This is a genomic window from Halobacillus faecis, from assembly GCF_007991335.1.
Lineage (GTDB): Bacteria > Bacillota > Bacilli > Bacillales > Halobacillaceae > Halobacillus > Halobacillus faecis.
In genome coordinates, this window is sequence record NZ_BJYD01000036.1 from 1 (window position 1) to 49,351 (window position 49,351).

At 44.2% G+C, this 49,351-nt stretch carries 50 protein-coding genes and 2 tRNA genes; 3 read left to right on the plus strand and 49 right to left on the minus strand.

The window, feature by feature from the left end; translation table 11 throughout:
* Nucleotides 1-275 precede the first annotated feature (275 nt).
* From lysS to spoIIE, 13 genes are all read right to left on the minus strand, one after another.
* Entirely contained in the window at nt 276-1,766 is a 1,491-nt protein-coding gene (gene lysS / locus HFA01_RS17690; protein ID WP_146818710.1) for a lysine--tRNA ligase, read from the minus strand.
* Nucleotides 1,767-1,982: 216 nt separating this feature from the next.
* Nucleotides 1,983-2,483, minus strand: a complete 501-nt coding sequence (gene folK / locus HFA01_RS17695) for a 2-amino-4-hydroxy-6-hydroxymethyldihydropteridine diphosphokinase (protein ID WP_146818711.1) — start codon at nt 2,481-2,483, stop codon at nt 1,983-1,985.
* Entirely contained in the window at nt 2,480-2,845 is a 366-nt protein-coding gene (gene folB / locus HFA01_RS17700) for a dihydroneopterin aldolase (RefSeq protein WP_146818712.1), read from the minus strand. Before folB ends, folK begins: the two co-directional genes overlap by 4 nt.
* Nucleotides 2,838-3,671: a dihydropteroate synthase gene (gene folP, locus HFA01_RS17705; protein ID WP_146818713.1), complete on the minus strand. Its 834-nt coding sequence runs from the start codon at nt 3,669-3,671 to the stop codon at nt 2,838-2,840. The genes folB and folP overlap by 8 nt, the downstream gene beginning before the upstream one ends.
* A gap of 124 nt (nt 3,672-3,795) precedes the next feature.
* The gene (cysK, locus tag HFA01_RS17710; RefSeq protein WP_174787839.1) at nt 3,796-4,722 is read right to left on the minus strand and encodes a cysteine synthase A; all 927 of its coding nucleotides are present in this window, start codon (nt 4,720-4,722) and stop codon (nt 3,796-3,798) included.
* Between the two features lie 151 nt (nt 4,723-4,873).
* Nucleotides 4,874-5,764, minus strand: a complete 891-nt coding sequence (gene hslO / locus HFA01_RS17715; RefSeq protein WP_146818715.1) for an Hsp33 family molecular chaperone HslO — start codon at nt 5,762-5,764, stop codon at nt 4,874-4,876.
* Nucleotides 5,765-5,769: 5 nt separating this feature from the next.
* Nucleotides 5,770-6,561, minus strand: a complete 792-nt coding sequence (locus HFA01_RS17720; RefSeq protein WP_146818716.1) for a type III pantothenate kinase — start codon at nt 6,559-6,561, stop codon at nt 5,770-5,772.
* A gap of 130 nt (nt 6,562-6,691) precedes the next feature.
* Complete coding sequence (ftsH, locus tag HFA01_RS17725; RefSeq protein ID WP_146818717.1) at nt 6,692-8,716, minus strand: ATP-dependent zinc metalloprotease FtsH; 2,025 nt, start codon at nt 8,714-8,716, stop codon at nt 6,692-6,694.
* A gap of 117 nt (nt 8,717-8,833) precedes the next feature.
* On the minus strand, nt 8,834-9,373 hold the full coding sequence (gene hpt / locus HFA01_RS17730) for a hypoxanthine phosphoribosyltransferase (protein ID WP_115824762.1): 540 nt from the start codon (nt 9,371-9,373) through the stop codon (nt 8,834-8,836).
* 11 nt (nt 9,374-9,384) lie between these two features.
* Nucleotides 9,385-10,779 (minus strand): tRNA lysidine(34) synthetase TilS, encoded by a 1,395-nt coding sequence (gene tilS, locus HFA01_RS17735; protein ID WP_146818718.1) that lies wholly within the window; start codon nt 10,777-10,779, stop codon nt 9,385-9,387.
* Nucleotides 10,780-10,937: 158 nt separating this feature from the next.
* Nucleotides 10,938-11,858, minus strand: coding sequence for a serine/threonine protein kinase PrkT (prkT, locus tag HFA01_RS17740; RefSeq protein WP_146818719.1), 921 nt, complete (start codon nt 11,856-11,858; stop codon nt 10,938-10,940).
* Complete coding sequence (locus HFA01_RS17745) at nt 11,839-12,576, minus strand: vWA domain-containing protein (protein WP_146818720.1); 738 nt, start codon at nt 12,574-12,576, stop codon at nt 11,839-11,841. The genes prkT and HFA01_RS17745 overlap by 20 nt, the downstream gene beginning before the upstream one ends.
* 64 nt (nt 12,577-12,640) lie before the next feature.
* Nucleotides 12,641-15,088 (minus strand): stage II sporulation protein E, encoded by a 2,448-nt coding sequence (gene spoIIE, locus HFA01_RS17750; RefSeq protein WP_146818721.1) that lies wholly within the window; start codon nt 15,086-15,088, stop codon nt 12,641-12,643.
* Nucleotides 15,089-15,366: 278 nt separating this feature from the next.
* Here spoIIE and HFA01_RS17755 point away from each other — a divergent pair.
* A tRNA-Met gene (locus tag HFA01_RS17755) sits at nt 15,367-15,443 on the plus strand.
* Between the two features lie 22 nt (nt 15,444-15,465).
* Nucleotides 15,466-15,537, plus strand: a tRNA-Glu gene (locus tag HFA01_RS17760).
* A 704-nt stretch (nt 15,538-16,241) separates the two neighbouring features.
* On the opposite strand, the gene HFA01_RS17765 is transcribed toward HFA01_RS17760, so the two are convergent.
* The 25 genes from HFA01_RS17765 to metG all read right to left on the minus strand — a co-directional run bounded on the left by HFA01_RS17765 (nt 16,242) and on the right by metG (nt 40,680).
* Nucleotides 16,242-16,628 (minus strand): S1 domain-containing RNA-binding protein, encoded by a 387-nt coding sequence (locus tag HFA01_RS17765; protein ID WP_089654586.1) that lies wholly within the window; start codon nt 16,626-16,628, stop codon nt 16,242-16,244.
* 78 nt (nt 16,629-16,706) lie between these two features.
* The gene (locus HFA01_RS17770) at nt 16,707-17,090 is read right to left on the minus strand and encodes an FtsB family cell division protein (protein WP_146818722.1); all 384 of its coding nucleotides are present in this window, start codon (nt 17,088-17,090) and stop codon (nt 16,707-16,709) included.
* Nucleotides 17,091-17,105: 15 nt separating this feature from the next.
* Nucleotides 17,106-17,693 carry a spore cortex biosynthesis protein YabQ gene (gene yabQ, locus HFA01_RS17775; protein ID WP_146818723.1) on the minus strand — a complete coding sequence of 196 codons (588 nt, stop codon included), beginning with the start codon at nt 17,691-17,693 and terminating at the stop codon, nt 17,106-17,108.
* Complete coding sequence (gene yabP, locus HFA01_RS17780; RefSeq protein WP_146818724.1) at nt 17,690-17,995, minus strand: sporulation protein YabP; 306 nt, start codon at nt 17,993-17,995, stop codon at nt 17,690-17,692. Before yabP ends, yabQ begins: the two co-directional genes overlap by 4 nt.
* Nucleotides 17,996-18,323: 328 nt before the next feature.
* A complete protein-coding gene (locus tag HFA01_RS17785; RefSeq protein ID WP_146818725.1) occupies nt 18,324-18,587 on the minus strand; it encodes an RNA-binding S4 domain-containing protein in 264 nt (87 codons plus the stop codon).
* Between the two features lie 3 nt (nt 18,588-18,590).
* Nucleotides 18,591-20,057: a bifunctional methyltransferase/pyrophosphohydrolase YabN gene (gene yabN / locus HFA01_RS17790; RefSeq protein ID WP_146818726.1), complete on the minus strand. Its 1,467-nt coding sequence runs from the start codon at nt 20,055-20,057 to the stop codon at nt 18,591-18,593.
* Nucleotides 20,054-21,640, minus strand: coding sequence for a putative polysaccharide biosynthesis protein (locus HFA01_RS17795; protein WP_146818727.1), 1,587 nt, complete (start codon nt 21,638-21,640; stop codon nt 20,054-20,056). Before HFA01_RS17795 ends, yabN begins: the two co-directional genes overlap by 4 nt.
* 93 nt (nt 21,641-21,733) lie before the next feature.
* A complete protein-coding gene (spoVT, locus tag HFA01_RS17800; protein WP_146818728.1) occupies nt 21,734-22,270 on the minus strand; it encodes a stage V sporulation protein T in 537 nt (178 codons plus the stop codon).
* Between the two features lie 459 nt (nt 22,271-22,729).
* The gene (gene mfd, locus HFA01_RS17805) at nt 22,730-26,266 is read right to left on the minus strand and encodes a transcription-repair coupling factor (RefSeq protein WP_146818729.1); all 3,537 of its coding nucleotides are present in this window, start codon (nt 26,264-26,266) and stop codon (nt 22,730-22,732) included.
* Between the two features lie 49 nt (nt 26,267-26,315).
* The gene (gene fin, locus HFA01_RS17810) at nt 26,316-26,546 is read right to left on the minus strand and encodes an anti-sigma-F factor Fin (protein WP_115824771.1); all 231 of its coding nucleotides are present in this window, start codon (nt 26,544-26,546) and stop codon (nt 26,316-26,318) included.
* Nucleotides 26,547-26,622: 76 nt separating this feature from the next.
* On the minus strand, nt 26,623-27,186 hold the full coding sequence (pth, locus tag HFA01_RS17815) for an aminoacyl-tRNA hydrolase (protein ID WP_146818730.1): 564 nt from the start codon (nt 27,184-27,186) through the stop codon (nt 26,623-26,625).
* 305 nt (nt 27,187-27,491) lie between these two features.
* Nucleotides 27,492-28,145: a 50S ribosomal protein L25/general stress protein Ctc gene (locus tag HFA01_RS17820; RefSeq protein WP_146818731.1), complete on the minus strand. Its 654-nt coding sequence runs from the start codon at nt 28,143-28,145 to the stop codon at nt 27,492-27,494.
* 79 nt (nt 28,146-28,224) lie between these two features.
* Nucleotides 28,225-29,178, minus strand: a complete 954-nt coding sequence (locus tag HFA01_RS17825; protein WP_146818732.1) for a ribose-phosphate diphosphokinase — start codon at nt 29,176-29,178, stop codon at nt 28,225-28,227.
* A 15-nt stretch (nt 29,179-29,193) separates the two neighbouring features.
* Complete coding sequence (gene glmU, locus HFA01_RS17830) at nt 29,194-30,573, minus strand: bifunctional UDP-N-acetylglucosamine diphosphorylase/glucosamine-1-phosphate N-acetyltransferase GlmU (RefSeq protein ID WP_146818733.1); 1,380 nt, start codon at nt 30,571-30,573, stop codon at nt 29,194-29,196.
* Between the two features lie 157 nt (nt 30,574-30,730).
* Nucleotides 30,731-31,030 carry a septation regulator SpoVG gene (gene spoVG / locus HFA01_RS17835; protein WP_075038302.1) on the minus strand — a complete coding sequence of 100 codons (300 nt, stop codon included), beginning with the start codon at nt 31,028-31,030 and terminating at the stop codon, nt 30,731-30,733.
* Between the two features lie 171 nt (nt 31,031-31,201).
* Nucleotides 31,202-32,020 carry a pur operon repressor gene (gene purR, locus HFA01_RS17840; RefSeq protein ID WP_146818734.1) on the minus strand — a complete coding sequence of 273 codons (819 nt, stop codon included), beginning with the start codon at nt 32,018-32,020 and terminating at the stop codon, nt 31,202-31,204.
* A 53-nt stretch (nt 32,021-32,073) separates the two neighbouring features.
* Nucleotides 32,074-32,946 (minus strand): 4-(cytidine 5'-diphospho)-2-C-methyl-D-erythritol kinase, encoded by an 873-nt coding sequence (gene ispE / locus HFA01_RS17845; protein ID WP_146818735.1) that lies wholly within the window; start codon nt 32,944-32,946, stop codon nt 32,074-32,076.
* Between the two features lie 116 nt (nt 32,947-33,062).
* Nucleotides 33,063-33,242, minus strand: a complete 180-nt coding sequence (locus HFA01_RS17850) for a small, acid-soluble spore protein, alpha/beta type (RefSeq protein ID WP_146818736.1) — start codon at nt 33,240-33,242, stop codon at nt 33,063-33,065.
* Between the two features lie 168 nt (nt 33,243-33,410).
* Nucleotides 33,411-33,671 (minus strand): biofilm formation stimulator Veg, encoded by a 261-nt coding sequence (gene veg / locus HFA01_RS17855; protein WP_035511778.1) that lies wholly within the window; start codon nt 33,669-33,671, stop codon nt 33,411-33,413.
* A gap of 259 nt (nt 33,672-33,930) precedes the next feature.
* Nucleotides 33,931-34,815, minus strand: a complete 885-nt coding sequence (yabG, locus tag HFA01_RS17860; RefSeq protein WP_174787840.1) for a sporulation peptidase YabG — start codon at nt 34,813-34,815, stop codon at nt 33,931-33,933.
* Between the two features lie 69 nt (nt 34,816-34,884).
* A complete protein-coding gene (gene rsmA / locus HFA01_RS17865) occupies nt 34,885-35,754 on the minus strand; it encodes a 16S rRNA (adenine(1518)-N(6)/adenine(1519)-N(6))-dimethyltransferase RsmA (RefSeq protein ID WP_146818738.1) in 870 nt (289 codons plus the stop codon).
* A complete protein-coding gene (rnmV, locus tag HFA01_RS17870) occupies nt 35,744-36,307 on the minus strand; it encodes a ribonuclease M5 (protein ID WP_146818739.1) in 564 nt (187 codons plus the stop codon). Before rnmV ends, rsmA begins: the two co-directional genes overlap by 11 nt.
* Nucleotides 36,308-36,406: 99 nt before the next feature.
* Nucleotides 36,407-37,660 (minus strand): G5 and 3D domain-containing protein, encoded by a 1,254-nt coding sequence (locus HFA01_RS17875; RefSeq protein WP_146818740.1) that lies wholly within the window; start codon nt 37,658-37,660, stop codon nt 36,407-36,409.
* A gap of 213 nt (nt 37,661-37,873) precedes the next feature.
* A complete protein-coding gene (locus HFA01_RS17880) occupies nt 37,874-38,644 on the minus strand; it encodes a TatD family hydrolase (RefSeq protein ID WP_146818741.1) in 771 nt (256 codons plus the stop codon).
* Nucleotides 38,645-38,724: 80 nt separating this feature from the next.
* Nucleotides 38,725-40,680 (minus strand): methionine--tRNA ligase, encoded by a 1,956-nt coding sequence (gene metG / locus HFA01_RS17885; RefSeq protein ID WP_146818742.1) that lies wholly within the window; start codon nt 40,678-40,680, stop codon nt 38,725-38,727.
* A gap of 415 nt (nt 40,681-41,095) precedes the next feature.
* Here metG and abrB point away from each other — a divergent pair, with 415 nt between their 5' ends.
* Nucleotides 41,096-41,371 carry a transition state genes transcriptional regulator AbrB gene (abrB, locus tag HFA01_RS17890; protein ID WP_075038313.1) on the plus strand — a complete coding sequence of 92 codons (276 nt, stop codon included), beginning with the start codon at nt 41,096-41,098 and terminating at the stop codon, nt 41,369-41,371.
* Nucleotides 41,372-41,496: 125 nt separating this feature from the next.
* Here the strand turns inward: abrB and rsmI are convergent, their stop codons facing one another.
* The 11 genes from rsmI to HFA01_RS17945 form a co-directional block, all read right to left on the minus strand.
* Nucleotides 41,497-42,369 carry a 16S rRNA (cytidine(1402)-2'-O)-methyltransferase gene (gene rsmI / locus HFA01_RS17895; protein WP_146818743.1) on the minus strand — a complete coding sequence of 291 codons (873 nt, stop codon included), beginning with the start codon at nt 42,367-42,369 and terminating at the stop codon, nt 41,497-41,499.
* Complete coding sequence (locus HFA01_RS17900) at nt 42,338-42,637, minus strand: GIY-YIG nuclease family protein (RefSeq protein ID WP_146818744.1); 300 nt, start codon at nt 42,635-42,637, stop codon at nt 42,338-42,340. Before HFA01_RS17900 ends, rsmI begins: the two co-directional genes overlap by 32 nt.
* Entirely contained in the window at nt 42,627-43,370 is a 744-nt protein-coding gene (locus HFA01_RS17905) for a tRNA1(Val) (adenine(37)-N6)-methyltransferase (RefSeq protein ID WP_146818745.1), read from the minus strand. The genes HFA01_RS17900 and HFA01_RS17905 overlap by 11 nt, the downstream gene beginning before the upstream one ends.
* A gap of 254 nt (nt 43,371-43,624) precedes the next feature.
* On the minus strand, nt 43,625-43,969 hold the full coding sequence (gene yabA / locus HFA01_RS17910) for a DNA replication initiation control protein YabA (RefSeq protein WP_115824783.1): 345 nt from the start codon (nt 43,967-43,969) through the stop codon (nt 43,625-43,627).
* A 15-nt stretch (nt 43,970-43,984) separates the two neighbouring features.
* Nucleotides 43,985-44,812 carry a PSP1 domain-containing protein gene (locus HFA01_RS17915; RefSeq protein WP_146818746.1) on the minus strand — a complete coding sequence of 276 codons (828 nt, stop codon included), beginning with the start codon at nt 44,810-44,812 and terminating at the stop codon, nt 43,985-43,987.
* Between the two features lie 7 nt (nt 44,813-44,819).
* Nucleotides 44,820-45,806: a DNA polymerase III subunit delta' gene (gene holB, locus HFA01_RS17920; RefSeq protein ID WP_146818747.1), complete on the minus strand. Its 987-nt coding sequence runs from the start codon at nt 45,804-45,806 to the stop codon at nt 44,820-44,822.
* Between the two features lie 13 nt (nt 45,807-45,819).
* The gene (locus tag HFA01_RS17925) at nt 45,820-46,260 is read right to left on the minus strand and encodes a YaaR family protein (protein ID WP_146818748.1); all 441 of its coding nucleotides are present in this window, start codon (nt 46,258-46,260) and stop codon (nt 45,820-45,822) included.
* A gap of 18 nt (nt 46,261-46,278) precedes the next feature.
* Nucleotides 46,279-46,608 (minus strand): cyclic di-AMP receptor DarA, encoded by a 330-nt coding sequence (gene darA, locus HFA01_RS17930; protein ID WP_146818749.1) that lies wholly within the window; start codon nt 46,606-46,608, stop codon nt 46,279-46,281.
* A gap of 54 nt (nt 46,609-46,662) precedes the next feature.
* On the minus strand, nt 46,663-47,292 hold the full coding sequence (tmk, locus tag HFA01_RS17935) for a dTMP kinase (protein WP_146818750.1): 630 nt from the start codon (nt 47,290-47,292) through the stop codon (nt 46,663-46,665).
* A 2-nt stretch (nt 47,293-47,294) separates the two neighbouring features.
* The gene (locus HFA01_RS17940; RefSeq protein ID WP_146818751.1) at nt 47,295-48,710 is read right to left on the minus strand and encodes an aminotransferase class I/II-fold pyridoxal phosphate-dependent enzyme; all 1,416 of its coding nucleotides are present in this window, start codon (nt 48,708-48,710) and stop codon (nt 47,295-47,297) included.
* Nucleotides 48,711-48,985: 275 nt separating this feature from the next.
* Nucleotides 48,986-49,168, minus strand: coding sequence for a sigma factor G inhibitor Gin (locus HFA01_RS17945; protein ID WP_146818752.1), 183 nt, complete (start codon nt 49,166-49,168; stop codon nt 48,986-48,988).
* Between the last annotated feature and the right edge of the window lie 183 nt (nt 49,169-49,351).

The window sequence follows — 49,351 nt, forward strand, 5'->3', positions numbered from 1 at the left end:
AAATGGTTTGTTTGCCGCTTCAAAACAGCGACTTAATTAATATATCATGTGTGGTTGTTTTCGTCAACAACTTTTTATGATTTATTTTGTTAAGCCGTTTGCGGCTTGCCGCTCTCTTAACGCGACAAGTAATAATATATCACGGGATTCAAAACCACGCAATAGATTTTTCGTAAAAAGATAATTCAGATTATTACTCTTCCTATAATAAGTGATCCAACGGGTAAAAAACAATCCCACCAGAAGCATCTGTGCATCTGGTGGGATTGAAAAGCTTATGATTCACGATTTCTCATTTGTGGGAACAGAAGAACGTCACGAATGGAAGGAGAGTCTGTCATCAGCATAACTAGACGATCGATTCCGATTCCTAATCCACCCGTTGGAGGCATTCCATATTCAAGGGCTTCAAGGAAGTCTTCATCCATCATATGCGCTTCATCATTTCCTTCTTCTCTTTCTTTCAGCTGAGCTTCAAAACGTTCTCTTTGATCGATCGGATCATTCAACTCAGAGAATGCATTGGCATGTTCACGGCCAACGATGAACAATTCAAATCGATCCGTAAATCTTCCATCCTCAGGATTCTTCTTCGCAAGAGGAGAGATTTCGGTCGGGTGCCCATAAATAAATGTAGGCTGGATTAACTTTTCTTCTACGCGCTGTTCAAAGAATTCATTCACAATATGACCAAATGTCATCGTATCTTTAATATCAATACCATGTTCTTTAGCAAGATCTTTCGCTTGATCATCAGACATTTGCTCCCAGAAGTCTACACCGGTGTGTTCTTTGATCGCATCTACCATATGAAGTCGTGCCCACTCTGGCTCTAATTCTATTTCTTGTTCATTGTAAGTGACTTTCGTTGTACCAAGAACCTCTTTAGCGATATGAGCAACCATGTTTTCCGTCAGGTTCATGATGTCGTGGTAATCAGCATAGGCTTCATACAGCTCAATCATCGTAAACTCAGGGTTATGGCGAGTGGAGATTCCTTCATTACGGAATACACGTCCGATTTCATATACTTTTTCCAATCCACCTACAATCAAACGCTTCAAGTGCAGCTCTATAGCAATACGCATATACAACTGCATGTCTAACGCATTGTGGTGTGTAATGAAAGGACGGGCGGAAGCTCCACCTGCGATTCCGTGCATCAATGGAGTTTCTACTTCTAAGAAACCTAAACCATCTAGATAGCGGCGCATAGACTGAATGATCTTACTGCGCAGAACAAAAGTGTCTCTACTATCAGGGTTTGTAATGAGATCTAAGTAACGCTGGCGATATCGTTGTTCAACATCTTGCAAACCATGGAATTTCTCGGGAAGTGGACGTAGTGACTTCGTAAGCAATTGGTAGTCTGCCGCTTTCACGGAAAGTTCTCCTACGTTTGTCTTGAACATCACACCGGAAACTCCTACGATATCTCCTAAATCAGCAGATTTGAAGAGATTGTCGTATGCTTCTTCACCAATTTCATCTTTACGAACATAAAGTTGAATTTGGCCAGTCAGGTCCTGAATATGTGCAAAACCTGCTTTTCCTTTTCCACGCTTCGTCATGATTCGTCCAGCGATGGTTGTTGGGAACTGCTTTTCCTCCAGTTCCTCTTTCGTATATTGATCAAACTTCTCTATTAAGTCTTGGGCGTAATCCGTGCGGTCGAATTTATCACCGAATGGGTCGATGCCCTGCTCGCGGTGAGTATTCATCTTATCGCGACGCACCCGCATATGTTCATTGAGTTCTTCTGTCATTGCTATCACTCCATTCCCTGATCTTTTTGGGTACTTACCGTTACAATAACAAAAACTGCCAGCATGGGACTGGCAGCATCTAACTATCGTTTAGTATAAAAAAGTACTATGGGCGTGTCAATGTTGAAAGGGTATGGATTCTTGCATTTACACCTCTAGTTCAACTCCCATTGAATACAAATCCGGTGTGCATCGTCTCCTTGACCTTACACGCTATTACTGAATTCTCCCCCACTTGCTCATGCTTCTCACTTCTTCTGAAGGAAGCAACCCAAGAACTTCTCCCGCTGTTTGTTGTAAATGAGGGAGATAAGCTTGAGCATCCACATCTGCTAAAGGAACCATCACAAATGCCCGTTCGTGCATATGGGGATGAGGAATTGTTAATTGTTCTGTTTCCATACGTTCCTGATTATAAAGCAAGATGTCGAGGTCGATCGTACGTGGCCCCCATTTTATCACGCGCTTTCTCCCTAACTCCTCTTCAATACCCTGGCAGTACTCCAACAATAAGGATGGGGATAACTCCGTTTTTACCTGAATGGCCATATTTAAAAAGTCGTTTTGTTCTGTGTAACCAACAGGGGCCGTTTCATAAACCGCCGATTTTTTTAGGACGGTTATATCTTCATGCTCCTCAAGCAGGGAAATAGCATCTTTAAGAAATGATTCCCGTGGTGAAATATTCGAACCTAAAGCAATATAAGCAATATTCATTTTTCCGGTCTCCGGTAGATTTCAATTGCCACGGATTTATAATGCCCCGGAATCGGAGGATCGGGCTTATACACTTTTACGAGGCATCCTTCCAATAACGGAAACTCAGTGAATAGTTCACTTGCTATCTTTTCCGCTACCGTCTCGACGAGCTTGTGGTGTTTCCCTTCCACTGTCTTCTTCGTCACCTCGTAAATCGCACCGTAATCAATTGATTTGGTCATATCATCAGATTCAGCTGCCGGCTTCAAATCCAGCTCAAGCTCAAGATCTACATAGAACCGTTGCCCAAGTTTATTCTCTTCCGGAAAAAGGCCGTGGTAACCCCAGAACTCCATTTGATTTACATATATTTTATCCAATTCCTTCACCCTTCCCGAGCATAGCGTCCATCATTTTTGTCATTCGTACAATAGGCTTTACATCATGTACCCTCACAACATCCACGCCTTGGGCCACTCCATAACAGACGGTTGCACCTGTCCCTTCCATCCGTTCATCTTTCGGAAGATCCAGGGCTGTACCAATAAATGATTTCCTGGAGGTTCCTAACAAAATCGGGTAGCCGAGTTCCTTTAATGCTGTTAAGTTTCGCATAACCTCCAAGTTTTGGTCTTGGGTTTTTGCAAAACCAATACCTGGGTCGAGGATAATATTTTCATCTTTGACACCCGCATCTCTGGCTATCTTAATGCTTTTTCGGAGGTCATTTTTCATGTCCTCCAATAAAGACCTGTAATTTCTGTCTGACCGGTTATGAGTAAGGATGATCGGCACATCATAACGAGCAGCTACTTCAGCAATGGCGGGTTCTTTAATCGCCCCCCAGACATCATTGATGATTGAAGCGCCTGCCACAATTGCCTCCTCCGCCACTTCTGCTTTATAAGTATCAATGGAAATAGGAAGGTGAATCGCCTTTTTGACGGCCTGGATGGCAGGGATAACTCGTGCCAGTTCTTCCTCAGCCGTTACAGGTTGATGACCAGGGCGGGTAGATTCACCACCGATATCAATGATATGCGCGCCTTCTTCTTCCATCATCTTTGCTTGTTTTACGGCGTGATCGAGATTGTAATAAAGCCCTCCATCAGAAAAAGAATCCGGCGTAATATTAAGAATACCCATCACAAGAGTTCCTTTTGTTAGATCGAACGTTTTTTCAGAAGTTCTTAAATTGGTGTTCATTGGTTTCCCTCGTTTCCATCATTCTCTTCCCCTATCTTACATCATTTCAAAATTTCTATCACACGTGCACGGTTGGAAACACAAATAAAAAAACTGCACCCCAATGGGGTGCAGTTGTCTAACCTTATTCTTCGTCGAACTGATAAAGCGGAGTAGAAAGGTAACGCTCACCATTACTAGGAATGATCGCTACAACCTTCTTCCCTTTACCAAGCTTTTTAGCGACCTGCTTTGCCACATGGATCGCGGACCCGGAAGAGATTCCTCCGAGGATCCCATCTTTTCTAGCGGCTTCTCTTGCAGCTTCGAAGGAATCTTCTTTCGTCACTTTAATGACTTCATCATAGATTTCCGTATTTAGGATGCCTGGCACAAAGCCTGCTCCAATTCCTTGAATTTTATGTGGACCTGGATCACCACCGGACAAGACTGGAGATTCTTCTGGTTCAATCGCATAGATCTTGATATCTGGATATTTTTCCTTCAATACTTTACCCGCACCAGTAATGGTTCCACCTGTTCCGATACCAGCAACGAATGCGTCTAATTGATCACCCATCTGCTCAACAATTTCCGGTCCTGTTGTTTTTTCGTGAATGAGTGGATTTGCTTCATTGTTGAACTGTTGAGGCATAAAATAGCCCTTCTGGTCTTGGAGTTCAGCTGCCTTTTTAATGGCGCCTTTCATCCCTTCACTTCCTGGAGTGAGCACAAGTTCTGCTCCGTAGGCACGCAGAAGGTTACGACGTTCTTGACTCATCGTATCCGGCATTACAAGTATGGCTTTGTAACCTTTGGCTGCTGCGATCATAGCCAAACCAATCCCTGTATTCCCGCTTGTCGGTTCTACAATGGTATCTCCTTCTTTTAGGCTGCCATCTTTTTCAGCTTCTTCAATCATGGAAAGAGCAATACGGTCTTTAACGGAACTTCCCGGATTCATGTATTCCAGTTTAAGATAAATATCTGCACTGTCTTCTTCCGCGCTTCCATTCAGCTTGACCAATGGAGTTTGCCCGACTAATTCGCTTACGTTATTTACGATTCTCAATAAACTCACTCCCAAAACCAAGTATTTTAATAGGATTTAAACCTAATGTACTGAATAAGAACGAAATTGTCAAACATTTCAATCATCCTGACATTAAAGGAAAAGGCGAAACCACAGTTTCGCCTTTTATTATATCATGAACGGTTTTTGATTATGATGTGGAATCCGTGTCTTGAGATTGGAGTTCCTTTAGGTCTTCCACATCGAACTGATAATCTTCGTTACAGAAGTGGCACTTCGCCTCTGCTCCCTGATCCTCGTTAATCATTCGCTCGATTTCTTCATTTCCAAGACTGGCAATGGCCATTTCCACCCGTTCTCGTGAGCAGTGACACTGGAACTTCACGGGCATCGTATCCAGTACCCGTACATTCTCTTCCCCAAGAACCGTATGCAGTATTTCTTCTGGGGTTTTTCCGTCACGAACGAGAGAAGAAATCGCAGGCATCTCTGAGAGTCTCTTTTCAATTTGGCTTGTCGTCTCTTCATCAGCCCCCGGCATCATTTGGACAATGAAACCACCAGCAGCAAGAATCGAGTAGTCCGTATCTACAAGCACACCAGCTCCCACAGCTGAAGGCACTTGCTCAGAATTTGCAAAGTAATAGGTGAAATCTTCACTGATCTCACCAGAAACGAGAGGAACTTGACCTGTAAAGTGATCTTTCATCCCCAAGTCCTTCACGATACTCAATGTCCCTGACGTTCCAACCGCCCGGGCTACATCCAATTTCCCTTGGGCATTGGATTCGAAATCAACATGAGGGTGTTTGATATATCCACGAACTTCCCCTTTAGAGTTTGCATCTGCGATAATAGCGCCGGCAGGGCCGTCTCCTTCGACCTTCACTGTGAGCTTATCATTACCCTTAAGCATTGCTCCCATCATGCCGCTGATGGTTAACGTACGTCCCAGTGCCGCTGATGTCGTTGCCCACGTATCTTGTCTGCGTCTTGCCTCTTCCACTGTATCTGTTGACTGAATGGCATAAGCTCTGACCTGGCCGTCGAAACCTATGGCACGCACTAAATAATCTGACATGCTATTCATTCTCCTTTAAACGCTTTTTTCTCTTTATTCCTTTGGTATATCTTATGAAGACCTTTTAACGTCAAGTAAGGATCAACATGATCGATGGTCCTGGATTGACCGGCGATTAAATTAGCAAGACCGCCTGTCGCTATGACCGTCGGTGTCTGATCGGATGTTTCCTTCATACGACGAACAACTTCATCAACCTGACCTACATATCCATAGTAGACGCCGGACTGCATGGCTTCGACTGTGCTCTGACCAATCACATGTTCCGGACTCTTAATTTCGATTTTTGGAAGTTTGGCTGCTTTCGCGTAAAGAGCTTCCATCGAAATATTGACCCCTGGGGCAATAGCGCCTCCAAGATATTCCCCTTCAGCATTAATATAACAATAAGTCGTAGCTGTTCCAAAATCTATGATGACTAAAGGAAGGGGATACTCATCAATGGCACCTACCGCATTGACCACTCGGTCGGCTCCGATCTCGTTCGGATTTGGGTATTTCATTGGCAATCCGTGATCCACCATCCCCTCTCCTATGATCATCGGTTGCTTTTTAAAATAATATCGGGACATACGATCAAGTGCAAACATAATCGGTGGAACAACGGACGAAATAATGACGCCGTCCATATCTTCAAAACGCAATCCTTCGTGATCGAAGAGTGATTTAATCAACATTCCAAACTCATCTTCTGTTTTATGACGATCGGTTTTGATCCTCCACTGATACTTCAAAGAGTTATTTTCAAATACGCCTAACACAGTATTGGTATTTCCCACATCAAGGACAAAATTCATAAATGAAGCCTCCCGTGTCATTTCCTTCGGCTACCATCATATCACAAGAACCCGCCGTTTCGCTCTTTTTAGGACACAGAAAAAGCCACACCTCCCGTTTCAGGGCTGATGTGGCTTTACTCATGAACCTTTAAGAACGACGATCCTCTGAATCAGATGGACCTTCCTCTTTCTTTTCTTCCTTCGTTTCTTCATGAGCCTGTGTTTCTTCCGTCTGTTCATCTTCTTTGGATTGAATAGTCACACGAACATCCTCATTGTTGGAAGATGTGTTGTTCTTGATTTTCGCATTGTGTTCACGTGCGATTGCCTCAAGCTCTTCATCCGTCGGAAGACGACCTTTATCAAATAAAGAACGGATTTGAGTTGCATCCAGTGTTTCGACATCTAATAGTGTCTTCGCGATCAACTCAAGCTTATCTTTATTTTCAGTAAGGATCGTTTTCGCACGGTCGTAACAGTACTGGATAAAGTTCTTCACTTCCTGGTCAATTTCATATGCGATCTGGTCACTGTAGTTCTGTTCATTCTGGATGTCACGTCCAAGGAAGACCTGACCACCGGAATTAGAACCGAATTGAAGCGGACCTAGTTTCTCACTCATGCCGTATTCTGTGACCATTTTGCGTGCGATGTTTGTTGCACGCTGGAAGTCATTGTGTGCACCAGTACTTACTTCACCAAAGATGATTTCTTCGGCTACACGACCACCGAGTAATCCAGTGATCTTATCGAACAATTCTGGTTTCGTCATAAAGTAACGATCTTCCTTAGGAAGCATGACGGCATATCCACCCGCCTGCCCACGAGGAACAATTGTAACTTTATGGACCATGTCCGCATCATCAAGCACCATACCGATTACCGTGTGTCCACTCTCGTGGTGGGCAACAATATCGCGTTCTTTCTTAGAAATAACACGACTCTTCTTGGCTGGGCCTGCGATTACACGGTCAATCGCTTCATCTACGTCATCCATGTCGACTTTCTTCTTATCTCCACGCGCTGCTACAAGAGCGGCTTCGTTCAATAAGTTTTCCAAGTCGGCACCAGAAAAACCTGGTGTACGTAGGGCAATCGTCTTCAAGTCGACATTCTCAGATAACGGCTTGTTCTTCGCGTGTACAGCAAGTACCGCTTCACGGCCTTTGACATCTGGACGATCGACTGTGATTTGACGGTCGAAACGACCCGGACGTAGAAGGGCTGGGTCCAGGATGTCCGGACGGTTAGTCGCAGCGATGATGATGATTCCTTCATTGACACCGAAACCGTCCATTTCAACAAGCAATTGGTTCAACGTTTGTTCACGCTCATCATGGCCTCCGCCAAGACCAGCTCCACGTTGGCGACCTACAGCATCAATTTCATCAATGAAGATGATGCCTGGCGCGTTCTTTTTCGCATTTTCAAACAAGTCACGGACACGGGATGCACCGACACCGACGAACATTTCAACGAAGTCAGAACCACTGATGGAGAAGAATGGTACTCCCGCTTCACCAGCCACGGCACGTGCAAGCAATGTTTTACCTGTACCTGGAGGTCCAACTAATAGGACACCCTTAGGAATACGGGCACCGACAGCAGAGAATTTACGAGGATCTTTTAGGAAGTCAACGACCTCAACAAGTTCCTGCTTCTCTTCATCTGCGCCAGCAACATCTTTGAAACGCACTTTTTTCTTTTCTTCTGAGTACATCTTCGCCTTACTCTTACCAAAGTTCATGACACGACTTCCGCCGCCCTGCGCTTGGTTAAGCAAGAAGAAGAACAAAATAAAGATAATGACGAACGGGATGATGGACGTTAGAAAAGTCACCCATGCGCTAGGCTGCTCTTCTTGTTCGACAGTCAGATTGCTTTGTTCCTGAGCTGTCTGTGTGATTTGAGCAATCACTTCATCATTAGCCGGAAGCTGCGCGACGAAAGTTTCGCCCTCTTCCGCTCCCTGTTCTTGACCAGTAACACGAATCACCCCATTGACAGGCTGAATCGTCATTTCCTGGATTTCACCATTATTCAATTTATTGTAGAATTCATTGACATTATATTCTGTTTGCGGATCACCTTGACCTCGGAATAGACCGACCACGCCGATAACCACGAGGAAGATAAGTAAGTAAAATATGGTATTACGAAAGATCCGGTTCATTGCCTACCTCCTCCCAAACGAGAAAAACTATAGTAAATACTACCACACCAAAAACAGCCGACACAACTAATTACCCTTGACATGCACACTTTCAAACTTGCCACCGCAGGTTGATCTTCAGCCTCCATAAACCTCAGGCTTCAAGACTCCAACGTACGGAAGATTACGATACTTTTCTTCATAATCCAGGCCGTACCCGACAACGAATTCATCAGGTACTTCAAACCCGACTGTATCTGCTTTGATATCCGCACTTCTTCCCGTCGGTTTATCAAGCAGTGTAACGATTTTAATGGACTTGGCCTTACGGTACTTGAACAAGTCGACAAGATAGGCCAGTGTCCGACCACTATCAATAATATCTTCAATGATCAAAATGTCCCGACCTTCCACCTTCGTATCAAGGTCTTTAACAATTTTGACTTCACCTGAAGATTCCATACCTCCGTGATAGCTGGAAACATCCATGAAATCCATTTCCAAATGCGTTTCCATGCGTTTCAGCAAATCAGTCATGAACGGAAGGGCGCCTTTCAGTACCCCGATCGCCAAAGGAAAACGATCTTCATATTCTTTAGAAAGTTCCGCTCCCAACTCTTTACACTTCGCCTGAATCTCCTCTTCGGAAATCAAGACCTTTTCAATTTCGTTATGCATGATTGCTCCTCCTATGTGTCTGCTTTGTTTTTATAATGTAACCGAAGCCATGGACCTGATGAAAGGCTGGTACGTTCCCCGCCTTTTTTCAAACCGATGACCCATAGAATCTTTCCTGTTTGATCTGTTACGATCGGCCAGGTAGGGCGCAGACGGGCCGGGATTTTTTGGTCGATAAAAATATCTTTTACTTTTTTCGAGCCGTTCATCCCTCTCAATCGAATCCTGTCCCCCTCCTGTCTCGTGCGAACGGAAAGAGGAAGTTTTACGTGATGCGAATCACATAGATACGTATAAGAATCTTCAGTGCCGTCCCCGCTGAACCAATCCGCCCTAAGCTCCGATCCATCAGGAAGTTGGACTTCCTCCCCCATTTCGAGAATGTAGGAGTACCCATTACATTCGTGTTCTTTAGGAAATGAAAAGGTGATGTCATCGTAGGCACGGATGATTTTTAACCCTTCCGGAAAGTCCAGGGAAGCATTCGGTTTCTCATCATTCATTAGGTTCATGAACATTTCTTCATGCAAATAAGAAATGTCTTCGTTTTGCTTCACATACAGATAGTTCAATATTAGATGAAAGGCTGTCCTTTGTAAAGCAAGCGGGAATGTTTTGAAAGTTTGTTTTGATAATTGTACGAATTTCTCAACATTTGAAGAAAAATGGACAGTTTCCAATACTTTTTGGGCCTGCTCATTTATGTATGACCTTTCTTCTCTCGCTCTCTCGCTCCACACCTGCATATGCTTATGAAACTGCGGGTTGTTCTCTTTCATAAAAGGCAAGAGGTGCTGCCTGATCGCATTCCGAGTGTACTCGGTTTCCTCATTGGACGGATCCTTCCTTACTTCTATCGCTTGCTCTTCCAGATAAGAAGCGATTTGATCTTTAGAAGCCATAAGGAATGGACGAATGATCTTTCCACAAGCGAAACGCCTTGTGGCAGGCATGCCCTGAACCGCTTCCGGTCGTGCACTACGCATAAGCTGCATCAAAATCGTTTCTGCCTGATCGTCACCGTGATGCCCCATAGCCATTGCATCCGCTTGATAGGCATACATCATCTTTTCAAAGAATGCATACCTTAATTCCCTGGCCGCTTCCTGCGTGCCTTTCCCCGTATCTTTCTTATACGCATGAACATCAACGGAGGTTCCGACAAATTCGACTCCCAAAGATTCACACATGTCCTCAACAAAGCGAAGATCTGCTTGAGATTCTTCTCCTCTTAATTGATGATCGACAGAAAGGGCAATTAAACGAAGGGAAAGCTTGTGCTTCATGGCACACAAAAAATGCAAAAGAGCGACCGAATCCGGGCCTCCGGACACAGCCACCAATAAGGTCTGATGCGGCTGGATCATTTGATGTTTGGAGATGAAGGTGTGGACAGCATGATCCATCAGGTGTTTTCCCCCTGTCTCTGTCTGTATATCTCTTCCTATCGTATCACTATTCGTAAGCACTTCAAAAGATAAGCATCCATTTCCCTGTTATTTTTGCTTAGGAGAAAACTTTTCCTCTACGCCCCAGCCATTCTCCACTCCCCAAAAGTATTTGCTTAGAGAAAGAAGCTAGCAATCGACACCGCAAAAAACAAACCAGATGCCACCGTTAAAGCAGCAAGTTCGACATTCTCAGCTTTTTTATTCTGCACGCGCCTCTGACGGGACGAAGCGGGATTTTTTTTGCGTTTCATGAGTACACCGGAAAGGGAATCTTTCATTTGTGCCGCGCTTTGTATATCGCCTTTCCAACATTGCTGAATCACCCGTTTATAGGGTTTCAGAATGGGCGAAGAAGCGAGTTTATGTTCCAGTGTCTTTTGAGGGTGAGTCCCTTTATCAAACCTTTTCGGGTGGCCCATTTCCATCATAATCATTGTGACAGCAAACAAATCATACATCGGCTCTGCTTTTCGGGAGCCCATGTTCCAATAACCACGATCATAAAATTCAGTGTATTCTTTAATGGCACGACCTATAGCCGTAACTCCACCCACATCGATCCAGCGGACTTTTGAGCCGGATACCAATAAGTTATCCGTCTTCAAATCACCAAATACAAACCCTGCTTTATGAAGGTTCTCAAGGTCCGAAAGTAATTGGACAGCCAGAATCCCAATCCAGTCCTTCGTCTTTCCCTTCAAAAAATCGGCCACGGATGCTCCTTCTACGTATTCCATTACATAAAAAGGGTGCGTCCGGCCTGACCGGTCCACCCAATCATCCACATCAACAAAAGAAGGCCCAAGTTTCACCCCTTGGACCTTACTGAATTTTTTGAGCATATTCACTTCCAACATCATTCGTGAACTGTCTTCCCCAAGCTTAAGGGCATACGTCTCCCCTTGATGGGAACGGCATAAAAAAACAGTTCCGCAGGCTCCAGCACCCACTTTTTTGATGATGGTATAAACACGACCGCTCCATTTACCGGTTACTCGACTTCCAGGGGATAAGTCAAAAACCTGTTTCTTCATATGGATCTTCCTCATTTCTCAACCGCTCATCGAGAGGTTTCCCTGCAAACGCATAAAGGGCTTCTTTCAATGCAGGCCCTGTCGGGGTGTATCCTCCACTATTCAACTTAGAGAAGATTCCATGTATTTCACCCAATTCTGGTGTCCATCCTACCATTTTCGTAATGGTTTTTTTAGGATCCGGAAATGCATACACGCTGAATTGGTTTGATCCCGATCTCGCATTCAAGCTGAGGGACAAATCGAAAAGAGCATCCTTCACGGTAGGCAGCTTATGGTGCATACTTGCACTTGTATCCACGAGCACAAGCACCTCCAGATCACAGCTCTCTCCGAGTTCATCCACCACTTCCACCACTTCTCCCCGCTGCCCCGGGGGAAGTTCTTCAATGGTCTGTTTTTTACCGAGGATCTCTTGTAATTCTTTATTAACAACCCCTTGAATCGTTTGGGTCATGGCTTGTCTCGTCACCATTTGCACGGTTTGGGACAAACTTTTCTGATATACAATTTGACTGACGCCTCCACCTGCTTCGGCAATCGATTCTACTTCTTCAAGCCCTTGTGGCCTGCCACTTTGCCGATCGTCAAGAACGCCAATCACATTGACCGTTATTCCCTGATTCCTCGCAAGCGCTGCGACGACGACAGGGTCTTCTCCATGGTTCGAGCATCCATCCGTCAATAAAAGAATCTGCTTTAATCGGCCTGGTTTCATTGTGCATATCCCTCCTGATTCGTTGCTTCCATCATCGCCGAAAAGGAGGAATTCTATACTTTAATCAGGCCTCTTTTTTCACCGAAGGAATCGACTTCCACTCCGGCATGTAACGATCAATCCGCGCTACGATGATTGTCATATCATCCACGATCGTCCCAGATTGTGTACGTATCACCTCTTCCAATAAAAGATCAGCCATCGCCTGCGGATCTTCATCTGATATTTCCCTGATCTTCCGCTTGAGCCACATATCCACATTCCCGATTTGCTTGGGACCTTCCAAGATCCCATCACTCATCATGATCAGGAAATCTCCTGCCTTTAATTGTTCGCTCCTCATATCCACATCGACATCCGGAATGATTCCCATTGGCAGGTTCCCGGCCTCGACGGTGAAAATTTTATCTCCTCGTTTTATATAGCTCGGCGTGCTGCCGACCTTAATGAACTTGGACGTCGCCTGATGCAGGTCAATCACCGCTAAGTCCAACGTTGAAAAAATTTCATCATTTGTGCGCAAAGACAATATGGAGTTGATCGACTGAATGGCTACGGACTCCTGAATGCCCGATTGTAGAATTTGTTTCAACAGCCTCAGCGTTTCCATACTTTCCTCATGGGCACGTTCCCCGTTACCCATACCATCACTGATCGCTAATGCATATTTCCCCCTTCCAAGCTCCATCATTGTAAAGCTGTCCCCTGATACGAATCCCCCTCCCTTAGCAGCGTGCGCCACTCCTGACTCAATGGAATAATGTTTCGCTGATCCAAATGATAAATAACACCTTCCGTTTGGATATGGAGAGATTTCTTCCATTGTAACAACAATGGTTTCTCCCAGAATATCCGAAAGGACAGGTGCAATGATTTTCGCTCCTTCCCCTCTATAATTATCAATCTCTACAATTAACTCGAGATCCATGTTCCCCGCATCCAAGGAATAGATTTCTAATTTTTGTATGACCATCCCCATTCGTTCAAGTGCATGATAGATCACCTGTTCTTTATGTTCATGGTGCTCCCGCTCTTTCACAATTTCTTTTGCAAAGTTGTTCATAACATCAGAGACGCCCTGAAGCTGCTCAGCTACAAACCTCCGACTTTCATGTACCTGACGCTTCAATTCTTTATTCGCATGGTAAAAAGATAGTTCATGATTCATCGTATCGATCAACTTTTGTGGTTTGACGCAGTGCTGATCGACATTCTTTCGCATGACACGGCTGGGCTCCCCTCGTTCATCCAACTCATGCATAAGATCCGTCATTAAGTTATGGGTGTCATCGAATTGATTGACCCAACATTTTTCTTTCTTAAAACATGATTGGCAGGTTTTTTCCGTGACATGACTTAAGAAGTAATCCACTTCCTCTGCTTCCCCACTATCCTCCTTTGGAGACTCTAAATGAGTAAAACTTTTTGATAAAGCCTGAAAAACGTCCGAAAACTTCCCGACCCTGACAGCCGTGACGTCTCGCACTTTTTGTAAGTATTTTTGCTGTTCCGAATGGTGTTCATCCGTTCCCGGCACGTACCTTGACAACTGCTTGACCCATGAATTTGGAGTCAGCATAAATAAGGCCACCGCCCAGGCCGAAGCCCATAATGAAGATGGAAGATCAGCTCCACTACTGACATAGAAACCGATCAGTAAAGTACCAACGATGAGTCCAGCACTCACCCCGGCTTTTTTTCCTTCTTTTAATAACCCCCCTAATAAGCCTGAGAAAGCAAGCAGGCTCATCTGATAAATGTGATCCATATTGGATAAGCTTAAGACCAGCCCGGTCACTACACCGACCGTTGATCCAATCGCGGCCCCGGCAATATAGGCCATCAATATAACTAAGTAGCGAGCAAAGATATCGACGACGGCAACGCCCTGTACCTGCCAGCCGATCATCCCTGTTAATACAGAGGCCAATAAGATAATTAAACAGACAATCTCTTCATTTGTTAACGAAGGTTGATATCTTTGTGGTGTTAAAAGCGGTATGCTTTGCATAAAGATGAGTACAAGGATAAAAGCTAGTACTCCTTCTGCCACCATCAAAGTAAGTTCGTAGAGCTGCCAACGATCCAGCAAAGCGAGACTCACTGTTCTCGGAATCAAGCTTGCCATCAACGCGATCATCGGCAGCCATTTCTGGGGGTGACTTGTTTTGCGCAATGCCAGACTTAAGAGCAAAAAAGTCGTCGACGCCCCTACAATAAAACCCGCGTGACCGTAGCTGTATGTAGAAGCCCCTGCGGCCATCATTATTGTGACGGGTATGACAAGCGGACGCTTTAGCCACCAGATCACCGCTAAAAACGCTACGCCAAAAGGGGCCATGGAAGATAATATGATGGCTCGTCCTAATAATAACGCCAGCACCATGTGGAAGACCCCTTTGTTTGCCATAAAGGAAAATGTACCGAATGAAGCCTTTTGTAACCCTCTCACGATCCCGGACCCTCGAACGGCTGATTGACGACTTTCTCGTTTTGATACAGTTCCTAACATTTTCATCACTCCTTCTTTGTGAAACCTATTAAACCACACCCAGAACAAGCATTTTGTCAAAACAACAGGAGAGCAGAAACAAAAACTTCGATGGTTTTCACAAGAAGAAAGGTCGTTTCTACAAAATCTCCCCACCCGCACCCCTCTACGTTCCAAAAATCTGCCTCATTCCCTAGCGAAATAGACAGAGTTATCTGATATTTTTATTTCTTGTTGACAGTTTATTTATCATGGTGTAATATATTTTTTGTGCTTCCGAGAGAGCATTTCAACAAAATGGCGGTGTAGCTCAGCTGGCTAGAGCGTACGGTTCATACCCGTGAGGTCGGGGGTTCGATCCCCTCCGCCGCTACCATTATTTTTTTGCCATACATAATGGCCCGTTGGTCAAGTGGTTAAGACACCGCCCTTTCACGGCGGTAACACGGGTTCGAATCCCGTACGGGTCATCAGAAACATTCTTGTCCTAAAAAAGTCGCGTCTCTATTACAGAGACGCGACTTTTTTCTTTAATAAACAATATGACAGGATTGTGTGAGATTCAGTTTCGAGATGTTTCCGGGGTTCGTTTGCCGAGTTTAGCATCAGGGGTGGTCGGGAAGCTACTCGCTTTCCTGTGGGGGAGCGCCGAGCTTCCTCGGACTGCGTCCTGCGGGATCTCGCCTATCTCCTTCTCCCACGGGAGTCTCGCAGCTTCCCAACCACCCCATTCTAAGAGGGGGTTAACGAACCCTTGTACCAAGTTGGAGGGTCTCCACTATCCAACGGTAAGAGGTGTAAAGCTCTCTGGATCAAACTTTTACTTATTGCGGAGATGTTCTGATCATCCACTCCCCATAATCATACGATCCGACCTTTTAAGAATGGTTTCGAGAATCTCCCATGGCAAAGGGGCGAAGGGAAACGGTGAGACTCCTATGGGACGTGTGGGACAGGTGAGACCCCGGAAGGCGTATCCTGACTCACCGCCCGCCCCATGGAAAGCGAACCTTTTTCCGGAGCCCCTAAGCTCCTACAAACATCTCGAAACGGAGTCTTCCACAATCGGGAGCTTTAGCGAAAGAAATGATGGCATACAAAAAAGCAGATCCGTGATGGATCTGCTTTTTATTATGAAGACATGCACCTTTTACTCATTGTCCTAGACAGCAAGCTATCCTCTTTTAGCACCTCGACCTCCACGTTTGGATTCCGTGTGCTTCTTCAGTGATGCTAGTCGCTCGTCACTATCCTTGATAAAACGGTTCATTTTCTGTTCGAATGATTCAGCCGGCTTACGAGGTTTCTGTGGGCGACGACCGTAGTTCTCTTTTGCTTTCTTAATGGAAAGACCAATCTTCCCATCATCTCCGACATTAATGACTTTCACATCCACCTGGTCTCCCTGGCTTAAATGCTCATTAATATCTTTTACGTAGTTATCGGCAACTTCACTAATGTGAACTAGCCCCGTCTTACCATCTGGAAGCTCGACGAACGCTCCGAAATTAGTGATTCCCGTTACCTTACCCTGCAGCTTGCTGCCTACTTCAATTGACATAAAAAAAATGCTCCTCCTTAAGTTTTCGATAAAAAAATTATCCTTCTTATATATTATATATAAGCTTTGAAAAGAGTGTCAATATGACGGGTCCTCATTCGGCATTTTAAATATAATTTCTCCTTCTTTTGAAAAGAAATAGTTTGTCCGTGCAATCTGCAGCACATACTCTTCATCCTTAAGAAGTTCAATTTCCTGCTCTAAACCTTTTTCCTCTTTTTTCAAAGCGGTCATCTCTTGCTGCAACTGTTCGTATTTCTCCTGCTTATCTGCATACAAGGACTGTTGTTTCATAGAATAAAACACCATGGAGCCAGCAACGATCGACACTAACAGGGCAAACATAACGAGACGGCGGACTAATCGCTTTTTCTTGCGTTGGTGTCTGTCCATATAGGCATCGTAGCGCTTCATGTATGTAGAATCCAGACGTGCCACAGACTCCGTTTGTCTCTTTGCCATGAAAGTAGGCCTCCTTTACTTCTTGATTCGTTTCATCCAATTGTTCATTGTATTCTTCATTTTATCCAGAAACCCTGCTAAATCCCTTAAGTATTTTTTCATGTTTTTCGGCAAGAGTCGCCAAATGATTCGAAAAATTAGCCGGATCGGATAAAATACGACAAGAAACAATATAATGATACCCTTTAAAAGTATCTTATAAACGCCAAGAAGTAAAGAAATTATAAGGAAAATGATGGATTTCGAGGGGATGAAAATTAAATAATACACGGTCTTCTTCAAGAAGCGGAAAACGGCCATGCTGATCCGAATCCACATTTCAAGTGTTTTTAAGTAAAGTTGCTGAAACAGTGCACGATATGCGGCAAATCCACAAACGATCGCCACGAAGACATAAACACGCAATTCTCCATAATTGGCGAGATACAATAAATAAAAGAGAAAAGAGGCTTGAATGAGCCAAAAGCTCAGTTGATAAATGATTTCAAGCCATCCCCTCTTTCTTTTTCCGAAAAAGCGCTCAAACGTATCTAATGAAGCGCCGACAAACATCCCTCCCCCCATCATGGCAACAATGGTTATGAATTGAGTGGTGAGGGTCATTTGAACAGCTTGCTAAAAAGGCCTTTAGCTTTCTCCCCTTGATGCTCGTCCAAGTAGGTCATTTCATACATTTTCCCTTTGATGGCAACGACTCCAGAGTCCAGGTCGAGGTTTTTCATTTGAAGGTTTTGACCGCGCACAACAAGATACCCCATCGATGTCTGGAGGAGGAATTCTTCACTATCAAAACTGTCCACCTCTTTGACACCCGAAATTTCTATATTTCTTCTATTCCATACTTTCACATTATGCTCTACCGGTTGCTGACTGCGTATCCCATGATTCTTTTCATAACCTTCCATCTCATCACAGCCCCCTTCTCTAGTACAAGCTATGAGAAAAAAGAGGAGATTAGAACACGGAATGTGGAGGCGAACTGGGAGACAAGACAAGCCACGGAGTGGAGAGATTTTCCTCCACGTAGTGGACTGACTTATGACCTCGAGTGTCTGGGAGCCGGAACTGGACCTTTAGAATGCGGAAGCACCTTGGGTAGCCCCGACAAGCATAAAACAGTCACATGTACGTCGTGCCTGAAATCAATGGGAACCAAGCCGGGATGAGGCAAACATGAAGAAAAGCATACACATAAGCAGAAAAAACCACTGCCGAGTCTGGCAGTGGTTTTTGTCAGGATTGATTAACGGGTTCTTCTTTTTTAATTTCATAAAGAGTCGTAGCTTCATTTTTCGTAACATTCTCTTTTAAAGATTTCACTTCAATGGTCAGTACTTTCTGTCCGAATTGAATGGTCAATTCATCTCCGACCGCTACGTTACTAGCTGCTTTACTTTGTGCACCATTGATGCTGATACGCCCTTGATCGGCTACCTCTTTCGCAAGCGTACGCCTTTTGATTAAACGGGAGATTTTCAAAAATTTATCCAAACGCATGTGTCATTCCGCTCCTTTATGTTTTGCTTTCGCTTTTACCCATAATTCCTCTAGCGAATCTAAATCGTAATCTGTTAATTGCTGCCCTTCTGTGCGTGCATCCTTTTCCATAGATGAAAGACGGGTTCTGAATTTGCGGTTCGTCCGCTGCAGCGCATTTTCACTACTGATCTTGTAATGTCTGGCAAGATTAGCAATGGCAAACAGCCAGTCTCCGAATTCTTTTTCCATCTCTTCACGGTCTCCAGAATCGCGGGCCTCCTTGAATTCCCGCCACTCTTCTTCCACCTTTTCAATGACAGGAGCAACGTTATCCCAATCAAATCCTACTTTAGCTGCTTTCTTCTGCAACTCTTCCGCTTGAAGGAGGGCGGGGAAACTCTCGGGAACAGAATCTAGAATGGAATCAGGCTGTTCCCCTTTTTCCTCTGCTTTAATGGCCTCCCAGTTGGTGACCACTTCATCTGAGGAATCCACTGTCATTTCACCAAACACATGAGGATGCCTGCGGATCATTTTTTCCGTTATGGATACTATTACGTCGTCGATTGTAAAAAATCCTTCATCTTCCCCAATTTGGCTGTGCAGCATGACTTGAAGCAGCACATCACCAAGCTCCTCCACCATATGATCGTCGTCCATGCGATTAACGGCATCAATGAACTCATAGGCTTCTTCAATCATATATTTCCTTAGTGATTCGTGCGTCTGTTTGCGATCCCAAGGGCACCCTTCCGGACTTCTCAGAATCTTAATGACTTCTCTCAGGCGGAAAAACCGGTGATTGAGCACTTCTTTTTTGACAGGAGGGATATAAACACTAGTTAGATTATTCACTTCCACGCGGCGGTCCAGTTCTTCCAGAGGCACCGTCACAATCTTTTCGAGTTCGCTCCCTGCAGCTGTGACTATGGTCACCGGATAATCTGCCGGTAAATCTTCAAGCAACGTCAATTTGACTTCCGATGCGATTAATGAATCATACACCTGACAGAGGATCAGGTGATTCAAAAATTGGAGCTCTTCCCGTTTCAAATCTGTAGCGTCCGCAAACTGAAAACCCTCAATTGGGTCGATTTCAAGCGCGGTGAAAGTAGCATCCAGGAAACTCTGGCCACCTTTAATGTCGAGGGCGACTTCTCCTTTGTCCCTTGCTTGAATCAGTAATTGCACCGTTCGTTCAGCAAGCATAGGATGTCCAGGCACAACGTAGGTGATATTCTGTCCATGAGAAAGAGTAAGAAGACGGGAGACGATTTCAGTGTACACATCTCCAAAATGATCATGGGATTCATATACGGAATCAAAACTTTCAAATGTGACGCCTTCTTTTTGTAGTGCTTGGATGACTGGGTGGTCGAGAGTGCGCGCATAGAGATGGGAGTGATTTTGTGTCAAATCACGGTAGACCCCGAGCGGAAGCTGTTCCAAATCCGCAGCCCCAAGTCCGATAATTGTTATGGTATTCATTGGTCCAATCCTTTCGGCGAAAGTTTCCATACGACCTTACGAAAAGGTATGACATGTAATTCTTCATTCGTGAAGCTGCCTGTTCGTAGAAGAAGGACGGCATAAATCAATGCACCAAATCCTGAGACAGACAACGTGTATAGAAGTAAAGGTAACCGTGCATTTAAATCAAAAATCAGAAAAGCAAGCATTTTAGCCAGCCATAGTCCGAATATCATTCCTACAAGAGAAATTAGGATCCCTTTCCAGGGAAGGCTGGTCCAATTTCCCCAAGGAACTTCATGTCTTAAGGTTACGATATTTCCGATTAAAACAAAAGCGACAGCCATCACTGAGGAGATTGCTGCTCCGTGTAAACTCAAAAAAGGAATGAAGAGCATATTTCCAGCCCACTTGATGATCAGCCCCCCCGCAATCATCATAGCCGTTTGTTTCATATAATCGAGTCCCTGTAATATTGAAGAGAGCGTAATAGAGAGGGAACTGCCAAGGATGACGATCATTAGGATTCTTAATGCACTTGTTCCCTGAACGTCCTGAAAAAATGACTGATTGATGGCAGGAAATAAGAAAATCAGCCCTGCCGTTGCTCCAACACAAAGAAAGACAGTCATTTTCACGGCACTCACGACGGACTTTTTCACTTGATCAGGATTCTGAGTCATCCTTGATCTGGTGACAGAAGGAATAAGAGCAAGAGCAAGTGAAGAAGCAAGAACCGTCCCTAATTGAATGAGAGGCTGGCCCCTGTCGAATATCCCTTTCCACATACGCGCATCCTCAAGCGTTACGCCTGCTTTTTGGAGATTCGGAACCATTGTCAATGCATCGACAAGCTGCAAAGACAAAAGCAGCATATAATTTAAACAAATAAGAATGCCGTGCAGAAAAATTGTTCGTTTATACGAGACGTGTTTGTCCCACCTTCGCCATGTCCACATCTCTCTCTTTTTCATCAACCAATAAAAAAGAACGGAAAACGCAGCAACTGCACCTGCCATTGACCCAAGGGATGCCCCTATTCCTATTGTATAAACGTCCGTCCCTCGCATGACTAAAATAGCGGAACCAATGATGATTCCCACTCTGAAAACTTGTTCGATAATTTGCGAAACAGCTGTCGGTCCCATATCATTATGTCCTTGAAATGCGCCTCGAGCGACTGAAACAAAGGGAACAAGCAGAAAGACAAGAAATGCCGTCTGCAGGGGTTTTGTTAATTTTTCATCTCCCATAACAGAAGCAATCCAGGGAGATGAAAAAAATCCAGTCACAAAAATGATTCCAGAAGCCATCATCACCCACCAGAAAACAGGTAGATAAAACGATGGGATAGATAGAGGTGATGAGTCATCGCCGATGTCTGAGACGATTTTTGAAATGGCGGCAGGAAACCCGTACAAGGCAAGAATCAGGGCAATGCCGAGAATGGGATACACTTGTTGGTAGACGTAAAAGCCGAGATCTCCAGTTAAGTTCTGAAGCGGGACACGATAGCCCGCACTGATGACCTTACTGATCAATCCGGCTAGTGTTAGGATGAATGCTCCTTGTAAAACAGAGCGTGAACGTAATTTGGTCATATTGGACCCTTTCTCATTTATATGTATTCAGAACATTCATTATATCATAGGAAAAGGTCAGACCCCGTACCCGCTCGGATCTGACCTTACTTGCTACTCCATTTGTTTGGCTAAAAAGCTAGCGGCTGTCTGAACAGCTTTACTGGCCCCGTCTTCTAATGGAGAACCTTCTTTATTGAAGGCGACGACGCAGCCGATGGGGTCCCCTTGCGCAATGATAGGATAAATAAGATATGAGATCACATCTTCTTCCTGACCCCGAGTCAATTCAACCGGCTCCGGATGTTTCTCAAAAGACATTGTTCTAGAATCCATGACTTCTTCGACCTTAGACCCGATCGATCGGTTCATATAATCCTTTTTCGCACTTCCCGCCACCGCTATATACTCATCACGATCGCATATCAACACAGGAGCTTCTAAAGACTCACTGAGCGCTTCTGCGTACTCTTTTGCAAAATCACCCAACTCGCTGATAGGTGAATATTTTTTTAGTATGACTTCACCTTCACGGTCTACAAAAATCTCTAAAGGATCACCTTCACGAATCCTCAGCGTACGGCGGATCTCTTTCGGGATAACAACACGTCCTAAATCATCAATACGGCGTACAATACCAGTTGCTTTCATTCTTTATGCTGCCTCCTTTTCTGTGATGACTGCCTATCTATACCTGTTGAAGCGCAAGCAGAACAAGCGGGTGATTAAAGATAGTATGATTCAGCAATAAAAACCTATACACCCTTTGGATGGATTTTTTCATAAAAAATGTAAACTTGGAATGTGGAGGTGCCTTGGGCAGCTTCGACAAGCATAAGCAGAGCAGCTTTTGTGAGGCGCTTTTTCCTCACAAAGATGATTTGCTTATGACCTCGAGAAGCTAGGCACCGGAACTGGACTTAACCGGATGTGGAGGCGACCGTTTAGACATGACAAGCGTAAGACAAGACACGCAATGGAGTTGTCTTTCTCCATGGAGTGGATTGACTTATGACCTCGAATGTCTGGGAGCCGGAACTGGACGATTTGAAATGTGGAGGTGCCTTAAAAATAAGAAAAGCCTCATCCCTATTAAGGGATGAGGTATGATCAAGCAGTCGATACTTCCCGCATCATCTCAGGAAGTTTGCTGATAAATTCTTCAACAAGCTCATATCGTTTAAATTCTGTCTTACGATCCCATGTGAAGGTCACCTTCAATTGGGAATCTTCCGTCCCCAGTTGGACCATACGACCATATTGATTGGCGAATTCGAACAGCTTGGTTCCATCGATCTGCTGACTTTGCTCGGCTTCCATCAGCATTTCGATTTTCTTTTTCTTCTCTGTCACGCTTTCAATTCGTGAACGTTTTGCTTGAAGTCGAATAGAAGAAACACGGAACAAGTTATCCACCTCCTGCGGATAATCCCCGAACCGATCGATCAATTCATCTCGCAAGTCATGGATATCTTCAACCGTTTCAATCGCCTGGAATACTTTGTACATGTCAATTTTCTGCTTTTCATCTGCGATGTATTCATCTGGAATATACGCATCCAGCATCATATCAAGCTCCGGTTGGAATGGCTTTACACTTTCCGGTTCTTTTCCTTGCCTTTTCGCTTCTATTGCGTCTTTCAGCATCTGGGAATACATATCGAAACCGACAGAATCAATATATCCGTGCTGCTGTGCTCCTAAAAGGTTCCCTGCTCCACGAATGGACAAATCGCGCATGGCGATTTTAAACCCGGACCCGAGCTCCGTGAATTCCTTAATGGCCTGCAATCGTTTCTCGGCCACTTCTGTCAGCACTTTATCCTTTTGATAGGTAAAATACGCGTAGGCGACCCGGTTCGACCTTCCGACACGACCACGCAGTTGATACAGCTGACTTAAGCCCATACGATCGGCATCATAAACGATGAGTGTGTTCACATTTGGAATGTCGACACCCGTCTCGATGATTGTCGTACTGACAAGCACATCAAATTCACCTTCAAGGAAGGAGAACATGACATTCTCAAGCTCTGTCTCATTCATCTGTCCATGGGCAAAAGTGACTCTCGCCTCAGGGACAAGTTCGGCAATTTGCTGTGCCATCCGTTCGATGTTTTCTACGCGGTTGAAAAGGAAAAATACCTGTCCGCCCCGGGCCATCTCCCTTTCCACCGCCTCCCTGAGGAAAATCGGATTATATTCAAGCACGTACGTCTGAATAGGGAAACGGTTAGCGGGCGGTGTTTCAATGACGGACAAATCCCTGACCCCAAGCATGGACATGTGCAGGGTTCTTGGGATTGGAGTCGCCGTCAATGTCAGCACATCCACATTGTTTTTCAGCTGCTTGATTTTCTCTTTGTGTTTAACTCCGAAACGTTGTTCTTCATCGACGATCAACAATCCTAAGTCTTTGAACTGCATATCTTTCGATAAAATTCTGTGTGTCCCCACGACCACATCGACGAGACCTTTCCTCAGACGATCTGTAGTTTCCTTTTGCTGCTTTTTTGTCCGGAAGCGGCTCATAAGGCCGATGTTAATCCCAAAGCCTTGGAATCGTTCTTGAAGCGTCTCATAATGCTGTTGAGCTAGAATCGTTGTAGGTACAAGCAAAGCCACCTGTTTTCCATCGATGATCGCTTTGAAAGCGGCACGAATCGCGACTTCTGTCTTTCCATACCCCACATCTCCGCACAGTAGACGATCCATCGGGCGCACACGTTCCATATCGGATTTGATTTCTTCGATACAACGGATTTGATCTTCCGTTTCTTCGTAAGGGAAAGCCGCTTCAAAGTCTTTTTGCATTTCTCCATCTTCACTGAACGCAAACCCTTTGGAGGCTTCACGTTCAGCATAGAGTTGAATCAAATCATCAGCAATATCTTCGACCGAGGATTGGACACGACTCTTCACTTTTTTCCACTCACTGCCGCCAAGCTTATAAACTTTCGGCTCTTTCCCTTCCGAGCCTACATATTTTTGAATCAGATCAATTTGGTCAATCGGTACATATAGCTTGTCATTTCCAGAGTAATTGACCATCAGAAAATCTTTATGGTTTCCAGCCATTTTCAGCGTTTCAATTCCTAGATACTTCCCGATTCCATGGCTGGCATGGACGACATAATCACCGACCTTCAATTCCTGATAGTTTTTAATCCGCTCGGCGTTCGACATTTTTTGCTTGCGCTTCGGTTTAGCGGTTCGTTTCTTGAACAGTTCATTTTCGGTCATGACCGCAAGCTTATGCATCGGCCATTCGAATCCATGGCTGATATTACCTGTGATAATCGTCGGTTTCACTAAAGGAAGCTGGACGTCTCCTTCTGCAATAACCGCTTCCATATCATAATCTCGAAGCACACCTTCAATCTTGGACTTTCTTTTTTCATCAGGAGCAAGAATCACAACAGAGAAATCCTGCTTTTCCCAGCGATCCATTTCATTTTTTAATAAGTTCATCTGCCCATGGAATTGCTGCATCTGACGACTCGAGATGTTCACAATATTCTGTGGTTGTGTATTAGGGATATGCCTCATAAAAACGGACAGATAAAGACGAGGATGCTGGATCTTCATCCATGCATCCTGCCAGTCAAATGAAAGATGAAGCTCTCGTACCGTCTGATTGGCTTCCAGCATACTGTTGTGCCATTCCGCTTCTTCCTGGTCAAGACGATTGGCCGTTTCCTGGATTCTGCTCATCTCATCAAGAATGACGAGACCCGTTTCAGGCAGGTAGTCTAGTAGACTGACAGGTTCCTCGTAGAAATATCCAATATACTTATAAATTTCCTGGAAATGGTCTTTGGCTTTCAAAAGATCCAAATCATGCTCGATCACTTGAGCGAGTGTCTCTTTCGCATCTTGTTTGGTCAATTTCTTCAAAGAATGGCTCAGGGCATTCTCCAGCCGATCATGGGCTCTGGCAAAATCCTCGTCCTTGAGCAACAGTTCGGTCGCTGGACCGATTTGAACCGCATCCAGTTTGTCATGAGATCGTTGCGTTTCGGAATCAAACGTCCGGATCGAATCCACTTCTGTATCGAACAACTCAATCCGATACGGAAACTCAGCGGTCAGTGGGTACACATCCATGATTCCCCCACGTAAAGAAAACTCTCCTGGTGTTGCAACCATCTCTGTTCGGTCATAACCCATGTTCACTAAGCGTTCTAAGTATTGATCGAGGTTGATTTCTTCCCCAACACGAAAAGGGAGCTGACTTTGCTCCCAGTAAGATTTCGGTGGCATCATTCGTTTTAGTGCAGCCACAGGCGCAATCAGAATACCTTTTTCCTGGGACAGCCATTGACTTAATGCGTCGATACGCTGACTTCTCAGTTCAGGGCTCGCAACAGCGATTTCCGATGCAATCAATTCATTGACCGGATACAGATGAACCTGTTCGGAATCGGTCAATTCTTGCATATCTTCATACAATTGTTGTGCTTGTATCAGTTGATGAGTCACGATGATGACAGGTCGCTCCAAGGACTCTTGAAGCATGGAGACCATCAAGCTTCTTGAAGCCCCGGATAACCCAGCGACCATCTGTTCCTTCATTCCTGTTTTAAAGCCTTCGACAACAGAATGAATATCATCCTGAGGGAATAAATAATCCTTAATACCTTGCATAACGAATTCCTCCACCACCAAGATTTCCGATTGATTCAGAAATCAAGATTTACTGTATAAAAAAGTCAAGCTCATGGTAATGTGGATTGTCGTCTAATGATTCTTTGCACGAGTCACAAATGGTCCTGATGTCCATGTCGCCACTCGCAGTCATATGAACCATTTGCTCTTGGTCCTGATCATTTAGGATATCAAAGCCCAACTGGGACACATCCACATGTTTTGCATCTAATTCTCCGACCTGATTTTCACAATGGCGGCAAAAATAACGTATTTTCATTTCCATCCTCCTCGAGGGGTTGATGGTAGATAGTTTTACCGTCATTCGGGAGTGTTATACGAACACAGTAATCCCGTCACCTCACATTAAAATCATTCATTACTTCGTTAAACGGTTGCTCGATCCATGCTTCACATGCTTTCACCGCATAATCAATGCTTTCTTCTACTGGTCCTTGTTCTTCTTTAGAGAAGCCACCTAACACATGATCGATCACTGTTTTTGAACCTTCCGGGCGACCCACTCCGACACGCAGTCGTTTAAATTCTTTTGTTCCCAGCTGATCAATAATATTGCGAATGCCATTATGACCACCATGGCCGCCTTTTTTCCGCAAACGAATCTTCCCTGGGGGCAGATCCAAGTCATCATATACCACCAATACATCTTCGATATCGATATCATAAAAGTCCATCATAGGGCGGAGAGCTTCCCCGGATAAATTCATATACGTTTGAGGTTTCAAAAGGATTACTTTCTCCCCGTTGAAACGCTCCATCGTGAATAAACCGTTAAATTTTTTCTGACTCAAAGACCACTGATTTCGTGAAGCCAATGCATCTATAATCATAAACCCGATATTATGACGGGTGTCTTCATACTTTTTCCCTGGATTCCCAAGTCCTACTATACACTTCATACATAACTTCCTTTTCTGTCTTTATACTATTGATTCATTATATCAAAAGGAAACGCGGAAAGATGTCAAAATGCGTTTCATCCATGCAAAAACTTGCTCCTAATCTGTCGTGTGTTTATACAATCCCCTTAACCTGGATTCTTAAACCGGAGGAAAGGGTGAATGAGGGGACACTAAAAGCATAAGCCCATCAACAGTTATAAAGCTTCTTTAACACCATTGATTGACTTATGAACACAGGAATATAAAAGGTGAACGATTAAAAAGGGCGCGCCCTCATGGCCACGCCCTTCGTGTGTATCCCATTACTCTTCTTTTTCTTCGGAATCTTCTTCTGCATCCTCTGATTTCTCATTAATAACTTCAGGTTCAGCATCAGCATCTGTATCCGGCTCGTCTTCCGGCATCTCTTCCGGAGGAGTAACAGATACAATCGTTGTATTTTCATCTTCGGTAATCTCATAGTTTTTGGACTCTTTCAAGTCACTAACCATGATGCTGTCACCGATATTCAGTTCTGAAATATCAACAACGATTTCTTCAGGAATATCGCGCGGCTTCGCACGGACAGCCAACTCGTAAAGTGGCTGCTGGACAACGCCACCCTCTTTACTTCCTGCCGCTTCACCTTCTAAGTGTACAGGAACTTCAACATCCATCTCCTCAGACATGTTTACAATATAAAAGTCTGCGTGGATCAATTCATCTTTCAAAGGATCGACTTGATATTCATGCAGCATGACATCCACGGTGTCTTTTCCATCAATATCAAGAGAGATAATCGCGTTCTTACCTTCATCACGAACGGTTTTAAGTAACTCTATGCTGTTAACAGCAACCGTGATCGGTTCTTTATCCTTCCCGTATACGACACTAGGAATGTTTCCTTCCAGGCGAAGTTCACGGGTTACAGATTGCTTGAGATTTTGTCTTTGATTTGCTTTTAATGTAATAGCCAAATTAATCAACCTCCAGTAATTTACCAATCATTAATTCAGTTTCCCGTTAAAAACAAGAGTTAAACCTAATTACTCAAAATTAATCAAATAAAATACTAATGGATTGACGCTCATGGACACGAACAATGGCTTCACTAATCAAGCCAGCTACAGAAAGCTCTGTAATTTTCTCGCTTGATTTCTCTTCACCAAGTGGAATCGTGTTTGTAACCACAAGCTCTTTAATTTTCGAGTTATCGATACGCTCGATGGCAGGTCCAGATAGAACAGGGTGCGTACAACAAGCAAACACTTCTTTGGCACCGTTCTCGACAAGAGCATTAGCCGCCAGAGTAATGGTACCCGCTGTGTCAATAATATCATCAATCAAAATTGCGGTCTTGCCTTCAATGTTACCGACGATGTTCATGACTTCTGCAACGTTTGGACGTGGACGGCGCTTATCAATGATCGCAATAGGGGCTTTTAGACGATCCGCCATTTTACGTGCACGTGTAACGCCTCCATGGTCCGGAGAAACGATGACAACATCCTCAAAATTCTTCTCCTCAAAATAATCGGATAGAATCGGAACACCAACAAGGTGATCGATCGGTAAGTTGAAGAATCCTTGAATTTGTGGCGCGTGCAGATCAAGCATCAATACGCGGGAAGCTCCTGCCGTTTCAAGAAGATCCGCAATTAATTTCGCTGTAATCGGTTCACGGGCACGCGCTTTTCTGTCTTGCCTTGCATAGCCGTAATAAGGCATAACAATATTGATTGATCTTGCTGAAGCACGTTTTAGAGCATCGATCATGATTAGGAGTTCCATGATGTGTTGGTTAACAGGCTCACATGTGGATTGGACAACATACACATCGCACCCACGGATACTTTCTTCAATGTTGATTTGAATCTCTCCGTCACTAAAACTCGTGACTGTACATTTACCTAGCTCGACTCCGATGTTATCAGCAATCTCTTTCGCTAACTCAGGATTTGAGTTGAGTGAGAATACTTTCAGTTTTGAATCCTTATATCCAGTTGCCATGGATGGAACCCTCCGTTAATCTTTTTTGATCGATTTCATTTTACTTGCATAGCCTTCTTTATTCGTCTGACGGGAACGGGCAATCGACAAAGCCTCGGACGGGACATCCTGGTTAATCGTGGAGCCCGCAGCCACATAAGCTCCTTTTCCTACGGTGACAGGAGCAATCAAGTTTGAATTGCATCCAATGAATGCATCATCTTCAATCGTCGTCAAATGCTTGTTCTCTCCATCGTAGTTTACCGTTATGGTTCCACAGCCGATGTTGACCCCACTTCCAACTTCAGCATCCCCGATATAACTTAGGTGAGAAGCTTTACTTCCATCGCCGAAGGAAGCCTTTTTCACTTCCACAAAGTTTCCAACTTTCACATCGTCACCTAGAGACGATTGCGGACGGATGTGAGCAAATGGCCCAATCTGTACACGAGATCCGATTTTACTATCAGCAGCGACACTCTGCTTAATAGTCGTCTCACTGCCTACGTGACTGTTTGTAATCGTAGAGTGTGGACCAATAAGGGCATCATCTTCAATGGTCGTTTTCCCTTCCAGAACGCTTCCAGGATAGATGACAACATCTCTTCCTATGGTCACATCCGGACCAATATACGTTTGTTCTGGATCGACAAGCGTAACCCCGTTTCTCATATGTTGCTCGTTTATCCGTTGTTTCATTAGCTTTTCTGCTTTTGATAAAGCAACACGATCATTGACACCTAGAGATTCCGAAAACTCCGGCGTTTGATAAGCGCTGATTGTTTCGCCCTGACCTTTCAGAATTTCAACGACATCAGGCAGGTAGTATTCGCCCTGAACATTATCGTTGGAGACGTTTTTGAGTGCATCGAATAACATAGCATTATCAAAACAATACGTACCTGTATTGATTTCTTGAATCGCCTGTTCTTCTTCAGATGCATCTTTTTGTTCAACGATTCGTTCCACCTGGCCATTTCCGCCACGGATGACACGGCCGTAGCCATGTGGGTCTTCAGCATGTGCAGTCAGAACCGTTGCCTTTGCTCCTTGTGCATCATGATGATCAAGAAGCTTTTGCAGCGTTTCACCTGTCAACAATGGTGTATCACCACAGACAACTACGGTCGTACCTTCTTTATCAGCCAAAATATCATCCGCTTGCAAAACAGCATGGCCTGTTCCCAACTGTTCCTCCTGGATGACGTAATGACTGTCTTCACCAAGCTGTTCCTGGACTTTTTCAGCACCAAAACCTACCACGGTGATTAATTCTTGCAAATCTAATGTATTCAACTGGTCGACAACGTGCTGAACCATCGGCTTTCCACATACAGGATGCAAAACCTTATAGAGTTTTGACTTCATACGTGTACCTTGGCCAGCGGCTAGAACGACAGCATATCGATTAGTCATGAACGTACCTCCATCCTAAATATCCACTTTGAATCATATCTCAATACAACACGTATTTCAACATTTAGAGGAGGAACATGGCCGGAAATCCAACCAAGGTCTAAGAACAAAAAAAGAGTCTAACCTGGTTCGGTTAGACTCTTGTTGTGCGTAAGTATTAGGAAGCGCCGGCTTCTTCGAACTCCACCTCAGCTTCTTCCTCATCACCAGCACGGTGATAAGCTTCAAGTACAGCGTCCTGGATCTTTCCACGAGTACCTGAATTAATCGGGTGTGCAATGTCACGAAACTCCCCATCCGGAGTGCGTTTGCTCGGCATCGCCACGAACAGTCCATTGTTGCCATCAATCACCCGTATGTCATGGACAACAAACTCCTGGTCCAAGGTAATAGAAGCAATTGCTCGCATTCTTCCATCGGTATTCACGCGTCGCAGTCTTACGTCAGTTACTTCCATTAGATTCACCACCTTTTATACAAAAGAACTTATGTAAGACAAATTCCACAAAACGGGAAAAAATCCTGCTAATTTTTCTAAAAAATTTTTATGATTCTGTATATTCGGGTGCGAAACCATGAGAAAAGCCCTCATACAAAAGGATGAGGGCTTTTCTTACCACTATATTTTTTATATATTCTCCAATAAATTTCCCGGTCGGACTTCGATGGAGGATTTGCGTTCATCTGCATTCATAATTTGTACAACAGACAAATAATCGTCCACGACACGATCTTCTTCATCATCTTCCGCTTCAGCAAGCACGCCGATTCCTGCTAATTCAGCGTCGAATTCCATCAACAAGTTCCGCATCCCGTTAATGGTTCCTCCAGCTTTCATAAAATCATCAATGATGCAGACCCTCGATCCTTGAGGCAGGGACCGCTTTGTTAAGACCATGGTTTGAATCTTTCTGGTTGAACCGGAAACATAATTGATGCTTACCGTTGAACCTTCAGAAATTTTAGGATCTCTTCTTGCAATCACGACTGGAACGTTTAAGTAGGAGGCCACGGCATAAGCGAGAGGAATCCCTTTTGTCGCTACCGTCATGACTACATCGATGTCTTTATCACGAAAAGCAGAAGCGAACAGTTTACCGATGTTACGTGTTGTTTCCGGATCACCGAGCAAGTCGCTCATGAATAAATAACCACCTGGAAGGAGCCGCGCGGGGTCCTCCAGCTTCTCACATAGCTCTTCGACGAAACGATGACTTTCTTCTTTTGAGAAAGCAGGGATATATTTCACTCCACCCGCTGCTCCTGAAATCGTCTCTAAATAGCCGATTCCTTCATGTTGAAACATTTTGTTGATGATTCCTAAATCTTCACTGATGGATGATTTTGCAGCATCATACTTTTCCGAGAAAAAAGGAAGGGAAATAAGCTCTCGTGGTCGATCGAGAATATAATGAGTCATGGCGACAAGTCTTTCGCTTCTTTTCATACAAAGACACCTCTAAATCCGAATGTTTTCATTAAATATAACAAATTCGTACGTTATTTATCAAGTGGTTCTCTGTATCCAAGCATACGAACCATAAAAACTTCCGTACAAAAGCCCTTTAAGCTATTATAAATTCTCTGAGCTCGGGCATCGTGTTCAACAAGGGAAAATACAGTTGGACCGCTTCCACTCATGAGAACCGCATCTGCGCCCGCCTGTTTCATCTGATCTTTGATTTGACCGACTTCCTCATGCATCTGCAGCGTCACACCCTCCAGTGTATTGCCAACGTTCTTACAAATGCCGTAGTAATCTCCTTCTTTCAGTGCTTTCACCATGGCTTCTGTATTTGGGTGCTCAGCAGCACTCAAATTAAGGTTCTTATATACCGACTGGGTAGATACACCAAGCGTTGGTTTGGAAAGGACTACCCAACATGGTGGAGGGGCGGGAAGGTGTTGGATTTTTTCTCCTCGACCCGTCGCGAGTGCCGTTCCTCCGTACACACAAAAAGAAACATCCGAACCAATTTCAGATCCTAGTTCGGCTAATTCATCCATGCTCAAACCTAACCCCCACATCCGGTTCACACCACGCAGGACAGCTGCAGCATCACTGCTCCCTCCAGCAAGGCCAGCAGCTACAGGGATGTTCTTTTCAATGAAAATTTTAACTCCCTGGGTTACACCGAAGCGGTCTTTCAACAATTTAGCCGCACGGTAGGCTAAATTCCGCTCATCATTCGGGACGAAACGGCTTTCCGATTCCACTTTGATTTCATTCTCAGAGAGAAGAGTCAATTCAATGCGATCCGCAAGATCCACAGTCGTCATGACCATCTCTACTTCATGAAATCCGTCCGGACGTTTATGTAAAACATCGAGAGACAAATTAATCTTCGCAGGAGCTTTTTCAAGTATTTGCATGCAAGCACCTCATTTTCCATATGATTCTGAAAGCATTGTACCATATTTGATGGGGTGGTGAGAGAGGCACGAGAAAAGAAAAAGCCCCTGGAGCATCAAGCGCCAGGGGGAAAAGCTTACTGTTGGCTGTTCACCATTTGTTCTTCTGCCATTTGAATTGCTCGTTTTACCATATTGCCGGCATCCCGCCCAGAAATGCCGCCCCATCCGTCTTTTTCTACCTTGTCGTAAAACCCAAGTTCTTTCGCGATCTCTTCTTTCAACGAATCGGACATCATGCTGCGCTTACGTCCCATCGTCTTCAGCTCCTTTCGCTTTCACTCAGCTACGACAATGGTAGTATGTGCGGAACATGGCCCGGACAAGCAAGGGAGTTGTATGTAAGGATGGTAATGATTCCTTCTTGATCTTTATGAATGATATTCCTTTTTGCAGACAAAATAAAAAAGCAGCAAACGGTTGGTTCACTGCTCAAGTGCCATAGTCTGTAGGTCGTCGAAGTTCAATTCGACTGTCTCTGTAAGTACATCTGCATAGCTGTAAGATACACGTTCAAAAGCATTTTCTTCTTGATCCAGCTCTACAATGAAAACAGCAGGATATGTTTCTGCCAATACACCGGATCGCTCAATTGTTTTACGGCGTCCGCCGTTTGCTTTCAAAGTTAGACGTTTACCAATTTGCCCTTCAAGGGATTGCTTGATTTCTACTAACGTTTTAGCCACTGCACTCCACCTCACTGTAATTTAGTTTACCACAGACCTGGGACAAAGTCAAATAAAATTATTAATTATACCAACTGAGCATTAACAATGCAACAGAATGATATAAATAATCGGTCCTGGTTAGCTTATCCAATTCAAGGAAAAGTATGTAACCTTTTTTCATTTTCTTAAATACACATACATAGATCTCTCCCACCAAAGCTCGCGATTGTTGAAGGTAAGTATAAAAAAGCCGTCATGGCGACATGACGGCTTGGTTTTATATTTCTTCGGTTTCTTCGGTTTGGTTTTCGGTATAGGGCATACCGATACGGAGCAATCCTTTGGTTTCAATTCCGCCAAGGCCATCTTCTCCACTTATGGTATTGCGAATGACTTCCCAAATGTTGATATGATCCATAAAAGAAGTGTACGCCACACGGGCAGCAACATAGACCGGGTCAATGGCATGAATGTTAACCCGTGCAGGTGAGCTCGCGAAGTTCGCTCCGGCCCTGATGATCGATTCAAAATGGGATTGGCAGGCACCCGCAAAGACGACCATTTGATCGAAGTTCGGGTATTTTCTCCTTATGTTCCTCACAGCTTCTACAAAATATTTGGAATGACGATAAGACTCCAACTCCCTGATGGTTCCTTTCGCTTTGGAGTAAGAGTCGTGTCCCGTCAAAACGACAATTTCCGGGTGCACTTTTTCTATTAGGGACAGGACTTGGTTGGGCATCTCCTTTTCATGAAGATATTGTCCATGGACTTGCAAACCAAGTTGTTCATATAAAGCAATGCATTTCTTCAAAAACAATGGATCTCCATCTATATGAAGAATACGGGGCGGAATTTGAAAATAGTTCGTTTCTTTATTGCTTGTATAGCCGCTCCCCGCTTCTGCTTCCCTTTTTTCTTTGAGCAGCCTGTAATCCTGACGAAACAAACGGTAGGAATAGGCTTCTTTCTCATCCACTTCACTTTTTCTACGGTGATACTCAGCTCCGGTTACTTTTTCAAGATCATCGAGAGGGGCGTCGGCCTCGAGTCGTACATGTTCGCCCATCAATTTTAAGAGCGGTCCCTTCTCTGACTTCACTCGAAAAATGATGTCGTGCTGATAGGATTTCCGTGTTACAAGGTCTCCACTTGATATCATCACTTCCCCACCTCACTCTATACACTACTGTAGTGTATGTGTGAGCATGGGCTTTGTGTCTATTTACAATTACTTATATAAAACGTTGGCTAGATCGGCAAATTCCTGCATTGATAAAGATTCCCCGCGTCGAGATGGTTCGATATTGACCTTCTCCAAGCGGCTTCTCAACTCTTCCTTATCCATTTCCCCTTTAAAATGACGGGCTAAGTTATTCATTAATGTTTTCCTGCGTTGACCGAATGTTGCTTTCACAACGTCGAAGAAGAATTCTTCATCCTCAACATCAACAGGCGGTTTCTCCCTCATTTCCAGATGCAAAACCGAAGAATCGACATTCGGCTGGGGCATAAAGACGGTCTTAGGTACATTTAATACGACACTTGCTTCTGTATAATACTGAACGGCAATGGATAGAGAACCGTAGCTTTTCGTATTCGGTTCAGCAGCCATGCGATCCGCCACTTCTTTCTGGATCATGACAGTTATGCTGTCGATCGGCAATCGATCCATCAGAAGTTTCATAAGAATAGGCGTCGTAATATAATAAGGAAGGTTGGCTACGACACGGACCGGTTGACCAGGCTTAAACTGGTCAGCGATCACACGGGCAACATCCGCTTTCAGTATATCCTGATTGATGACTTCAACATTGTCATAGGAACCAAGGGTTTCTTTGAGAATGGGAAGGAGACGCTGGTCGATTTCAAAAGCGACGACACGATCGGCGTGCTGTGCCAGCTGTTCTGTTAAAGCCCCAATCCCTGGTCCAATCTCTATCGCATTTGCTGAACGGTCGATCCCCGCCTCTGCGATAATATTTTTTAAGATGTTGACATCAATTAAAAAGTTTTGCCCCAAGCTTTTCTTAAAGGAAAACCCAAAGGTCTGCAAAATTTCTTTCGTTCTTGTCGGTGTGGCTACTGCTTTACTGTTCATCTCTTTCCTCCTGTATGATCTTATCCATCGCTTCATTCAGCTGGTGGGATGTAATGTGGAACATATTCAATCGTTTCAACAACTGTTTTCCGTTCGTCTTGCCAATTTTGAGGTGTATCCCCAATTTCTCACGCCGTTTACCTGCTTTTGGCCCTCCGATGAGCCCGTAGTTAACGAGATCAGTTTTTACTATTTCACCTTCTTGGATATCCACTAGTTCATAAACCGCAGACAATGCCTCCCGGATATCAGCAATTGACGCATGTTCGATTCCGATTCCCTTGTCATGTTTGGCCCTTGCCTGATGTTTCGGTAAAAAGGCATGCTTGCACGCAGGAACATGCTGGCTTACGATATTTCTGATCCGCTCTCCAGGGTAATCAGGATCTGTAAATATAATGACCCCTCTTTTCTCCTGGGCATGTTTGATCTGCTCAAGAACGTGCTCATCAATTGCAGAACCATTCGTTTCAATGGTATCCGCATCGACGGCTGATTTAATTCGGGCCGTATCATCTTTCCCTTCCACGACAATCACTTCTTTTATTCTCACGTACCTTCCTCCTGTTGCGTTCCCTTCATCATCTTTCCATAGCATACCATGACTCTATACACGGAAAAAAGCAGAGGAACGATTCCTCTGCTATCTCCATTAGTCCAATATTTTCACTTTTACATTACGCGAACCGAATTTAAGAGCTTCGCTCCTGGAAGGAACGAATAGATCAATTCGGTTGCCGTTAATGGCTCCACCTGTGTCTCCGGCAATGGCATACCCATATCCCTCTACCCAGACGCGACTTCCTAGTGGAATAACGTTCGGGTCAACCGCTACAACTTTTTGGTTAGGATTCGCTTTCAAGTTAATGCCTGTAGCCGTAATACCAGAACAGCCCGTGCAATTCGCCGTGTAGGCGGTGGCATGCATATATAAAGTCTTCGCTCCACTTGTATCGTTTCGAGATACCGTAGTAGCTTCACTGGAAGAAGAACGGGAAGAACCAGAAGAGCTGGACGAGCTTGAAGCAGGTGACGCTTTTTTCTCTACTTTCGTTCCAAGAGCAACGACTTCTGTCTTACTCTCTTGTTCCACTGTTTCTTTGACCAGTTCACGGCTTGTTTCCTCGCCGTTTTTCAAAATCACTTCGTATTCCTTCGTAATCAAACCTTTTTCACCACTGGAAACGACTTTCTTTTTCCCTTTTGGAAGAGAATTGTCTTTCTTCGTTTCCACTGTGAAGTCAACTTCTTCTTCCACAATATCCGTCACTTTTTCGACTCTAGTGATCGTGACCTTTTCGTCAGAGGAAAGCTCTCCTTCTTCACTGATATTCAGTTCATCCAGTTCGTTCAGGGTAATTCCCTCTTCTTGAAGCAGTTCGTCAACTGTTGACGCCGTGGTCCAGACTTTTTCAGATTCCCCGCCGTCATTGACGGTCACTTGGAAGGCCTGCTGGACTTCAATGTCCATACCTTCTTCAATGAGAGTATCAGGATCATGGGAAACTTCATCCCGGTTATTGAACTCCAGACCCTCCTGCTCAAAGAATTCCTCCACCGTCGAGGCAGTTGTAAAGTATTCTTCTGTATGGTTACGATCGATGGCTAGATTGATAGACTTAGATGCTATGTAGGTGACATCCATTCCATACTCAACCGGATCGGATAAGTTATGTGATAATTCATCATGTTGTTGGACAGTGACATCGAGCTCTGATAATAATTCATCGATTGTATCAGCATGAGTGCGGATCAGTTCTTTCTGCCCATTTTGTGTCACTTGCACAGAAGCTTTAGTAGCTTCATACGAAACGGTTACTAAAAAGGCGATGCATAGGACGGCAATCACAGTTGCCCATACCATCATATGACTAATGGCTGATTTTAACAGGTTTCCTATTTTCATCCTTTGGCCTCCTTTCTAAAGCACGCGTTTTATTGTAGTCAAGTGACAAACTCATGTCAAATGGATCCTCTTTACACAAAAATAGAGGAGCCAGCATGACCATCACTGACTCCTCTATTATGCTATTTTACCTATACGATTAACATAACAAACATGTTACATTTCCCATACAATTGGGTGGCTTTTGTAATAAACCTTCCAAGATTTCCGTTATTACGACTGAATTCCAAAGAATTCGAGAGCATTCGAGGTTGTGGTTTTACTGACCTCTTCATAGGAAATACCCTTCAACTCGGCGATTTGTTCCACCACCAGTTGCACATACGCAGGTTCATTTCGTTTCCCACGGTTTGGATGCGGAGCAAGGAATGGGCAGTCCGTTTCAACTAATAAATGCTTTAGGTCCACTGCTTTGGCCACTTCTTTCGGTAATTTTGCATTTTTAAAGGTGACAGGACCTCCCAAGGAAATCATAAAGTTCATATCGATACACTCAAACGCCGTTTCAACCGGCCCGCTATAACAGTGCATGATACCGCCAACCTCCGCAGCATTTTCTTCCTTGAGAATTTCAACGATATCATCGGTCGCCTCCCGATTGTGTATGACGATCGGCATCTTCACTTTCTTTGCCAGACGGATCTGTTTACGGAACACTTCTTTTTGCACGTCTTTCGGTGATTTATCCCAATGATAATCAAGTCCCATTTCTCCGATCGCGACAACTTTTGGGTGCTGGGACAATTCTTCGATCCAGTGAAGGTCCTCTTCCGTCATATCAATGGCATCAACGGGATGCCAGCCTACAGCGGCATAAATATCTTCATACCTCTCAGCAATGTCCATTGCTTTCGGAATCGTTTTCCTGTCGAAGCCTACAACGGTCATATACTTGACACCAGCTTCTTGAGCTCTTTCAATCGTATCTTCCAAGTCCTCCTCGAACTGATCTGCATTCAAGTGGACGTGCGTATCAAACAACATTCTTATTCCCACCTTCATCAAATAATCATCATGTAAAAAAGGGAAAGCACTATGGAGAGCTTTCCCTTTTTGTTGGTGTGTTATTTCACTTTCGTACCATTCTTTAACGACTGATCCACAGATGCCAAAGATAAACCATTGTCATCTTCCCCTGCAAGTATCATCCCTTCAGACAATTCCCCGCGGAGTTTGACCGGCTTCAAGTTGGCTACGCAAATGACTTTTCTACCAACAAGGTCTTCCGGAGTGTAGTGTTCGGCAATGCCTGAGACGACTTGGCGCTGCTCATATCCGAGGTCCAGTTGGATTTTCAGCAGCTTATCTGCTTTTTTCACCTTGTCTACTTTCACGACTTCGGCGACACGGAAATCAAGCTTCATGAAGTCATCAATGGTTACTTCTTCTGCTTGATCCTTTTTCTCCTCTTTCTTTTCTTCTTTTTGAGGAGCTGATTTCTTCATCATGTCTTTAATGATTTGGGTTTCTTCTTCCGCATCGAGACGCGGGAAGATCGGCTGGTCTTTTTGTACTTTCGTCCCAGATGGAAGAATTCCAAATTCGCTTAAGCTTTCCCATGCTTTATGCTCATCTGCTGTTACTCCAAGCTGCTGGAAGATACGCTCAGGCGTCTGCGTCAAGAACGGCTGAAGCATAACGGCGATTTGACGTAGAGATTCAGCAAGGTGAGCCATTACATTACCAAGGCGTTCTTTTTGGTTCTCATCTTTAGCCAGAACCCAAGGCTGTGTTTCATCAATATATTTATTCGTACGGCTGACGAATTTCCAAAGATCTGCAAGAGCCACAGAAAACTCCATGTTCTCGAGTGAATCTTCGACCGAGATTCTCGTCTCTTGGGCAAGTTTTTCAAGGCTTTGATCAAATTCATCTTCTCCCAGTTTCAGAGCTGGAATTTCACCATTGAAATATTTACTGATCATCGCCACTGTGCGGTTCAACAGGTTCCCAAGGTCATTCGCAAGGTCATAGTTCGTACGTTCAACGAATGCTTCTGGTGTAAAGACCCCATCTGAACCGAATGGTACTTCACGAAGCAAGTAGTAACGAAGAGCATCGAGACCATAACGGTCGCTCAACTGAACCGGGTCTACAACATTCCCCTTAGATTTGGACATTTTTCCATCTTTCATTAAGATCCAGCCATGGGCAAATACCTGCTTCGGCAAAGGAAGATCAAGAGCCATCAGCATGATCGGCCAATAGATTGTATGGAAACGTACAATCTCCTTTCCGACAAGTTGAACATCTGCCGGCCAATATTTTTGGTATTTAGAATCATCATCACTTTCATAGCCCAGCGCTGTAATATAGTTACTCAACGCATCAATCCATACGTAAATGACGTGCTTCTCATTCCCTGGTACCCCAATTCCCCAATCAAATGTCGTCCTGGAAACAGCCAAGTCTTCAAGTCCTGGTTTAATGAAGTTGTTGATCATCTCATTCTTTCGGCTCTCGGGCTGAATGAACGTCGGGTTCTTTTCATAGAACTCAAGCAATTGGTCGACATAGTTGCTCATCTTGAAGAAGTAGGATTCTTCTTTCACTTTTTCAACTTCCCCGCCACAATCCGGACAGCGGCCGTCTTCAAGCTGACGTTCTGTGAAAAAGGATTCACACGGGGTACAATACCAACCTTCATACTCATCCAGATAGATGTCGCCTTTTTTCATTAAGTAATCGAAAATTTTCGCAACCACCACTTTATGGCGATCCTGCGTTGTACGAATGAAGTCATCATAGGAGATATCGAGTTTATCCCATAATTGTTTAATTCCGCTCACAATATCATCAACGTAAGCTTGTGGAGAGACTCCTTTTTCCTCTGCCTTCCGCTGGATCTTCTGTCCATGCTCATCCGTTCCGGTCAGATACATCACATCGTACCCCCGCAAACGTTTGTAGCGGGCCATTGCATCACCAGCTACGGTTGTATAAGCATGTCCAATATGCAAATTACCACTAGGGTAATAAATAGGTGTCGTTATATAAAACGTCTTGTTTTCCTCAGGCATCCTATTCCCTCCTCAAAATCTTCATACCATAAGTCATAAAAGGTCATGGTATCATTCTATCGATTTATCTTCTTTATTTCCATTCCTAACATTAAAATATACCGAATTTTACGTAAAACTGTCAAAAGAACCAAACATTATAATTTCACATCTGTAAATACTCTGGTAAAATAAAATGTATATAGACATGTTGGATAAACCAACCAGATATGGGATGAAAGGGATGGGTTGAGATGGAAAGAGGCCTGGATGAAACGCTTCACTCACCCATTTTCAATACCTGTACCAGTATGTAGAGTTGGAAATTCTTATCCCTTTTTAAGTAATTGACACGTCTGGGAATGGTTGGTACTATATTGTCGAGACATATGTCGAAACATGACAGCAAAACTTTTGATTGAGGGGAGACAGAAATATGAAATCTACAGGTATCGTACGTAAAGTGGACGAGCTCGGTCGCGTGGTTATTCCGATCGAACTACGACGCACATTAGGCATTAACGAAAAGGACGCGTTGGAGATTTATGTGGATGATGATCGCATCGTCCTTAAAAAATATAAGCCCAACATGACTTGCCATGTCACAGGGGAAGTTTCAGATGAAAATATGAAACTGGCAAACGGCAATCTAGTCCTAAGCAAGGAAGGCGCACAAATGCTGCTTTCAGAATTACAAGACAACCTTAAATAAATTAGATTTAGAGATAAATAGAAAAGAGACGATTTACTGGTAACAGAGAGAAAAAAGACATATGTTAAAGCAACCCCTTACTGTTCACAGGCCTGACAGTAAGGGGTTTTTTCGTGTTTCTTATATTATTCTTCTACGTGATAGGCCTGGTAAACTTCCCGTTTCGGGAGCTTCCGGTCTAAAGCCGTCTGTTTTATCGCTTCTTTATTCCTCATTCCATCGTTTTCGATATAATGCTGGACGTGGTCGACGACAGATAAACGCGTCCACCACTGGCTATCCTCCGATTCTACGTCATCGGCTCCTTCAATCACTACACAAAATTCTCCACGGACTTGTTCAGAATGGGCCCAGTCGACGAGTTCACCCAAATCCCCACGGACATATTCTTCATACCGTTTTGTTAATTCCCGGACCAGCGATGCTTTTCGATTTCCAAGCACGTCATGGACATGGCTCAACATCTCTTTCAATCGGTGGGGAGATTCATAAAAAATCAAGGTAACTTGAACGGATTGAAGTTGCTGTAAAACGGCGGCGCGATCTTTCTTTTTCCTAGGAAGAAATCCATGAAAGTAGAACCCTTCCGTAGAAAGACCTGACCCTGCGAGCGCAGGTAATGCGGCATTCGCACCTGGTAGAACAACCACTGGCACATCTACTTCCACTGCTCTTTGGACAAGATCTGTTCCAGGGTCTGATATTCCTGGCATGCCGGCATCACTCACGATGGCAATGTTCTTTCCATCCCGAAGTCTTTCAAGCAACTCCGGTCCTTTCGTATGTTTATTATGTTCATGGTAACTGACAAGTGTCGTAGAGATTTCAAAATGGTTGAGCAATTTTCTAGAATTTCGCGTATCCTCGGCACCAATCATGTCCACTTCTTTTAAAGTATTGACGGCACGGAAGGTCATATCTTCCAAGTTACCGATGGGAGTGGGGACGATATAAAGCGTTCCTTGCTCATGATTCATGAAACTTTTTTGTACGTTCATCCACGCTCACCTCTTCCTGTCTTTGATGAATCCAATTTTCTTTCTCTTTCCTTGTCATTCGTTTCAGCCGGTATTCTTGTCGTAAGGCTTCTGACTTCGTTTCATACACCTCATATGCCTCTAATACGAGAGGGCCTCTCCCCCTTGTATATTTGGCCCCTTTGCCGCTCTGATGCTTTTCTAGTCTAGCTTCCAGATTGTTCGTGTATCCGGTGTAAAGGGTACCGTCGCTACATTTAAGCATATAAACAAAATGACTATTCTCCATAAAGAATTTCCCTTAGTTCTGGTGTATATTCGTCCTCATTCGTAAGAGCGTACAATGGAGGTAAGAATTTCAGACCTGGCTTTCCGTCTCTGACACCTTCAATCAGTAGAATGTTCGCTTCTTTTCCTTCTTTCGGATACACGAGACGCATCCGCTTCGGTTCGAGCTTGTACTTCTTGAATTGTTGGATGATTTCCACCATGCGCTCAGGGCGATGAACCATAGATACTTTACCCCCGGATTTGGCGAGCCTGCTGCAAGCTTCAACAACGTCTTCTAAACTGCAGTGAATCTCATGCCTGGCAATCGCCAAATGCTCATTTAAATTCTGTTCATCCGCTTTTGGAGTTGGAAAGTAGGGGGGATTGCAGGTGACAAGGTCGAATTTGTCATTCCCGTAATGACCGGGCATGTCTTTCAAATCCCCATGAATCATATCCAGTTGATCTCCGAGATCATTTAGTTCGATATTACGGAGGGCCATGTCATAAAGCCGCTCCTGAATTTCCACTCCAGTAATCGGAACATTGGATCGCGTGGAAAGAAAAAGAGGGACAACCCCATTACCTGTACATAAATCCAGGATTTTTCCGCGCGTTTTTGGTACGTAAGTAAAGTCTGCGAGTAACACCGCATCCAACGAAAATGCGAATACGCTCGGACTTTGGATGATCCGCATGTCTTCTTTCGCTAATAAAAAATCAATTCGTTCATCTCCATATAATTGAACCATTGCCGCTTTCCTTTCTTTTTTCACTCTATTTTCTATGATATATAATTTTGATACTCAGTTTCGAGACAATGGGATTTGCAGGGCAGCTGTCCCCCGTAGAGCATAGCGTGAGGAAGCTCAGCGTCCCCCACGGAAAGCGAACCTTTTCCCGAAGCTACCTAACTCAGGCAAACATCTCGAAAGCCACTCTTAACCCACCCATGATATAAAGAGAGCCCTTCCTCGAACGAGCAAGGAAAGGCTTGGACCTGGAATTATTTCTTTTTGTTCAAGAAAGATAAGCAAAAGAGACAATCTTCATCTCTCGGGCTGCCAAAATGAAGATTACAAATGTGAAAGCCTTCTTCGTATAGTCTTGCGAGGTTATCATAGCCTTCCCCGACGACTGCCCCTTTGTCCTGCTTGGATCCTGAAGAAGATTGCTCTTTTTCATTCTCTTTCTCTAAACGTTGTCGCAAATGATGATTTTCAAGCGATAAATGCTGGTTTTCTTCTAAGAGATAAGCCAGCTGTTTTTTTAAATCGCCGAGCTGCTCATAGAGCTCACCGATTTGACTTTCAAAATGGGATACTTGTTCAAATATGGCTTTCTTCTTCACGATCGACTCCACCCTTTATTCTGAGGCTTCGGTTTGAAGAACTCCTTCATCGATCAGCTCTTGCAGAGAGTATTCAAGGACGCGCTCTTGGTCTCGGAATTCAATCTGCACCATACGCTCCAGCATATTAAGCCCTACGACTTTTCCTTTACCGAAGGATGTCGCAATGCTTTCACCGAGGTCAGGAAGCTCTTTCTTCGCATTTTCGTAATCATCATTCTCATACTTGAGACAACACATCAAGCGGCCGCAAAGGCCGGAAATTTTCGCTGGATTCAAGGATAAGTTCTGATCCTTGGCCATTTTTATAGAAACAGGTTCGAAATCGCCTAAAAACGTTGAGCAACAAAGCATCCGTCCACATGGACCGATCCCCCCGAGCATTTTCGCTTCATCCCTGACACCGATTTGGCGCAGTTCGATCCTCGTCTTAAAGACAGACGCAAGATCTTTGACTAATGTACGGAAGTCCACACGGCCATCAGCCGTAAAGTAGAAGATCACTTTATTACGATCAAACGTGTATTCGACATCCACAAGATTCATGTCCAATTTATGTTCACGGATTTTCTTTTCGCAAACCCGGTAAGCTTCTGCGGCGTTGTCTTTGTTTTCATCCACCGTCACTTTATCTTTATCATCTGCCATACGGATGACTTTTTTAAGAGGTAAAACAACGTCTTCTTCATCTATGGATTTATTAGCAATGACAACTTTTCCGAATTCGATCCCGCGTACGGTTTCGACGATGACATAATCATCCGTCGTCATCCGCAGTCCCCCCGGATCGAAATAATATACCTTACCCGCCTGCTTAAATCGGACACCTACAACTTCGATCATTCGATCATCACCTCTGTAGTTGAAGGGTAAGTTGTTCCATCACTAAATTAGGATGGACATTTTGATTTATCTTTCGTTTCGCCTCAAGGATATCCGTTAAGCTCCGCGCGGCTGACTGACGTGACCAACGCATCGCTGCCTGGTTTAATCTTTCTCTCTCTGTCGTGAAAATAATCGATTCTTCCCGGTCCAAAAGTTGGTTAATGACATCTTGAAACCAGAGCATCAACACGTCCAGACCACGCTGTAGCTGCGTTCGCTCTTTAAAATGAGGCATCCACTGATGGTTGATAAACAAAAGTCCTTCATTTGGTTTATTTTGAAGCACTTCAATTAATTGTATCACTAGTTTTCGCACATTCGCAAACCACTCATCTTCATTCATCTCGAGGGCATCTGTCAAGTTATTTGTTAACGATGACAAAAGTCTCGCATTCGATTCAGAGACGCCTTCTTCGACCAGTTTCTCCTGAACACGGAAGGGATTCAGAGGCTGGAAGGCGAGCAATTGACAGCGGGACCTGATGGTATCCAGAATGGTCGGACCGCTTTCTGTAAGTAGCATCGCTGTCGTCTGCTGGCTCGGTTCCTCTAAAAATTTCAATAACCGGTTCGAAGCATTAACCGTCATTTTTTCTGCATCGACGATGATATAGACTTTTCGGTTTGACTCAAGGCCTGTATAGGTAAATTCTTTTTGCAAGTGAAGGATTTGTTCTTTTTTTATGGATTGTCCCTCAGGCTCAACCCAGTGCAAATCAGGGTGGTTCCCTGAATCGATCCGGTGGCAGTCCCGACAGCTCTGACAAGGTTCCGCCCCTTCTCTATTTTTGCAGAAAATGCTTTTCGCAAAAAGAATACTCATTTCCCGTTTACCGGTCCCGCGATTACCCTGGAACAAATAGGCATGTGAGATTCGATCCTTTTTGAAACTGTTCATCAGCATTTGCGCAGCTAGAGGCTGGATGTCTTTCATTTGTGTCCAAGTCTGCATACTACTTCCGCCCTTACGTATATAAATTGATGAGCAAACCTTTGATTTCACCGATCAGTCCAAGCAGGTCAACCGTTCGCTTTTCTTGATCCATGACTGCCTCTGTCAGTTCAGATAACTTCTCATCGACAGATTCTACAATCGTTAACTTACGAGTCTGTCCATGTGCATTCCAACTATGAGAATGCTTCAAGTTCATCCCATATTGAACGGATTCTTTCATAAAATCTTTGATGAGACGCTTGTATTTAGCCAAATCACGGAAGGACCGAGCTCTTGCCACCCGCTCCCCCTGTGCCGTGATACGATTCATCAGCTGGTTCAGTTGAGCTTCTTGAAGCTGCCGCGATTGGGACTGGACCATCGCATCAAAACTAGGCTTGCCGTTCGTCTGATGAGAGGATTGTTTTTTTGCCGCATCCATTTGTGTCCGTATTTCTTGATTGATCTTCATACTTGTACCCCTTCTAAGTTAAAACTGAAAAAAGGAATCGACCGGCAAAATAAATACAGTGGCTCCTCCTACCTCGACCTTTACTGGCTTTGGAATGTACGAGTCCGCATTTCCCCCCATGGGTGAAATCGGAGCGACCATCTGTTCACGCTGGCTGCAATTATCTTTAATAATGTCCAGTGCATCATCGACTTCATCATCTTCACATCCGATCATGAATGTGGTATTTCCTTCCCGTAAGAATCCACCTGTCGTTGATAGTTTGGTCGTCTTAAAATCATTCTCCGCTAAGGCATCCGTCAAACGATTGCTATCTTTATCCTGAACGACCGCAATGATCATCTTCATGCAATCATACCCTCCTGTTGGGTGTTTTCTCCTATTATAACAAATGCCTGGGAATTATGATGGCAGGTAATTGCTCAAAACGTGGTACGCCTCTTTTTTCACAGATTCGAACTCCTGATCAGCATCGATTACCTTGATGCGCTCCTTATTTTGTGCAGCCAGTCGCTTATAGGCATCATAAACTTTTTCATGAAAACCTATATGTTCAAGGTCAAGACGGTTTTTCTCTCTTCCCTGGTTCGCAGCAATTCTCTCCAACCCTCGTTCAGGCTTGATATCAAATAACAAAGTCACATCCGGCATGTGATCATCAATCGCGAATTCGTTGATTTTAAAAACTTCCTCCAGACCAAGATCGCGGGCCGCTCCCTGATAGGCAAGACTGGAGTCTACAAACCGGTCGCAAAGCACGACTTTCCCTTCATTTAAGGCTGGGATGACTTTTTCTACGAGATGCTGCCTGCGTGCAGCTGCATAGAGCAGAGCTTCTGTACGCCCATCCATTTCTGTATGAGAAGGGTCAAGGATCACTTCTCGTATCTTTTCTGCGATACGGATCCCGCCAGGTTCTCTCGTTTCGAGGACGGAATACCCTTGCTCTCTCAATTCTTTTCCAATCTCACGCAGGATGGAGGATTTACCAGCTCCATCGCCACCCTCGAATGTTACAAACAAACCTTTCACATCTATTCTCCTTTAAAAACAAGAACACCTTGTTCCATACCTGTATTTTGAAAGCGTGCACCCTGACTCACCAAGGCATGCACCTGAGCTATGTGTTGCTTATCCAACCGCTCTCCCTTCATAACTAAAGGAATGCCTGGTGGATAAGGGATAATTGCTTCTGCTGCCACACATCCTGCAGCTTCTTGCCAATCCACTCTCACCACGGCCATTCTTTGCATGAAGGAATAGCTGTATTCCAGTTTTTGAACCGCCGGAAAATGGACTTGATCCTCTATTATTGTAGCACGGTTTGTATGCTTTTTTAATTGGGAATCCAAGGTGTTAAGTAGTTCTTTCAAAAGCATTAAATCCATACTCGGGGCGAGTCCAAACACGAGCAGAATTTGATTCGTTGTAGCAAGTTCCGGTACGATCCCTACGGCATCCAGGGCGTCCGCCCATTCAAAACCGGTTCCTCCTCGAACTTCAAGTGTAAGCTTCAACGGATCATTCGTAGTTTTTACATCCCAATAGTCATATGATCTGAACAAGGAATTCACTTGTTCTAAGAAAGACAACAACTCCTTCTTGTCCAAAGAATTCCAAGAAGCTAAATAAGCCCTCGCCACGTCTAAACTCGCCATAAGGGGATAGGAAGGACTGCTCGACTGAAGCATTTGCAAATAATGACGAACTCGGGTGAGATCAATTCTGTCTCCTTGGACGTGAAGGAATGAAGCCATGGTCATCGCTGGAGCCATCTTATGGGCAGATTGGGCCACACCATCTGCGCCTGCTGTTAGGGCAGCCTTAGGGAAGGGCTTTCCGAGTTGAAAGTGAACCCCATGGGCCTCATCCACCAGTAAGGGGATACGGGAGCTATGAACGACTTCTGCGATCTTTTCCAAATCATACGTCCTTCCAAAGTAATCCGGGTAAGTCAGAAACACAGCTTTACTATCAGGATGGTTCTTTAATGCTTGCTCGACATCCTCCGCAGAAACTTGACTATGTCGTCCTGTTTTCCTTTCATACCTTGGAGAAATAAATACAGGGGATGCCCCCGAAAGTTCAAGAGCATTCAGTACAGACTTATGACAATTTCTCTGGACAATAATCTCATCCCCAGGATGACAAACAGATAAGATCATAGCCATATTTCCGACCGTTGTACCATTCACGAGAAAAAAGGTGTGGTCACTATTAAAAAAGTCACTGGCTATTTGTTGAGCTTCTTCAATCACACCTTCTGGAGCGTGCAGATCATCCAGACCTTCGACTTCTGTAGCGTCCAACTGTAAGATTGATTGATAGGTTTCATAGGCCTGTTTATTAAACACTGTTCCATACTTGTGACCAGGAACATGAAAAGATAAAGGATTTCGTTCTATATTCCGTTTAAGCGCTTCGTACAGCGGCATATATGTAGGATCCATATGAATCACCTTCTTCCATGTTCAAGCTTACATAAATAGCTACTGACAAGCAATACACCCTTAGTCATAGTAAAAACACAAGCCCCCGTGGACACGATGAGCATATAACGGCTGAACGCAGGTAGTCATCCGTATGACACTTAGCTTTGTAGTGAGGATCTGACACTGGAGGCGGGATCTTCGCAGCGCGAAATGTTATATAGTTGGACAATAAAAAATCCACCCTCATACGAGGATGGATGTATTCTTCTTCATAGCTGCTACGCTCATTTATATTAAGATGGAATCATAGAACGATGGGCTTTGGCCATACGCTTCACGAAATAATCATATTTCGGGTCATCGGCAGGCGTGTCGATCATCTCTTCCTCACAATCTTCACAAATAAAAACCCTTAATAGATAAATTCCCTTTTCTGTTTCTTTATCACATATGCTGCAATAATCTTTCCGGCTCATTCGTTCTCCTCCTCTCTATCGTTCTTACGCCTTTACAAATAGTATCTCCGAATCTATCAACCTTATACATATAAAATAAAGAAAATAGATTTTGATGAAATAGTAGAGAAAGAACAGGTTCGAATATAAAACACAAAAAACCTTCAGGAACGAATCCTGAAGGTTTTCTTAATGACGTGGCGG

What these genes read in the sequence shown, in the direction of transcription:
- lysS (WP_146818710.1), bottom strand. Translation starts at nt 1,766, where the DNA reads ATGACAGAAGAACTCAATGAACATATGCGGGTGCGTCGCGATAAGATG.
- folK (WP_146818711.1), bottom strand. Translation starts at nt 2,483, where the DNA reads ATGAATATTGCTTATATTGCTTTAGGTTCGAATATTTCACCACGGGAA.
- folP (WP_146818713.1), bottom strand. Translation starts at nt 3,671, where the DNA reads ATGAACACCAATTTAAGAACTTCTGAAAAAACGTTCGATCTAACAAAA.
- hslO (WP_146818715.1), bottom strand. Translation starts at nt 5,764, where the DNA reads ATGTCAGATTATTTAGTGCGTGCCATAGGTTTCGACGGCCAGGTCAGA.
- HFA01_RS17720 (WP_146818716.1), bottom strand. Translation starts at nt 6,561, where the DNA reads ATGAATTTTGTCCTTGATGTGGGAAATACCAATACTGTGTTAGGCGTA.
- ftsH (WP_146818717.1), bottom strand. Translation starts at nt 8,716, where the DNA reads ATGAACCGGATCTTTCGTAATACCATATTTTACTTACTTATCTTCCTC.
- hpt (WP_115824762.1), bottom strand. Translation starts at nt 9,373, where the DNA reads ATGCATAACGAAATTGAAAAGGTCTTGATTTCCGAAGAGGAGATTCAG.
- tilS (WP_146818718.1), bottom strand. Translation starts at nt 10,779, where the DNA reads ATGGATCATGCTGTCCACACCTTCATCTCCAAACATCAAATGATCCAG.
- prkT (WP_146818719.1), bottom strand. Translation starts at nt 11,858, where the DNA reads ATGAAGAAACAGGTTTTTGACTTATCCCCTGGAAGTCGAGTAACCGGT.
- HFA01_RS17745 (WP_146818720.1), bottom strand. Translation starts at nt 12,576, where the DNA reads ATGAAACCAGGCCGATTAAAGCAGATTCTTTTATTGACGGATGGATGC.
- spoIIE (WP_146818721.1), bottom strand. Translation starts at nt 15,088, where the DNA reads ATGTTAGGAACTGTATCAAAACGAGAAAGTCGTCAATCAGCCGTTCGA.
- HFA01_RS17765 (WP_089654586.1), bottom strand. Translation starts at nt 16,628, where the DNA reads ATGTCAATTGAAGTAGGCAGCAAGCTGCAGGGTAAGGTAACGGGAATC.
- HFA01_RS17770 (WP_146818722.1), bottom strand. Translation starts at nt 17,090, where the DNA reads ATGGCAAAGAGACAAACGGAGTCTGTGGCACGTCTGGATTCTACATAC.
- yabQ (WP_146818723.1), bottom strand. Translation starts at nt 17,693, where the DNA reads ATGACCCTCACCACTCAATTCATAACCATTGTTGCCATGATGGGGGGA.
- yabP (WP_146818724.1), bottom strand. Translation starts at nt 17,995, where the DNA reads ATGGAAGGTTATGAAAAGAATCATGGGATACGCAGTCAGCAACCGGTA.
- HFA01_RS17785 (WP_146818725.1), bottom strand. Translation starts at nt 18,587, where the DNA reads ATGCGTTTGGATAAATTTTTGAAAATCTCCCGTTTAATCAAAAGGCGT.
- yabN (WP_146818726.1), bottom strand. Translation starts at nt 20,057, where the DNA reads ATGAATACCATAACAATTATCGGACTTGGGGCTGCGGATTTGGAACAG.
- HFA01_RS17795 (WP_146818727.1), bottom strand. Translation starts at nt 21,640, where the DNA reads ATGACCAAATTACGTTCACGCTCTGTTTTACAAGGAGCATTCATCCTA.
- spoVT (WP_146818728.1), bottom strand. Translation starts at nt 22,270, where the DNA reads ATGAAAGCAACTGGTATTGTACGCCGTATTGATGATTTAGGACGTGTT.
- mfd (WP_146818729.1), bottom strand. Translation starts at nt 26,266, where the DNA reads ATGCAAGGTATTAAGGATTATTTATTCCCTCAGGATGATATTCATTCT.
- fin (WP_115824771.1), bottom strand. Translation starts at nt 26,546, where the DNA reads ATGAAAATACGTTATTTTTGCCGCCATTGTGAAAATCAGGTCGGAGAA.
- pth (WP_146818730.1), bottom strand. Translation starts at nt 27,186, where the DNA reads ATGAAGTGTATAGTAGGACTTGGGAATCCAGGGAAAAAGTATGAAGAC.
- HFA01_RS17825 (WP_146818732.1), bottom strand. Translation starts at nt 29,178, where the DNA reads ATGGCAACTGGATATAAGGATTCAAAACTGAAAGTATTCTCACTCAAC.
- glmU (WP_146818733.1), bottom strand. Translation starts at nt 30,573, where the DNA reads ATGACTAATCGATATGCTGTCGTTCTAGCCGCTGGCCAAGGTACACGT.
- spoVG (WP_075038302.1), bottom strand. Translation starts at nt 31,030, where the DNA reads ATGGAAGTAACTGACGTAAGACTGCGACGCGTGAATACCGATGGAAGA.
- purR (WP_146818734.1), bottom strand. Translation starts at nt 32,020, where the DNA reads ATGAAAAGAAGCGAAAGACTTGTCGCCATGACTCATTATATTCTCGAT.
- ispE (WP_146818735.1), bottom strand. Translation starts at nt 32,946, where the DNA reads ATGCAAATACTTGAAAAAGCTCCTGCGAAGATTAATTTGTCTCTCGAT.
- HFA01_RS17850 (WP_146818736.1), bottom strand. Translation starts at nt 33,242, where the DNA reads ATGGGACGTAAGCGCAGCATGATGTCCGATTCGTTGAAAGAAGAGATC.
- yabG (WP_174787840.1), bottom strand. Translation starts at nt 34,815, where the DNA reads ATGATATCAAGTGGAGACCTTGTAACACGGAAATCCTATCAGCACGAC.
- rsmA (WP_146818738.1), bottom strand. Translation starts at nt 35,754, where the DNA reads ATGAACAGTAAAGCAGTAGCCACACCGACAAGAACGAAAGAAATTTTG.
- HFA01_RS17875 (WP_146818740.1), bottom strand. Translation starts at nt 37,660, where the DNA reads ATGAAAATAGGAAACCTGTTAAAATCAGCCATTAGTCATATGATGGTA.
- HFA01_RS17880 (WP_146818741.1), bottom strand. Translation starts at nt 38,644, where the DNA reads ATGTTGTTTGATACGCACGTCCACTTGAATGCAGATCAGTTCGAGGAG.
- metG (WP_146818742.1), bottom strand. Translation starts at nt 40,680, where the DNA reads ATGCCTGAGGAAAACAAGACGTTTTATATAACGACACCTATTTATTAC.
- abrB (WP_075038313.1), top strand. Translation starts at nt 41,096, where the DNA reads ATGAAATCTACAGGTATCGTACGTAAAGTGGACGAGCTCGGTCGCGTG.
- rsmI (WP_146818743.1), bottom strand. Translation starts at nt 42,369, where the DNA reads ATGAACGTACAAAAAAGTTTCATGAATCATGAGCAAGGAACGCTTTAT.
- HFA01_RS17900 (WP_146818744.1), bottom strand. Translation starts at nt 42,637, where the DNA reads ATGGAGAATAGTCATTTTGTTTATATGCTTAAATGTAGCGACGGTACC.
- HFA01_RS17905 (WP_146818745.1), bottom strand. Translation starts at nt 43,370, where the DNA reads ATGGTTCAATTATATGGAGATGAACGAATTGATTTTTTATTAGCGAAA.
- HFA01_RS17915 (WP_146818746.1), bottom strand. Translation starts at nt 44,812, where the DNA reads ATGATCGAAGTTGTAGGTGTCCGATTTAAGCAGGCGGGTAAGGTATAT.
- holB (WP_146818747.1), bottom strand. Translation starts at nt 45,806, where the DNA reads ATGCAGACTTGGACACAAATGAAAGACATCCAGCCTCTAGCTGCGCAA.
- HFA01_RS17925 (WP_146818748.1), bottom strand. Translation starts at nt 46,260, where the DNA reads ATGAAGATCAATCAAGAAATACGGACACAAATGGATGCGGCAAAAAAA.
- darA (WP_146818749.1), bottom strand. Translation starts at nt 46,608, where the DNA reads ATGAAGATGATCATTGCGGTCGTTCAGGATAAAGATAGCAATCGTTTG.
- HFA01_RS17940 (WP_146818751.1), bottom strand. Translation starts at nt 48,710, where the DNA reads ATGGATCCTACATATATGCCGCTGTACGAAGCGCTTAAACGGAATATA.
- HFA01_RS17945 (WP_146818752.1), bottom strand. Translation starts at nt 49,168, where the DNA reads ATGAGCCGGAAAGATTATTGCAGCATATGTGATAAAGAAACAGAAAAG.